This is a genomic window from Olsenella kribbiana (genome assembly GCF_036408795.1).
Lineage (GTDB): Bacteria > Actinomycetota > Coriobacteriia > Coriobacteriales > Atopobiaceae > Olsenella_L > Olsenella_L kribbiana.
The window spans coordinates 1-57061 of the sequence record NZ_JAZGJP010000004.1; the positions used below are offsets into that span (position 1 = coordinate 1).

Below are 57061 nucleotides of genomic sequence, written 5' to 3' on the forward strand. Positions count from 1 at the left end.
ATGCATGTCCCGCTCTCCGGCATCGCAGCCACGGCCACGGTCCAGCCGAAGCTTCCTGCGAGCTTGCCTAAGCCGTTTGCAGTTCAGGGAGCCTAACTATGCCGGAGGTACTCAGCCATTTGGCATATTTTGAAATCTTGGGAACCAAGCTCTTGGCGCGTTCGGCAGATACCACATTGAGCTTCAGCTGTACCAATACATCGCTGATGTCTATGCCGCTCTTTGATGCGGCGTAGATGGAGGCAGTCGTCTGGCCACCATTCACAATCTGGAAATTGTACAATCTCGCAATCTTGCAGTAAGGTCCATCTTCCATTACATCAGCGCGTTCGGCAGTCGCTGTGAGGCCATTGTTGTATGAGAAGAAGAGAGATGGCTCCTCTTCCAGCGTCTTCTTGATGCCTTTGTTGACATTGCTACGAGCCTGCAGGAAAACACGCACATTCTGTTCAAGGAGCCTCGTGCCCCACCAATCGTAGATGGCGGCCAGATCTTTGCCAGGCAATGCCGCAAGATAAACTGCACGTCCCGCGCTATCATCGCTCGCCTTGAGGGCAGTAAGCGGACCGCTAGGCAACTCGTCGAAATCGACGACAAGGTCTTCCCTCTCTCTGCCAGAGCTCACCAACTTGTACAGCCGTGACGTATCCCACACATCGAAAGAGGTTGACTTGCCCTCAATCTCGACGCTCTCTTTGCCCGTGGCCAAACTGCTTATGGCTCTGTTGCTGAATAGGTAGATCTTGATATCAGAGATAATTTTCCAGCGGCTCTTAATCAGATCAGCAAGCTCATATCCTGGCTCCTTCTTCTGCATCGCCTTGCGGAAACCAGTCTTCTGGGTTCTGGCGACGAAGTTTGTGGCACGTTTAAAGATTGCATTGATCTCAGTATTCGTAAGCGCTTTGGCAGATGGCTCATCCACAAAGTCAATGATGATGAGCCGCAGGCGACCAAAGCCGGTTCCATTGAATTTGGCATCGTCTTTGGGGTCTCCACCAAAGCCATCAATCCTGACTCCTCCTGTCACGGGAGCATAATGAGCATACTGCGCCTCTTCAAACTCCCCTGCATCGATAAGGTAATCAGCATATGTATCAAAGAGCGCCTCTTCCAATGCGATGTTCTCCGAAGATGACTTTTCCGAAATCTCGGCGTTCAGCTCTTCTGTAAAAGCGCTCAGGCCAGCATCATTTGACATATAGCCTCTCTAGATAAAGTAGGGGGATACCGGGAGCAGTTCAGACGGCAGAGCCGCATTCAGCTTTCGTTATCCATGGAGATGCGTTCTGCGAAGAAGCCTATTTCAGGCCTATCTAGAGTGCCGACCAGGGCAGCTCTGTCTAAGAAGCAGTTGCGCATCGTACAGCTTGTTTCCGGCAGCAACGTGCAAGCATGGCACGCAGCATAATTCAGAGAGTCAAGTCCTTGTCCCTCGGAATCGATGCAGATTGGATCAGAAGAGCACCATGTCGCATTCTCGAGCATGCTGTCCAGAGTAATCCCCAAGCGGTCCTTTTTCCCTTGCCGAACAAGCCCCCCCAAGCTTCCATCCGAATCAGATGAGGAGGTATAGACGAGAATGCCAGCCATATGGTTCTCTCTGACGGTATCGGGATAGGTGCTGTAGATTCGTTCCTTCAATGCGGATCCAGAATACCCACAGTCGAGAGCAAGCTGTCGTATCAGGAGATGCGCAAAAGTATGCAGCAGCACGAAGGCTGGAGAGAAGTTGAGGCATGACACGCTGCTCGTGCGTCTCCGCATGTCCATACTATCGTATCTGGCACCAACTTTGCTCTCCCACTCCCTGAGCTTTTCCCCATCCAGCTCGATAAAGATGCCCTCGCCCAACATTTCCATGGCAGGCAGCCAACTCGGGGTCTCCTCCGTGCCAGGCGGAACAAGTCTCACTTCTACTTCGTTGCCGTTCCCATTCACTATTTTCGGCTGGCCAACAACGCGCCGGAATCCTCTGAGGGCCATGACTTCCCTGAGCCGATTCACCAAAGTGACTTTGCTGATAAGTCCCTCATAGCCTTCAGGAATAGGCTCATGCTCTGTATCAAATTGTGCTTCTGACTGTTCTGGCCCCTTGAGAGCTCGGTATTCCGTCAAATAGAGATTTTCCTCGACATTGCCGCCCTCATCCAAGGCGCTCTGCACACCTTGAATCTGATCTACTACCTCCTCTACCGTGAGATTCGTATCGCTGCCTTTCAAGATTGTCTGGATGGCATCGTCCTTCCCAGCATTGACAAGTTTCTCAAGCACTTCATAGTTTTTCTCGACATAAGAATCCATCCTGAATGGTAGAGTCAGAGCACTGACGGTTTCGGGGAAATAGGTATTCGAAGCCCCTCTCTGCAGCGTGACCAAAGGAGCATCGCAGCTCTCTTTGATATAGTCAGGCTTCTTCAGCCAAGGCTTCATGCCTTGGCATCGACAATGAGCGGAAGTAGCCAAGGTCCCCTTGGTCATGCAACCTGCCATCGTTCTCTTGGCTCCGCAGGTCGTGCATTCAATCTCAATTCCCGCAAGACTACCAGTTTCCTGCTTGAAGCGTACCTTCAATTCGTGGCTATCACAAGATTCGCCTCTGTGCACCCAACGTATATAAGGGAAATCCTGTATATGGCCATTCGTGCATCCGGCAACAAAACGCGATGGGACGAGATCTGCATTGCATTTCGCGCATTTGCGTTGGGCCTTGTCCCCGCTGATTTGCCAATAAGGTCCCAAGCGCCCGCACTTTGGGCAATAGCACCACTCTGGAAACCTGAATGCCTGGACCGAGCAGTGCTTGTCCTGCCCGTCGTTCCCGTCAGCATGCGGTTGCCTGAATTTCCTCACACGCAGATAACTGGCTAAGCGGCTATCCGTAACCGTTTCAGCATCTTGCCAATAATCGCAGCTTCCCATGATGACGGAATAGTCCGGCATATCGACAATTGCCCCTGGGCCATAGTTAGTCAAGAGGTGAGTCCGGCGAAGCTGTCCGATTATCTTATTAGCGTCGCCATTCAAAGATTTTCTTCCCCCAAGCCTCAACGTAGTCACCTCGAAATGAAGACGTTTGAAGACGCCTCAACATTACGCATGCTGTTCATTGTTCTGAATCTGCTAGTATCCGTATCTTCTTTGAGCAGCGATCTCATCGGTTTCCTGCGGTCCTCATAGCACAAAGACTTGTTAGATTCAGCTTCTTGCTGCCAGACATCTGCAATCTCATCCAGCTCGGCTCGAACATCCGCAGCCTCTTCAGGGTCAATCCGTCCGGTATAAGCAACAATCTGATCAATTATGTCGCCGACACCAGGAAGGTCTTTCCTAAAGTTTCGCGCCTCATCATTTTCCGCAAGCTCTTGAATGGAATTCCTGCAGAGCGTGACAAATACTGCCTGCAAGGCACGGTCCCTTGCACGCTCAGAAAACGGCGTCAAGCTCGAAGCATCAACATTGCGGTAGAGTGCGGAGTGAAATCTGTAGAATTGCTCGAAGTGAGAGCGGTCACGAGATTTTGCAGCATTCTCAGCCACTACAACAAGTCCGGGATTGCTACGTCCTACTCGGCTCGTTGCTTGGATATATTCCGAATTCGACTTCGGTTGGCCATCGACCACCATCATGCCGAGTCGCGACACATCAACACCAACGGATATCATGTTCGTTGCAAGGACAAAATCGAATACATCACCAGAATTGTTCGGTTTATATGCCCGTTCGAGCTGCTTGATGGAGCTGCTGATTTCTGAACTCTTCTTGCGACTAGTCAGCTCCATCACCCCGTATTCCTCAATCCTTTCGGGATTCACCCCACGATACTTCTGCGCAAACTTCTTTCCTGCCAAGAATCGGAAACGGCCTTGGATGTCATCCCGAATCATGGTCAATGTCCCACCAAGCTCTCGGAGAGAGTTGAAGTATCCCACCAAGGTCCAATATGCATCTATCACCTCAGGCGAATAACCGGCTGCCTCCAGCCATCTTCCTGCGAAATAGAGACAGGCATAGAGTCTTATGATTGTTGTCGTCTGCGTGACACCAGAGCCCATCACCCCAACATACATGCGGCTTGGACGATCTTCCGGTTTCGCATCAACCGCGAAGAAGGAGTCACCCATCGAGATGCCTTGAGGCGGGAACTGGTTGAATCCTTCTGCATAGAGAGACTTAATCTGATTCGCAGCATTTCTGACCGTAGCGGTTGAGGCAACAATCTTGGGACGCCTGCCCGCGTTCTCACACAGCAATGCCATTGAGGATTCATAGAGTCCTGACATGGTACCAAGCGGGCCCGTAATCAGATGAAGCTCATCTTGGATGATCAGATCTGGTGGACGCTTATCCACCCCACAGCCAAAGAGCCGGGAAGATTCGAGCTTCTTGGGAAGCTGAGCAAACTTATCGATTGTAGAGACAATGAATGTCGGCAGCTTGCTGTAGATGTCATCATCCACCACATAGATGGGCAGTCCATCTCCCTCATGGAATTCGCAGTTCCCATTAGGGCATCTGATGGTCATCCTCGACAGGTCCTTTTCGACCCTATAGCAGGTTTCATCAAGCTCCGTCCCACACCATGGGCAGTATTGGACTTGGACCGGATCGCCCCTGTTTTTTTCGCCCCTGTGCTGCAGAGCGCTTTCTGCTTCCTCGAGCCTATTTGGCGTCAGGCCACCACCGACCCACAAACCAATCGAAATCTCAGTACCACCGAGACCATGCTCCTTCCTGATATGCTCGCAGGAAGCTATCAGGAACGATGCCCGCTCAAATTGCTGCAATGTCAGCATGCGCAACGTGTACCTCATGATGACCGTTACACCGTCGTCATCCGGATTTCTTAGGCGGCGATAGAAGATGCAGAATGCAGCGATGCCAAGATATGCCTCGGTCTTCCCGCCGCCTGTCGGAAACCAGAGAAGGTCGGTAAGATTTCGCTCTGCGCCGTTGGGCTCAACAAACGACGAGACCTCCTGCAGCAGGAAGGCAAGCTGGAAGGGGTACCACTTCGAAGAGCCAGCCTTTCCGCCTGCATGCTCAACAGACTTCTCTCGCTGCAGAAACATTGCTTCATTTGCAAGCTGGAACGCATGGAATGCATCCTGATCCGACATCAAAAGATCTATGCCGTGCTTCATACGGTCCAATGCATTGGCGCATTGTTTCAGATTCCTTTCTGCAACCATCTGCAGGCTCTGCATGACTTTGCTTGCCATTTCGTTGTGCTGTGTGTGAATCCATTGCTCATATTCATTGCACAGTGCACGAAGACCATGAATGATGAGCATCTTCTTTCCGGTCGCCAGATACTGCATGCTGAGAACGGAAGAATCCGCAAGCTGCCTCGGCTTCATCTGATGAACGGAATATGCTGGCAAATATGAAGTTGCTACCCATTTGGGTTCCGCATGCTCGACATCCCACACGGCTGCGCATCCATGTCCTTGTCCATAGCAGACATTGCTGCGGTAGAGCAGCTGCATCTCCTGCAGATCCTGATTCTTCGATATGTGCTTATGCAAATCCGTCGAGACAAAGGCGCCACCATCTGGACCGTCTGAGATAATCTTCAGTGAAACTTGGAAGAGCGTTGCTGCGGCAACCTGAAAAGCTCTATTTCTAGACGTATGCCTGTCAGGCCTCTCCAGATTGGCAAGAGTTGCCGTTATGATTCGGATGTCACCAGGAAGATGTTTCCTTACCAGCACATGAAGCTGAACTGATCCGAATACTTTCTTGAAGAAGCGACCACTGTCAGGATTCCAAGTGGCAGTATATGTATGTGGAATACGCTTCCATGCTCCGCCAGGCCTCTTCTCATCAGAAAGGTCCGTATTGGCTGATGCATTCTTTGCATCATCAGCAGCATAGAAATAAGTGGCATATCCAATTTGGATCGTGAAGCCGCCATCCCCTTGGACTGCGAACGTTATGCCCATGGATGCTGGCTCGTACTGATTCTCCATCGACACAGCCGAATCGTATTCATCCAGTATCTTGTCAACATCTACTGGCTCTTCCTCGCAAGTTGCGAAGTCATTGGTCCTCTGTGGATAGAGCTTCCCTGCAATGTAATAAGTCGTCGGCAGATCCTGTATGGCCTCATGTTCATCTACTGGGCCAATGAGGTCACGCTCCAAGATTTCAATGATCTCTTTCCGCGCTTGGTAGAACTCACTGTATTTGCCCACGGATATCCCACCTTAGTGTTCGAATTGATCATTGACGCACGCAAATCCACTGATAACAAAACCATACCAGATTGCACGTTTCCCAAATACTTTTGCAGATGCTGGAGCCAAGCCTTTCTTGCCAACACAAGAGATTGTCTCAACAATGTGCAGGTGATCGAATGCATCCGGCAATGGCTTACCGCGCCGGTTGGGTGGACAGCAAGCGTAATATGCATCGCCAAATGATCGTGTAGTCCGTCCTAGCACGATGTCCGGGCTGTCCTGCAAGACAATCTGATAGCGGCAATCTTTATCAGGATTGACAAGACACACTTCTTGCCCATTCAAACTGCCATTCGAAAGTAGCTGCTGCATCTCTAGTTCGGAACAGCAGCTCGAAAAATCGATGTCTTTCGAGCTGACGAATTCAAGGTGCGTAAGCCTCTTCATCGCCCTGCCTACTCTTCCCCTCGACCATTTGTAGCATCTGTCAATAACTTTATCGCGTCCTGAAGATGCTTTGCCCAAATCACAGGATTGCAGAGCCACTTGGTATCGCGCCCTGCTCAGCGCTACATAGGCAACTTTTTCTTCATCGAGATCAGGTGGTTCGGATGTTGCCCAGCTATTCATATCTTCGGCTATGAGCCAGACACAGTCGAACTCTCGACCTTTCGCCCCATGAACTGTCGATATATAGATATTCTCGCTGTCCTCGGGATGCGCGCACAACAGCGGAGGCAGCACGCCTTCCTCGCCAGCAAGAACATCCAGAATATCAGCAATTTCCATTCGGGTGCCTTCTCGATGCACAAGGTGGCTCCCATTCAATTCAGACCAAATGCCCTCAGCCTGGTCCTCAACTACCAGACCAGTCGATGTAGCCAGTTTGAGGAATCGGTCTTCAGTGATGGTCTCATTTGGATAGTCAGTAAAGATGTCGGCAAAAAGTCTTGAAGCAAACCTCTGCTTCTCGAAACGCTCAAGATGGGCTTTGACGTCCATTTTGTTGAGCGTATCGTCGACTTCAAGTGCCTCAGCATTTGTCCTCACCAAGATGCCCAGACTGGAGGCATGATGCTCCTTAATGTTTTGCTGCCGCAATGTCGTTTCGGGTTTGTCGAGTACATCAGTAATGGATTTAATGACCGTACGTGCCCCTTCAGCATCGCGATCCAGAATCTTTGAACGCAGTGTCTCAAGATCGAACGGCAGCTTTGCTTTCACGCGATAACTCTTATTGAGAGTCCTGAACTCGAAATCTCCCCTGCGTTTAATGGCGTCGAAGAAATCCTCCGATGTTAACTCGCAACCATGGGTTTGATAATCATACAGCGATTGGCAGCGGTCTCCCATCAAGGTAATGCCACATTCAGGCGGCAGTTCATCGATTATTGTCAGCGCGAGCTTTGCGCGGCATGAATTGAGATCTTGAGTTTCGTCAATCAGCAGATGGCTGCATGCGCCGATGATATCGGGAAATCTCTTTATGATGTTGGCTGCCCGAATGATCCTCTCATCATAGTTCAGAGCCCCAAGCTTCTTGTTGCCCCTATTAAGTTCTGGCTTTTCCTCCTGAACCCACATCAATACTCTTGTGCAGAACTTATCAAAGGTCGTCACATCAATAAGTTGCCAGCTGCTATGCAGCTCTCCGGCATTTGCTGCAACCCTGAGTCGCTCTTGGATAACGTTGACAGCAGCATTCGTGAAGCTCAGCACTAGAATCTCTTCAGGATTGACATGCTCCGTTTCCATAAGATATTTGAGACGCTCGATGAGGGTAAATGTCTTTCCTGTTCCTGGTCCCGCGTTCACATAGATGCGAGCGTTGCATTTCCCCTCAACAACCGCCGTTTGCTGTGGATCATATTTCTTTGCCCATCCTTCTGGATAGGACTCATCGCTGACAAGAGAAATTGAAGTGACGTCCTCTTCAGAGCTTATTTCATCTGGAGTCTGGAGTCCCGGCTGTGCATCCGGCAGATCGACCGCAACAACAGCAGAATCCTTGCTTGTGGATTCATGCGACTGCGACTCTTCTTTGCGGGTTTCCTGCTCAGACTCATCGGCAGCGGCATCAGGGATTATGGATGATTCCGCATCCACCTCTCTTTTGATATCAGGTCGGCATTCTGTATAGAAAAACGGGCAATCACGCTTCTCGCACCTGCAGACAACACGTGGTCCATCGTCAGCAAGCACGGTACCCCACGGATAATCGCCTTCATCCGCATAGCTGCAATGCACGCCCTTCTCAAATTGTTTGCGTTGCAGCTTGTTGAGCGAGATGCATTCAGAATGCATCTTTCTAAGTGCGAAAGGATCGCTTATCGCATCGAGAAACTTTCTGTCGCTGCGAATGCTCGATTCTGTGACCGGATAGATATTGCTCTTAAATTCCAGTGTGCTCTTGTCAGCCTGAGCCATATTATCGCCCACTGGTACCAAGCTCGTATGAGAGCTTAAGCTTGTCGTATTCCCAGACTACCGCGTCGCGATCAGGTCGCATCGAGCTCTTCATAGTCACGCGGAATATCATATTCTTGTCAATCTCAGCGATGAACCGCAAGCGCTCTTCCAAAAAGGCGTAGCCTGGAACCTTGATCGAATTAATGTGGCTCTCTGACTCCTCTATATCTTTGCTTCCAGCAAAGACGACACGAATCTCTTGCGACGTATCGACCAGACCGAATGTCAGCTCCTTTTTCCAGCCAATGACAGGGTCGCCTTCCGAGATCAGCGAGAAATACGAATCATCAGCCAAGCGTAGTCCGACATTCTGTGCGCAGAGATGCTTGCCAGGTATATAAGAGAGTTCTGCAGCACCATTGCTGATGCTCCAAACTGTTTCATCAGGAAAACAAAGCTTGTCACCGAAGCGTTCATCCAACCGCTCAAGAAGCGGTCCTATGTTGCTGGAGCCTCCGACCATAAGGATTGTATCGATATTCGCCTCCGGCTCGCCAGAATCTGCAATAGCCTTATCAAGGCAGTCGATTGCTTCATTGACAATCGAATCAACGATGGTAGAAAACTCTTCGTAGGTCAGACGCTGCCGGAAAGCCCCCAATTCACCATATTTATTGAGTGAAACAACCGTGTCGTCTTCATCGCTCAGATCGCGTTTTGCGCGTTCTGCACGCACAAGCATCCTGTCCTTGGATTGTGCTGGCATATCATCAAAAGAGATGGCCACGCCCTTCGCATCGGCCACTATTTTATGAATCTTGCGCGCAACGGCTTTATCTATATTGTCACCAGCAACAGGCATACCTGCTGTAGATAGCTCATAGATCCTTCCGCCGCTAATCTTCAGAACGGAAACATCCAATGTGCCTCCGCCCCAATCAAATACCACGACATGCTGCGAGCTGCGAAGCGCCTCATAATTTGCATAGAACGCAGCAGTGGGCTCACTGACAAATGCCTCGATTGCAATCCCGGCGCGTTCGGCCGCGCGTCTCAGCGTTGCACGTTTCTTTGCGCTGAACCCAATTGGAACAGCCACTGTAGCCGAATCCATCGGATATTGTTCATTTTCTCGGTTAGTGGCATCCTTGAGGTTCTTGAAGACCTCAGTTGCGACATCTTCTGCGGTCCAATGCTTCCCAGCTATATCTTTGGCCCAGCCATCTGTATCCAGCAGCGACTTGACTGATTGGATGCACTCGCAGGTATCGCTGAGTTCTCCTCGCTTGTTCCACGCGTCACGGCCTGTATATACCATGCCTGTCTCACGATCAATAGCAACAGTGGATGGAATTGGCCGTCCTTCTTCATCTCCGAAATGCAATGGATGCGGGAGGCCTTCGCCATCAGCAATTGGGATGAAAGAAACTGAACTATTGGTAGTACCGAAGTCGATTCCATAGTGATATTTGATGCTCATGAGATGTCCTCTAGAACTCCAGTCCATGTTTGCGCAGGATTTTGAAAATTGATTGAATCTGCAGGCGCATGTTTTCACCCAAATCTACATCCATCGGCAAATCCTCGGCATCCTTGAAGTCCTGATACTCTATCCGAAGTTCGCTCGATAGCCTCTTCAGCTGTTCATTGGACTGCCGTTCATGGTCACGATTCATCAAGGAAAGCATCTCTCGGGCAGAAGCGCTGTCTTCCTTCAAGCCCACTATCTGGCGGCCGAGCTCATCCTTCTCGGTCGCTAATGCTGAAACAGCAGCTTCAAGCTCCGCTACCCGTTCTTTTGCCTCCGCAAGCTGCACTCGAAGAGACATAACGTCAGCCTCGTTATGCTCATAGGTATTCTTTTCGGCTTCTAGCTGCTGGCGCAGCATTGAAGCCTCATTCTTTAGTCTCTCATGTTCTTCGCCATAGCTATGCAAGAAGCTGATCACAGAATCCAATGATTGCGCATCAAGCAAAGCCATAGAGCCGTCTTCGCTATTATGGCCTTCATAAAGATTGCCATCCTGCAGTGGCACCATCTGCATTGTTCTGGTAGCAGATTCTTGGCCATCAGCCTGGCGCTGCACCCCTGTCAAACTCTCCGAGGCTTGCGGCGTTGCTTCCCCGCACCCAGCTGAAGCAGCTTCTGAGCCAGAGCACAGGTTCTGCACCCATTTCATTAGACTGATAACTGCATCTCTCTCGCTGCTGCGTATATTGGACTTCATCCCCAATGATTTCAGAGGGCCATTCAGAATTGATGCTAATCTCGCCACCTCTTCAGGGGATAGCTTCAAATCAAGTTCCAGGCCAGGACAGACTTGGTTTGCCAAACGCTTGACAAGATATTTGTGTATGCTTTGACCTGCAAACCCATAGAGATTGCCATCTTTGTTATAAGCAACACTTGGAAGGCTGCGACAAAGCGATGCAAGGGAGGAAGACCCGGTAGGCTTAGAGATCTCCAGTCCCAAAAGGTCAAGAATGAGTTTGAACGAGCTGCCAGCTTCATTTTCCATGAACAGCTTGCTGGTTAAGAGATTTTGATATGTTTCTTCCGCATTTGTTTTCTGTGCATACAGATAGAATGGCCTCGATGCATCAATCGTGAAGCCGCGAAAGAGCCTCAGGATCACTTCCTCAGAAAGCCCCTCTTTGTTTGCGATTTCCAACCACGCATGCTCAAACTTCCTGCGGTCCGCTTCACTCGCAGAGCTCTTCTCCTTGGTGGCTGTTATCAATTCATCAATGTTGCTGAAGATGTCTTGCCTCATTGATGAATCGGCCGAGATCGCTGACATAGCAGTCTCTTCACGAGCAGAACTGTCAGACATAAGTATCCACCTTCAGCATTGCACGCATATACTATCAAGCCAATTTTAATTCTAGGTTTTATTGCTGACAGAAATAGAGTTGGGGCTGTCTTTTACCGAGTGCTGCAGGTTCCTCAGCATTGAACTCCCCAAAGGCAGGCAGCTCAAGGATGCGGGTTCAGTCTCTCCTCAGATGAAGACATCTCTTGAGTCTGCTTACGGCCGCTATCTCATCCAGAGAGGCTTTCCGGGCGTGCAGGCACTCGATGCTCCTGCACGCGCCATGATGCTCCAGTCCTACGTGCGCGATGTGATGGCGCGCGACGTCGTAGAACGCATCAGCAGGCTCGACGTGACAATAGCGACCCAGATGGCGCTCTTTGCCCTGAGGGATACCGCCTGCGATTTCTCGGTCAACCGGCTCCTCGAGATGCTTCGCCGTGTCGGCTATCGCACTTCCCGGGATACCGTCAATGAAGGAGTGCCTCTGCTCGAGCAGTCATACCTTATCAGCATGCTCAAGGAATACTCTGTCGCGCTTGCAGAGAAGACCACGGCTATCCCTAAGGTCTACGCTGCGATCAGAACATGGCATATGCCGTATCGCATGCCAGCCAGCAAGATATCGGGAAGAGGCTCGAAACCGCTGTCTATGTCGAGCTGATGCGGCGCAGCAGGGTCACAAGACCGGACGTGGTCACTTCCTATACAGCACCTACGACGGAGAAGATCGATTTCCTGGTGGGCAACTCGCTCGCTGCAGCGCCCTATCTTCCCATACAGGTCACGGCGGACATGACACGTCCCAAGACCCGCAAGCACGAGATCTCTTCGCTCGAACGTGCCATGAATCTTGCCCATCTCGAAAACGGTCTCATCATCACGCTCAGGGAGGAAGCAGAGATTCCAAGCGATGCGGGACACATCCGCGCCATCCCCGCATGGAAATGGTCCCTCATGAGAGCAGATGACGGCATAGCCTGGTATGAGATTGCCGTCCGGCGTCTCTGTGAGACAGGCAGCAGGGAGGTGCCCCCGAAGGACACCTCCCTGCTACTGCTCTTTTTCCTTGTCCTTCGGGCCGCCCTTCTTCGGCAGCCTTCCTGCCCTCTTCAGGGCATCGCGCAGAAGGTATTCGACCTGTCCGTTTGCGCTCCTCATGTCGTCGGCTGCCCACTTCTGTATGGCATCCCAGATGTCCGAATCGATGCGGAGCGGATACTGCTTGCGGCTCACGCCCAAGCCCTCTTTCCTTTATGCATAGAGGCTTCCCGTATTGAGCACCGGCTGTGCATCGGACTCGCCGCAGAGCACGACCATGAGGTTCTGTGCCATCGCTGCCTTGCGCTCATCGTCGAGCTCGATGGCGCCGCCTGCGGAAAGCCTGTCGACCGCCATCTCCACCATCGAGACAGCGCCCTCAACGATCTTCTTCCTCGCCGCAAGGATAGCGTCAGCCTGCTGGCGGCGAAGCATGGCCTGGGCGATCTCCGGTGCATAGGCAAGGTGCGTGAGGCGTGCGTCTTCGACGGCGACACCGGCTGGCGCGAGCCTCCTGTCAAGTTCTGCCTTGAGCGCATCGCTCACCTCTTCGATGTTCGAGCGCAGCGTGATCGAGGAGGCAGACTCGTCCTCATCCTCCATGTGGTCATAGGCATAGACGGACGCGACATGGCGAAGGGCGGTCTCGGTCTGCATGGAGACATAGGACTCATAGTCATCCACATCGAAGACAGCCTTGGCCGTATCGGAGACCCTCCACGACACGACCGTGGCGATTTCGATCGGGTTGCCCATCTTGTCGTTTACCTTGAGACGTTCGCCGTTCAAGGTCCTCAGGCGTGTCGAGATGACAGAACCGCGCACGCTCTTCAATCCTCCCTTGCCGCGCTCGGGCTTCTCGCTGTCAAGCCCTGCCTCGGCGAGCCCCAGGTTCTTTGCGTAGAGCGGGTTTGCCCACCTGAGCCCTTCGTCGGTGACCGTGCCGACATACTTGCCGAAGAGCACGCAGACGCGGGCCTGCCCCGGCTGGAGCGAGAAGAAGCCATTCGAGAGGAAGCAGGCGGTGGCGAAGAGGACGATTGTGAAGATCAAGAGGGGGATGCCGAAGGCAGGCTCAGGCAGCATCAGATCGTCTGCTCTTGCAAGAGATGTGACATCGAAGATGAAGAGTGCGACAGATACGACGAACATGGCAAGTACCACGAAGAACATGAGCCAGCCGCTTGCGGCATGGGCCTTCTTTTCGACACTCATGGCTGAGCATCCTTTCTCTCGGAGATCCTGCCTACCTGGCAGCCCGACCTCCGAATCTGATTGCATTGTGATATCACATAGATCTCATGTCAAGCTATTTGCACAGCAGCTGACGAAAGCCTTGCACATGCTGGCGGAAAGAATGGACAGACAGGCCAGAAGACCTTATACCGCGTCTGCCGGAAAGATTCCGTATGCCTGGTCCCCCGCATGGGCGAAGCGCACAGCCGAGATGCCGAGCGATGCGGCAAGGACAGAGCTCCCTGCAATCTCTTCCGGAGTGCCCTCTGCCAGAAGCTGGGTCGGACGGGCACTGCCGAGCACGCAGATGCCATCGGAAAAGCGCAGGGCCAGATCCACATCGTGGGTCACGCAGACGATGGTCGTCCCCTGCTCATCCGCAAGCCTTCTCACGAGCTGCATGAGATCCAGGGCAGCCCTGACATCGAGATAGGTCGTCGGCTCGTCGAGCAGGAGCGTACGCGCTCCCTGCGCGACCGTCATGGCAAGAAACGCGCGCTGGCGCTCCCCGCCCGAAAGCTTCCTGGCATTCCTGTCTCTGAGCCCTTCCAGTCCCATGAGCGAGATCGCTTCGTCGACCTTGTCCCAGTCCGCCTTCTTTAGCTGGCCGAAAGGTCCCATATGCACATAGCGCCCGCATGCCACGAGGTCTCTTACCTTCATGGACGGCGTCCTGTGCACCTGCGGAAGCATCGCCAGAAGCCCTGCCCGCTCCTTTGCAGAAAGGGAGAGCGTATCTGTGCCCGAGAGGAGCACCGCTCCGCAGGCAGGCTTCAGCATGCCCTCCGTCAGGGCAAGAAGCGTCGACTTGCCGCAGCCATTGGGGCCGAGCACGGCCGTGATACCACCTTCGGGAATGGCAAGGGAAAAGCCCTCGAAGAGCTTGCGCTCCCCGTAGCCGAACGAGATGTCCTGGAACGTGAGCACATCACTCATCGCGGTACCCCTTCCCCTTCATGAGGAGGAAGATGAAGAAGGGACCGCCGATGGCAGACATGAGGATGCCGACCGGCAGCTCATAGGGTGCGAAGAGCGTGCGCGCCAGAAGGTCTGCTGCAACCGTGAAGGCAGCGCCCCAGAGCGCGGAGACCGGAATCACGCATCTCAGGTCGTGCCCGACGAAGCGTCTTGCCACATGGGGCACCATGAGGCCAATGAAGCCGATGAGGCCCGAGAAGCTCACGGAGGCTCCTGCCAGAAGCGAGGCAATCGTGAGGCCTGCTGCACGAAGGAGAGCCACCGGCACGCCGACCGCATGCGCCGCCTGGCTGCCGAGCGAAAGCACATTGAGACGTGGCGCCAGAAGAGAGGCAAGCACGATGCCTGCGCAGATGAGGACGGCAGGCAGGCCGAGATCTGACATCACGATGCCGGAAAGCCCGCCCACAAGATAGGTGGAAGAGCCGATATAGGCATTGGGTGCGATGATGAGGACTGCGTTCATGCCGGCACTGAAGACGGCATTTACGGCGACCCCTGCAAGCACGACCGTGAGCCTGGAGACGCCTGTCCGCGATGACACAAGCAGTATGAGTCCCGAAGCAACAAGGGCGCCCAAGAAGGCAGCAGCCGGAAGAGGCAGCGGCAGTGCAATACCGACCGTTGCCAGCGCGCTCACCGTGAGCACGGCGAGTCCTGCGCCCGAGTTCGCGCCGATGATGTTCGGGCTTGCGAGCGGATTGTCGAGCACCTCCTGGATGAGGGCACCCGAGACCGAGAAGGCGGCGCCTGCAAGGACTCCTGCCAGGACGCGAGGAATGCGGATCGAGACGAGGATGCTTCTCGCCTTTGCCGCCATATCCTGTCCTGTTGCAAGCGCCCAAACGTCGCCGACGCCGACACCGGAAGCGCCAAAGACAAGGCCCAGAAGGATCGCTGCCAGAAGCGCCCCGACAGAAAGAAGGGCCAGGGTACCGAAGCGCCTGCCTCTGTGCCCTGTCCTCTTCATCTCTTTGTTCTCAGCTGCAGCCACGGCTTTCCTTACTTGCTGAGCGCCTGGCCCACGATCTCATAGGACTCGGCCCACTTGTCGAGCGGCTTGTAGAGGAAGTGCGCCGCATCGAGCATCGTGACGCGCCCTTCCCGCACCGCAGCCATATCTGCCCAGGCAGAATCGGAGCCGACCGCGTCCTCATAGTACTGCTGTGCCGTCGCCTCATCGTCGGACGCTGCAAGCACGAGGATGTAGTCGGGGTCTGCCTCGATGGCTGCCTCGAGGCTGAAATCGGAGAGAAGGCTTGGATTCTCGTCTGCCACATTCACGGCGCCGAGGTCACGCACAATCGCTCCGGTCATGCCCGAGGAGTCCTGCACGACAAGGCCCTTCGAATAGGCGCTCACGACAAGCACGGTCGGCGCCCTTCCGGCCACAGAATATGTCTGGATATCGTCGTCGATCTGGCTCTTCACGGCAGCGACATGCTGCTGGTAGAGATCGTCCCTGCCCGTGATCTGGCAGAAGATTCCCATGACGCGCTCATAGTCAGCAAATGTCGTGACCTTGAAGAAGGCAACGGGCACGCCTGCCTCGTCGAGCGAGGATTCCAGGTCCTCCTGCGAGACGCCGGTCGCGTGCTTGCCGTCAGAGATTCCGGTCATAATGACAAAATCGGGATCGAGGTCGAGGATGCTCTCGAGATTGAGCTCTGTCGACTTGCCGACACCAGAAACGGCCGAAGAATCAACCCCGTAGTGCGAAAACGCATCGTCCGAGGCACCGACAAGGGTACCTCCCGCGAGCTGCCAGGCGCCCGCAAAGGAGCCCATGCAGGCAACAACGCGCTGCGGATTCGAGACCGTGACTTCGCGGCCCAGATCGTCCGTGAAGGTCACGCTCTGCGTGTCGGAAGCAGCAGACGTGCTCTGTGCATCGGGCGAGGATGTGGTGGTCGAGGTCTGGCTGCAGGCAGGAAGCGCCACGAGGCTCGAGGCAAGCAGGAGCGTGGCTGTCACCGCGGCAGGACGCACAAGACGGCTGTCATTCAGCATGGAACGCTCTCTTTTCTGTCGATATCGGTATCAATGAAGATGCAGGCTGTCTGTCTCAACGGATAGCTTCGGCTTCCCGTGCATGGCGGACAAAGATGGCACTCACGCCCGGCAGGGAGCCAAGGCCCGCCAGCGTGCAATCCGTAGCAATGCCGGCTGCGTTCAAGCGCGATGTCCAGCTTGCTGCGCCCTCTCCCGCAAGCTGGCGGCGCACATGGCTTCCTGCCGTGAGCATGAGCGGGACAATTGTAGCCGAATGCGTACCATTGCGTACGAGCTTCTTCGCGACCTCATCTGCATCGGGTGTGCCTTCCATAAGGCCGAGGGCAAAGTCGGTGCGCCCTGCTGCATGAAGCGCTTCTACAACACCTGCATAGGCGGCATCTGCCACGCCCTTTGTCCCATGGCCTACAAGCACGAAGGAATGGATCGTACGCCCAGGAAACGCCTCGGCGAGAGCCTCAGCCATCTCTTCCTGGTCCTGCTTATTTGCCAGAAGCGGACGCCCAAGGAGAAGGCCATCCGGAAAGCGTTCAGCAAGAGCCTGCGCTTCTGCTGCAAGCTTGTCCCACGCATCGCCGCAGACGATGAGGCCTGGCTGGACGATGGCTCGCGTGACGCCTTCATCTGCAAGAGATGCAAGCGTCTCGCCGAGGCTTGTGGATGCAATGCCACGCTTTGCGAGATGCTCCCTCACCCAGGCACTTGTATAGGCCTCAGCAAAAGGCAGGCCGGCAAACGCATCCGCGAGTGCCTCTGCGACAGGCGCGATGTCGGTCCTGCGCGCTTCATCCACAAGCGTGCCATAGCTTGCAAAGACGATGCCCTCACGCATCATGGCTTACCAGCACTCTCGAGACAGCGCCGGATGCATCCTTCTGGTAGCCAACGATGGAAGGCCAGGCAGGCGTTTCGAGCGAGATGATGCAGTAGATGGCAGAAGGGTCCTGTGCAAGCCGCAGATCCTCCTCAGATGGTCTGGCAGGAGTCTCAGGGTGCGAGTGCCAGTTGCCCAAGATCTCCATGCCGGAGCTCCTGGCTTCCTTGAGGATCTTCAGCTGCTCTCTGGGTGAGATCGTGAAATGCTCTGCCGTATGGTCGGCATTCTCGCAGAAGAACACGTGCTCGACGAAGGCTTCGCCTTCCTCGTCGCGATAGCCAGCCAGAAGGCCGCAGGTCTCCTCGGGTGCATGCGAGCGTGCACGCTCTGCCATGCTGTAGAAATCGTCGCCGCTCAGATGGAGCATGCCTCTCCTCTCAGTCGAGCGCGGTGCCGTGCTGCGCCAAAGAGCAGGACGGCTGCTCGTAGTCGATGAGCTCGGTGATGGTCGGATGGTCTCCGCATACCGGGCAATTCGGATCTCTCGGCGGCAGCTTGATCGTGTGGAAGTCTCCCTTGAGCGCATCGAACGTGAGGAGCCTTCCTGTCAGAAGCTCACCTATGCCGCAGATGTATTTTATGGCTTCAAGCGCCTCGAGGCAGCCGATAACACCGGCAATGGCACCGATGACGCCCGCCTGCTTGCAGGTCGGCACGGCATCCTTCGGCGGCATGTCACGGAAGACGCACCGATAGCACGGTCCTTCACCTGGAACGTACGTCATGAGCTGGCCCTTGAAGCGGATGATGCCGGCATGCACGAAGGGCTTTCTGCCCATCACGCAGGCATCATTGATCAGGAACTTCGTCGGGAAATTGTCGACGCCGTCGATAACGAAGTCATAGCCGGCAATGAGGTCGGCGATGTTCGAGGAGTCGAGGAACTCGCGATACGTCACGACGTTCACGCCGGGATTGATATCGTGCAGGGTCTCTGCCGCGCTTTCCACCTTCGGCTTGCCGATGTCGGACGTCCCATGGATGACCTGGCGCTGGAGGTTCGAGAGCTCGACCTCATCTGCATCGACGATGCCGATCGTGCCCACGCCAGCCGCACCCAGATAGAGCGCAGCAGGAGCGCCGAGGCCACCAGCACCGATGATCAGGACCTTGGCAGCACAGAGCTTCTTCTGGCCCTTGACGCCGACCTCCTTGAGGATGATGTGGCGCGAATAGCGCTCGAGCTCGTCAGGCGAAAATGCCATATCAGCAGCCTCCGCCCATGAAATAGAGGAATTCGACCGTATCCCCCTCGTGGAGCGCCGTCGTGGCAAAGGCGGAATGGTCGACGAACCCCTCGTTCACCGCGACCGTCACATATTCCGCGTTCTCCACCTTTTCGTCTGCGATGAGCTGGGCAAGCGTCTCCCTCTCGGGCACGCTCTTCTTCTCTCCGCCTACCGTGATGTTCATGGCTGTCCTTCCTGCATATCCAGACATCAGCTATGCACTATTCGTCTTCGAGCTTCTTCACGTCGAGGTCGTAGGCGCCGTCCTCTGCTTCCTTGAGAGAGAGCACCTTCTGTCCGTCATCGGCAAAGCTCCTCGGCACGTTCTGCATCGGTTCGCCTGCCGCCAGATGCACCCTCAGCACCTTGCCGATCTCGAGCTCAGCAAGCGCTGCCTTCGCCGTCACGAATGTCATCGGGCACACCAGGTCCGTGATATCGACGGCATCTGCTATCTCGTAGGGTTCCTGTGCCATCGCTCTCTCCTTGCTGCTATGCCACCGGGGCTGGCGGCTCGACCTCTACCGAATCTGCCTTGGGGCATCCCTCAGGCGCTGCCTCGTCGTAGGCCTTCCTGATTACCGGCACGAAGCTCTCCCAGCCTTCGCGGTCGAGACAGAACTTGAAGCGGTCGCCGGGAATTGCATGGTCGTCGTACCACTGGATCGTCGCATCGGCCACGGCGAGCAGCTGCTCGTCGGACTCGACCGGCGGCAGGAGCTTCCTGCCCCTCGTGATGTGGTTGCCGAAGAGGCCGCCGAACGTGAGGTTGTAGACCGTCTGGTAGTTCCAGGAGGCGACCGGGCACTTCTGCGAGCACTTGCCGCAGGAGACGCACTTCGTGTAGTCGACGACGATTCTCTTCCCGTCATCCGTGATGGCGCCCGGCTTGCAGACCTTGGAGCAGATGCCGCAATGGATGCAGGCATCCGGCTTCCACTGGACCTTCCTGCCGCCCTTGATACCGAGATCGTTCTCCTCGGCCTTGAGGCAGTTGTTCTGGCAGCCCGTGACGCCGAACTTGAACTTGCCCGGAAGATCGCGTCCGAAGTAGCGCTCATCGAGCATCGTCGCGACCTTGTAGGAATCGATATTGCCGGAGGGGCAGACAGCAGATCCCTGGCAGCCTGTGACCGTGCGCACACGCGCACCGCAGCAGCCCGGCTCGACGCCGTATTCTGCGAGCAGGGCCTTCACGGCATCAGCGTCCTCAACCTTGATGAAGGGGATCTCGATGGCCTGGCGGCTCGTCAGATGGATGTAGCCATGGCCGAAGGCGTCAGCCACCTTGGAGATGCCGATAAGCTGGCGGGCATCCAGATGTCCTGCCGTGATATGGAGGCGCAGCGAGTAGAAGCCTTTCTGCTTCTGCGCCATGAAGCCGCCCTTCTTGAGCGCGGCATTGTCGATCTTTGCCATGTCCTCTCCCCTCTCCAGCCGGAGCTGGTCATAAATTTCAGCATAGGCGCCCAGATGGGCTCTCCCCTACTACCTCTTTTCTATGTTTGGCTATCGCTTTGGCAGATTGCAGAATTCATTGTTTCCTATATAGAGACCCCTGTCAGCCACGCCCCCCCGGAAGAGACAGGCCGAGAGCAGCTGCGGGATGTGCGACAGGGACAAAGGAGCTGCATCCCGGAGCGCCTCCAGATCCTGAGCATCCCAGCCTCGGGGCATCGCCTTCTTCCTGTGTCTGGGAGCGCCGTCTGCCAGCAGCTGGTACGGACTGCCGGGCCGTCCGCTACAATGCAGGAGATAACCGCCGTCTTGCCGAGGAGCTCCATGCGCGTCATCAAGAGCATCAACAACAATGCTGCCATCTGCGTAGATGGCAAGGGACGCGAGCTCATCGCGCTCGGAAATGGCATCGGCTTCGGCACGGTTCCCCGCGAGGTCCCACTCTCCGACATCAAGCGCACCTTCTACGGCGTCGACCCCAAATACCTGGGACTTGTGAGCGAGCTTCCCGAAGATGTGCTCGAATTCGCGGCACAGCTTGCAGACCTTGCCCGTTCGGGACTTTCCTACGAGCTCTCGCCGAACCTGCCTGTCACGCTTGCCGACCATGTCGCCTTTGCAATCAAGCGCGCCGAAGAGCATATGGTCGTCGAGATGCCGCTTGCCTTCGATGTGCAGCAGAGCTATCCGGCCGAGTACCGCATCGGCGAGATGGCAGTGCATGGCATCGAGCGCACCTTCAGCGTGCATCTTCCCCGTACGGAGGCTGTCGGCATCGCCCTCTCGATCGTGAACAGCGCCGTCTCTGCAAGCACCCACGATACGGAGCGCCAGCAGATGACGGAACGCCTGATCGAGGGCAGCACGAAGATAGTGGAGAGGCGGCTCGGGATCGAGGTCGAGCGCGATTCCTTCGACTATGCCCGCTTCGCGACCCATATGCGCTACCTGATAGGCCGGCTGATCTCTGGCGAGCATGCCTCTTCGGGCGCAGCCGCCCTGCTGCCGGAGCTTCTGGAGCGCTACCCGGAAGTGTCTTCCTGCGGCAATGCCGTCGCAGACTATCTCGGGCAGAATCTCATGAAGACGCTCGACGAGGAGGAGCGGGTCTATCTGATCCTGCATGTGAACCGCGTCTTTGAGCGCGCGACGGCAAAACGTCTCTAGCACCCACCGTTCACGGTAGAAATCCGACCGTTCGCCTCTCGGTGCCCTGCATCCTGCTTCCGACAGCCCTATTCTCTCCCATGCATTGGGTGCTACGCACTGGACTTCGCTCCACGAGGCATTACCAAGGCTGGGACGCACAGATTCTGTGTGCCCTGCTGCTCTGGTATGGCTCGGGGGGCATTTTTTGTATGCAGCTATCCTCCGAAGCCGGAGGATGGCGCCTCCTCCAGAAGCCAGAGCAGATGGAGTATCTGGTCACGCTCTGATCTGGGAGGCAAGAGATGGCAGACAACGAACGCATTGCCGCAGAGGTCCTCGACGCTGTCGGCGGCAAGGACAACATCACAAGCATCGCGCACTGCATGACAAGGCTGAGGATCAACCTGAAGGACGAATCGGTCCCCGACGACGACAGGATCAAGGCTATCAAGGGAGTGCTCGGCTGCCAGTGGTCGGGTGGCCAGTATCAGGTCATCATCGGCCAGAACGTACCCAAGGTCTACGATGCGATCGTGAAGCTCGGCGTCTCTGCCGGCGGCGCGATTGACGAGAACCTCGATGACGACAAGCAAAAGGAGCCCTGGTCGGCAAAGCGTGTCGGACAGGCAATCCTCAACTATCTCTCGAAGACCATGGTCGCTGCCATCCCTGTCATGATGGGCGCAGCAATGTTTCGCACCATCGCTGTCATCGCAGGCCCAGGCATGCTCAATGTGTGGTCTGCCGACTCCGAGATCTATAACCTGTTCTACAACTGGATCTACGACGCCGGCTTCTACTTCATGCCGATATACCTCGGATACTCGGCAGCACAGCAGCTTGGCGCCTCGAAGATGCTCGGCATGATGATGGGCGGCATCCTCATCGCGCCTGATTTCGTGAACATCGTCACGGCCGCAGCCGATACCGGCCAGGCCTTCACGTCGGTCTATGGCATACCCGCCATGCTCAATACCTACTCATCGACCGTGCTTCCGATCCTTCTCTGCATGCCTGTGCTCTGGCAGGTGGAAAAGCTCTTCAAGCGCGTGATTCCCGACATGCTCTCCACCGTCTTCGTGCCCTTCCTCACAATGTTCGTGATGGTTCCCGTCGGCCTCTGCGCACTCGCCCCGATCGGCTCCGTGCTCGGCAATGCATTCGGCAACCTCATGTTCTCGTTCGGCAACGCCGGCGGCATCGCGACCATCCTTGCTCTCACGATCATCGCTGCCCTCTGGGAGTTCTTGGTCATGACCGGCATGCATCAGGTGCTTCTCATGCTTGGCATCATGCAGCTTCTGACGCTCGGCTCCGATTCCTGTGTCATGGTTGCCGGCGGCATCGCCCAGTTCGCGACCTGGGGCATGGCATTCGGCGCCTTCCTGAGGCTCAGGGAGCCCGATGAGCGTGGCGCCAACCTCGGCTACTTCCTCTCGGGCATTCTCGGCGGCGTCACAGAGCCTGCGCTCTATGGCTGCGGCTTCAAGTACACGCACTGCTTTGCCGGCATGATCGCAGGCGGCGCTATCGGCGGCGCTATCGCAGGCATCTTCCATGTCACGACCTATGTCCTCGGCGCCACCAACATCCTGGGTGTTGTCGGATTCGTTGCCGGAGGCACGTTCAACATGGTGATGGGATGCATCGCCTCTGCTGTCGCCTTCATCGCTGCCGCTGCCATCTCCTACAGCTTCGGCTTCACGAAGGAGCAGCTTGCAGCTGACCGGCAGGCCGCAGAAGAAGCTGCTGCAAAGAAGGCAGCCCTCAAGGCATAAGATGGATGAGCAAGCGAACAGAGAGGATGGTTGCACATGAAGCGTCTGCTTCTGAGAGCTGACGATCTGGGATACAGCTACGCCGTGAATCTCGGCATCGTCCGTGCCGTGAAGGATGGGGTCATACGCTCCGTGGGGCTCATGCCGAACATGCCGGAGGCCAAACGCGGGCTCTCCTGGCTCAGAAACGAAGACATCGCGATTGGCCAGCACACGAATGTCTGCCTCGGCACGCCGTGCGCAGACCCTGCGACGATTCCGAGCCTCGTGGACGAGAACGGCCAGTTCAAGAGCAGCAGGACCTTCCGCCAGAGCTTCAGGGAGGGCATCGACTTCGTCGACTACGACGATGCGGTGCGCGAGATCGAGGCGCAGCATGCCCGCTTTGTCGAGCTTGTGGGCAGAGAGCCGGACTACTTCGAGGCACATGCCGTCATGTCGAAGACGCTGAACCAGGCAATCTCTGATGTGGCAGCAAAGCACCACCTGAAGGAGCAGAAGGCCTCCTTCGACCCCGCAAACCACGTGCTCTGCGGCACGACCGAGGTCCGCATGTTCTGCGAGGACATGCTGCCACCCGAGCAGTACCATCCCGCAGTCTTCATCCGGCGCACGGCAGAAGGTCTCAAGGACGGCGAGACCGGAGTCATAGTGCTGCATCCAGGATATCTCGATGCCTACATCCTGGAACATTCCTCCCTCACGCAGAACCGTACGAAAGAGGTCGATGCCCTGATCGATTCTGACCTCAGAGCCTGGCTCGAAGCGCAGGAAGACCTCGAGCTCATCGACTATCGGGATATCGCCTAGAGCGAGGCATCATCCTCAGCAGAAGGCAGCACTGCAGACAAGCAGGGCTGCCTTCTCGCTTTGTCCGAACATATCAATCAGACTGCCCTTTCTGCCTCAACGCGAGCATGTAGCGCGCAGAGCGTCTGTCGCTCTGCTTCGTCAGGACTCCGGCATCCGTCAGCTGCTGAAGTATTTCCCGTACGCGCCGGGCGCTCAGACCAAGGGCTCCGGCAACCAAGGAAGCACTAATTTCTTCATGCTCGCCGAAGAGTGCCCATATTGCAGCCATCCTATCGGCGGCTTATCGGCGGCTTATCGGAGATAGCCGCCGATAGACTGGCTTGGCGAATCCCCAGCCCCTGAAATGGCATGGTATACGGGCATTCACGCACCGGTGTCTGTCATGACATCGGCAGAGCTGCAGTGTCACTCCTGGCACCGAGGGGCGCAGAAACACGTTGCCGCCATCTTCCTCGAACCCCAGCACAGCACAGATTTTGAAAGCACATGCCGCATCGTCGCCGCCCAGGATGGATGGACGGCCAAAAAGGCATGCCCTGAATCGGCGGCAGACACTCGCCTTCCGGCCAGGCCGCAGAAAAGACCTCAAGAGAGGGCACGGATCCGTCCCGCTTCTGCCAGGAACGTTCTCCATCGCTGCTGCCTATCCATGAGGCTGCAGGAGGTCTGAAATCAGATGCCGGACTAGCCCTGCGCCCCGAAATCGCAGACCGCGCCGATTGTCCGAGCAACCTTCTCGAGGCCTTCGGCATCGGCAGCCGAGAAGCGGTTCTTGAATGTGCTGTCGATATCGAGCACGCCGACAAGCTGTCCTTTGCTGTGAATCGGCACAACGATCTCAGACTGGGATGCGCTGTCGCAGGCGATATGTCCCGGGAAGGCATGAACATCAGGCACGAGCTGGGTCTTGTCTGTCTGAACTGCCGTGCCGCAGACGCCTTTGCCAACAGGGATATGCACGCAGGCCACCTTGCCCTGGAAGGGGCCAAGCACGAGCTGGCCATCCTTCATCAGATAGAAGCCTGCCCAGCTGATGCGCTCCATTGTCTCGAAGATGAGTGCAGAGGCATTCGGAAGGAAGCAGTACCAGGCAGGATCTGCCTCGGCAATGGATGAGATCTGTTCGCACAGCAGTTCATAGTCGATCATGCCAGCTCCTTGGTATTGCGGGTTTTCGCCAGTATGCTGCCATGAGGCTGCATTGTCCATCGCAGGAGCAAAGGACCATAACTGGCTGGTTCCTGGACCCCCTATTCCGCGTGCCCCTTCCGCCATTCCGGCAGACTCCTGCCGCGCCAGGATGCAGAGGCCCTGAGGAAGCTGCTGAGCTCGAGATAGCCCAGAAGATAGGCAATCTCTCCAGTGTCCAAGGCGGCAGCAGACAGATAGTGCTTTGCAAGAAGCTCGCGTGCATGGTTGAGCTGCTTCTGGAACGTCGTGCCTTCGTCTGAGAGCCTGCGCTGAAGCGTGTGCCTGCTCACGCCGAGACGGCGCGCAATATCGTCCGCGCCGCACTCTCCTGCCGGCAAAGCCTCGATGAGAGCACTCCTGACATGTGCCGGGAACGACTCGTCCGTCTCGAGCTCTGCAAGCCTGCGTCCGAGCTCGGGCTCGAAATAGCTCCACATCGCATCGTCTGCGCTCACGAACGGCATATCCCTGTCGGACGAGGCAAAGGACAGGATATTCCTCGGTCCCACCTCAACGGCGCATCCCAGATAGGCTGCAGACGAGCTGTCTTCGGGCACTTCCTGCATCTCGGCTGCGACAGGCGAGATATCCTGCTTCGTGGCCTTGCCGATGAGGTTCACGAGGAAGGCGAATTCCACCTCGACAAGGAATGCTGGCATCCTGAGCTCTGCATCCCCGCAGATCATCTCGACCGAGAGCGTGCCTTCCCCTTCATGCACGATGAACTCCATAGGTCCGATGAGTCGCTTGCAGCGGGCAAGGCGCCCGATGCATGCCCTTCCATCGTGCGAGCAGTAGGCTGCACATATCGGAGGGCTGGACTGCTCGATCCCTTCCGCCGATGCCATCTTCACGGCAGCGTCCTCATCATCTGCCAGCCTGTCGACAGCCTCCATGAAGGCAAAGTACCCTGACACTGTCATGCTCGGCGTCTACGCGAAAACGTATCCTTGGGGACTCCTGCAGCCCCTCAGGGCTTCCTCTGCATTGATACCGAAAGAGGCAGGCATGCGCGGATATTCCCTGTCCAGGATATAGCGCTTCAGCCATAGCCCTGCATGATCCAGCTCAGAATCTTCTCGTAGCCCTCCCAGGCCGTATCCTGCACAATCACACCGTGCTCGGCCTCGGAAGCTTCTTTCGCGGCGAGACGCACGCAGTCGTCGTAGTTCAGGTCCTCGATCGTGACCTGGGCACCTTCCTTCGCGATGTTGTCGTAGCGCGTCTTCGTTGTGCCCTTCGGCATATACACGACCACCTTCTGGTGCAGGCGCTTCGCTGCCCAGGCGACGCCGCGGCCATGGTTGCCATCTGTTGCCGTGAAGAACGTGGCCTGGCCGAAGTCATGCTCGAGCTGCTCGCTCGTCAGATAGTCGAAGCTCATCTCGGAGACATCCTTGCCCGTCTCCTCTGCGATATAGCGTGCCATTGCAAAGGAGCCGCCGAGCGCCTTGAAGGCATTGAGGCCAAAGCGGTAGGACTCGTCCTTTACGAAGAGGCCGCCCAGGCCCAGGCGCTCTGCCATGCCGGAAAGATTGGCAAGCGGCGTCACAGACTACTGCGGGAAGCTCTGGTGGAAGGCGCTGGCCTTCGAGACATTCTCGAGCGACATGATCTCGAGATTTCTGTCCCCGCTCTTCGGCATCCTATTGGCAACCCACTTGATTTCAGGCTCCATCATGCATCATTCCATACATATTGTCTTGCAACAATACTTTTTGTTTGTCTCTTCTCATTAAAGCAGAGTACTAACTATTTGTAAGCATATCTGACACACATTTAGTTTCATCCGCGAACGGCAAAATCAGGGGTGCAGATGGAAAAGCCGGCTCCGGAGCATCCAGAGCCGGCGAAAAGGCTACTTCGTGTAGTCGTAGAAGCCCTTGCCCGCAGCGACACCGGTCTCGCCGGCATCGATCTTCTCCTTCAGGAGCGAGACGATCCTGTTCTCGGGCGTCCCCTCCTGCTGGGCTGCCGGATTCATCCGGCCGATGTTGTAGGCCGTGACGAGACCCACGATATCGAGGATGCGGAAGGGGCCGGCAGGAGCGCCCGTGCCGAGCCTCCAGGCAAGATCGATATCCTCTGGCGAGCCGACGCCTGTCGCCCAGAGCTTCTCCGCAGCATTGAGGAACGGCACAAGCATGCTGTTCAGAAGATATCCCGGCTGCTCCTTCATGACCTTCAAGGGGACCATGCGGATCGAGGCAGCAAAGGCACAGACGAGCTCGAAGTTCGCAGGGTCGGTCTTGCTCTGTGCCATGACTTCGGCAGAAGGGTTCTTCCAGATCTCGTTTGCGAAGTGAAGGGCCAGATACTTCTCAGGCCGCCCTGTCGCCTCGGCAAACTGGCTTGGCAGAAGCGTCGAGGAGTTTGTTGCCACGACGGTACGCTCGGGCAGGCGCTTCTTGAGCTCCTCGTAGAAGGCTGTCTTCTGTGCCGGGTCCTCTGCGACGGCCTCGATCACGAGGTCGGCATCCCCGAAGGCTTCATCCCAGTCGGTCGTGAGCTTGAGATTCTTGTAGGCATGCTCGACGGCAGCCTTCGCCTCGTCGATCTTCTCTGGCGACACTTCGTCTTTCCCCATGAATCCATAGGCGTAGACCGAAGGGTCGGTCCTCAATGCTTCGAGCGATGCGAGATATGTCTCATGCAGGCGGTCGATCTTCGGCTGGCAGCGGCCGATGGAGCCCTCCGAGCGCAGCCAGATCGTCACGTCGTAGCCCCGATAGGCGCTCTGGAAAGCGATCTGGCTTCCGAGCACGCCGCCACCGGCGACCGTGACCTTCTTCACGTCCTTGATATCCATGTCTGACCTCTTTTCTTCCGATTGGCGCCACAGCGTGCTTGCCTGGCTTCCCAATTGATGCGGCTGGAATCAGCGGCAGGGAGGCCGTGCCTCCCTGCCTTGAGCGGAGCATACCCGCAAATGATATCATTCTAACAATAGTTAGTATCGTTTATTAAAAAGTCTCGGATGCATCCTCAGCTGCTTCCTCCTGGAGAAGCGACAGGCGCTCGTCGCCTGCGATCTGCCCTCTTGCGTAGGGCGTGTCCTCAAGCGGCAGCCGCCAGCGGAGCTCGCCGTCGAGCTGGTGATGGGCATTTGCGACCGCAGGCGCGGTGCCGATTGTCGCGATCTCGCCGATGCCCTTGCCGCCGTAGCTTACCGGCAGGAGGTGCTCCTTCTCGACGTAGATGGCATGGATGTCAAGGATATCGGTTGCATGCAAAAGGCCGAGCGTGCCGTACTTGTACTTGACCTGGGGCACGCCGTCCTTCAAGGGGAAGCGCTCTGTCAGGGCATAGCCCATGCTCATGAGGACGGCGCCCTCAATCTGGCCCTGGATCGCGATGGGATTCACGACCTTGCCATGATCATGCGCAGCCCAGATCTCCTTGATGCGGCCCCGGTTCTTGCCCTTGTCCTCGAGCATGACGACCGTCGAGGAGAAGCCCTAGCAGATATGGCTCTTCGGATTCGTCTTGTCGGCACCGAGCTTGTCCGTCAGCTCGAAGTAGACATAGCCGAACTCGTGGCCTTCGAGGGCAGCAAGCGCGGCGACCGGTTCCTTCGGATGGATGCCGTGCCCTGCGACAAACACAGTTCCGTCTGCATAGCCGACCCCGTCATACGTTGTGCCGTCGTCGTACTCGATCGTCTTGCCGTCGCCGTGGGCACGTACCGGGCCTTCCGCGACAGGCTTTCCTGCTTCGACTGCAAGCATCGCATCACGCAGCAGGAGCGCGACGCCACGGGCTGCCTCGCCCGTGACGACCGTCTGGCGCGAGCCCGACGTTGTGCCGGAGTCGGGCGCCATCTCGGTCGAGCATTCGCCGTTCGCGAGCGCCGAGAGCGGAAGCCCTGTCGCCTCTGCCACATCCTGCAGAAACACCGTGTTGCAGCCCTGACCGATATCGGAGGTCACCGAGTAGACGACCGCACGGCCATGCTCGACCTTGATGTTGGCACGGCCGCATCGGGCAGGCCGACGCCCAGGTTCTTCATCGCGCAGGCAATGCCGGCATGCTCCTCGTTCTTCTCATAGACATCCTTCACGGCGAGAAGCGTCTCCTTCAGGGCTGTCGAGCAGTCTGCAATCTGGCCGTTCGGCAGGGCCTTGCCCGGCTCGATAGCATTGCGGTAGCGCATCTCCCAGGGGCTGATGCCTGCCTTCTCGGTGAGAAGGTCGATGCAGGTCACGAGCGCGAACTCCGTCTGGCAGACGCCGAAGCCGCGAAACGCTCCTGCAGGCGGGTTGTTCGTGTAATAGCCAAAGCCCCTGATATCCGTGTTCTGGTAGGTGTAGGGACCGACCGCATGCGTGCAGGCACGCTCGAGGACCGGGCCGCACAGGCTTGCATAGGCACCTATGTCGAAGTTCGCTTCGCAGTCGAGTCCCGTCAGCATGCCATCCTTGTCGCAGCCGAGCGTGAACGTCACATACATGCAGTGGCGCTTCGGATGGAAGTCGATCGACTCCTGGCGCGTGAAGCGGCACTTGATGGCGCGCTAGAAATGCACAGCTGCAAGAGCAGCAAGGTGCTGCGCCGAGACATCCTCCTTGCCTCCGAAGCCGACGCCGACGAGCATGGTCTCGACGACGACCTTCTCAGGCATCTTGTCCCAGCCGAACATGTGGGTGACTTCCTTGCGCGTATCGTAGGCACCCTGGTCGGTGCTCATGATCTTGACGCCACCCTTGTACGGGAAGGCGACTGCGCACTCAGGCTCGAGGAATGCATGCTCCGTGAACGGTCAATGCCCAGCCGCAGACGCACGGAGCTTCCTGTCTATCCCTTTCGGACGAGATTCCTTTCTGAATCTTTCTGCTATAATTCAATAACCCTATGTTTGTCTAACAAACTTTCTGTTTGTTTCAAGCCTGAGGAGCTCGGCAGGCAGATCGAGGAGCATCTCCCATGCATGCAAACGACATCGAATTCCTGAAGCGTCTCGCGAAGGGCATTGCAGCCCAGTTCGGCAAGAACTGCGAGGTCGTCGTCCACGATCTGAAGTCACCCGACCCGACAAGCACGATTGTCGCGATCGAGAATGGCCAGATCTCGGGCAGGAAGGTCGGAGACGGCCCGTCGAATGTCGTCCTGAAGGCACTCAGAAGCGACCCCTCGAAGCTCCATGACCACCTCGCCTACCTGACGAAGACGGAGAACGGCAAGGTGCTGCGCTCCTCGACGATCTTCTTCCGCGACGAGAACGGCGAGCCCGAAGCCATCTTCGCGATCAACTTCGACATGACGCTGTTCATGGCAATGAAGGACTTCCTGGAGGACTTCACGGCGCTCTCGAGCAGCATGTCGCAGGAGCCTGAGACCATCCCCCACAGCGTGACCGACCTGCTTGACGAGCTCATCGAGCAGAGCGTCCGCATCGTCGGCAAGCCCGTGGCGCTCATGACAAAGGAAGACAAGGTCAAGGCTATAGGCTTCCTCAATGACTCCGGCGCCTTCCTCGTCACGAAGGCAGGCCAGAAGGTCTGCACGTATTTCGGCATCTCCAAGTACACGCTCTACAGCTACATGGACGAGGCGAAGAGCCAGAAGGGCGACCAGTAGGCACATCCTTCCTGTTTCACATCAGCTCTACGACGAAGGGGACGGCCGAAGCCGTCCCCTTTCTCATGACATGCACTATGAAGGATGCCGCCTATTCCTTATTCTGCTTCTCCATCTTCTCCTGCTGGAGCTCGACGGCAGGCGTGCCCTTGGCTGCGCTCTCGTAGAGGGCAGAGATGCCTTCCTGGGCAATCTGCTGAGCACCCTTGACGGCCTCCACGACATCGGAATCCGGGCCGCCCTTCGGCAGGACGAGGTTCAGGATGATAGCGACGATAGCGGTGATGATCACGGCAGAGTCGCCGAAGACCGAAGAGATCCACTCTGGCATGCCGGGGCCGGCAAGGCAGCCGTCCGTCATCGCGATGCCCATGCCAAGAGCGACCGAGAGGCCAACAATCGAGGCATTGCGCGGCGTCAGGCCCCCTCTCGAAACGCATCCTGGCTCTCCCCTCCTCGCCGCCCTGAGCCAGGCCATTGAGACTGCCACCGGGACAGCACCGCAAATGGGCATCTTCACCGGCTATACGGATTCTGCCATCGTGGCAGGGCTCTGCTATAACAAGAACTGCATGTCCTATGGACCAGGCTCACTTGAGCTTGCCCACAAGCCGAACGAATATGTGCCGACAGAAGACCTGGCCCGTGTCCGTGCCGCGCTCTCGGAGCTCCTGAAAGCCTCCTCTATGCGCTGCGGCTGCTGAGCGCCTGTCCTCCCCGGGACTTCAGCATCTGGCCTTCTGCCACCTCGAGCACACCACCGACAAGCACATAGCGCATATTCGTGCCCGAGCCGCTCTTCGGCTTCTCGAAGATGCAGACATCGGCACGGTATCCCGGACGGAGCCTGCCACGGCCTCTGATCTGATAGCGCTGGCAGGGCTCGCCAGAAAGCCGGCAGATGCCCTCCTCGAGCGGCAGCTTCGTTCTGTCGCCGAGGCACTCTTCCATATCGGACACGCCTGTGCAGTCCAAAGGCGCCCGGTCGATCTGCACGCCTGCCGCATCCGCTGCCATCTCGAGGACTCCTGGTGCCATATCGTCCGTGCCATCGGTGCAGAGCGCAAGCATCCCGCCATACTTCTCGAGCACCTGGCAGAGCGCCTCTGCGCTCACCTCGTCGATGCCAGCTGTGACAGAGGCTGCCAGCCCGAAGGCGCCCTGCTCCAGCTCCTGCGCAAGGAGGCCTGCCATTGCAGCAAGGACGCTGCCATCTGTCATGCTCTCCCGTGTCCGCGCCTGCATCTCGAGCGATGCGAGCGGAATGAGGAGGCCCTTGTTGATGAGACGCTTGGCAAGCACCCCTGCTGCCACATCCTCGGACATCGCTGTTATCTCTGTCGTGATGCCCTGCAGGAGCCGCTCCTCGCGCGTCTGCCCCGCATCGGCAAAGACCGGTGCCGCAACGAATCCCGGCGACACGATGAGGCCATGGGCATCGAGCGCGGCATCTCCAGGATGCGATGCAAGGCCATAGCCCACATCCGCAATCCTGCCGCCTTCGATGCGGACATCGGCGCAGTAGCGCGGCTCCCCCGTGCCGTCGACCACAACGCCATCCCTTACAAGCAGAGATCCCATGGTGGGCCCCCTTTCCGGATTGCGGACAGGAAGCGCATTCCCGTCCATCTTCTGCTCCATCATTCCCAACTGCCATTTCCATGCCATTGCAGCATGGGTCTCACACCGTGAACAGCACGCACCCAGTCAATGACAGGAGCAGAGGGGGACGAAGGGAAGCAGCAGGTGATGGCAGCCTTATATAAGGCCTGTATGGCGGGAACGATGAACATATATTTTCATCGCTACTCGGACGAACCTATGCTCAGGATGCCGGCAGAAGATAGGCCAAGTTCCAAGAAAGGCAGGCACCCCATGAATCCTGAACATCTGCTCATTGCAGCCCTCGTCGCACTCCTTCTCATCTATGGTCCGAACAAGCTCCCGCAGCTCGGAAGCGCTCTGGGCAAGACCGTCAAGAATGTCCGTGATGGCATGGAAGGCACTAGCGAAGAGGCAGCAGAGCCTGAAATAGAAGATGCCGAGGACGAGAAGCAGGACACCGGCAACAAGGCCGCATAGGACAGCACCGCGTGCTGCCCTGCCCCGTTCGGCCCGCAGGGGGAAGCGCGAACCAGGCAGATTCCCTTCCACAGGCCCGTCCAGAGAACTGCCCTATGCGACAAGCTCCGCCAGGGTCGCGCCATCTCGGAAGTGCGTGCGGCAGATCTCTTCTACAGCATGCACTTCCTCGAAGCGTCTGCGCGCTGCCTTCTCGTCGCCGTACGCCAGCCAGGCGCCACGGCAGGTAGGGACCTGTCCTGTGCAGAATCCTTCGACATCTTCGAGCGGATAGCCGAAAAGGATGCCCATCTCATGCGGAAAGCGGCAGCTGGAGGCAGGCCCGCCGCTCCCTGGACCATGCATGCCATTGAAATACCGGGCAAGCTTCTGGCGCACAGAGCGCACCAGTGCAGCTGCATCCTGCACGCAGAAGCCGGAATGCTCGAGGAAGCGCCGCTTCTCGGCATCTGCCAGAATGTCCTGGACAAGGTCCGCGCGCCAGGCAAGCAGCATGGTGCGGCATGAGAGATCCTGGACGACAGCCAAGCCGATGCCGGCAGCTGCCAGGCCCTCGCGGTAGGCGCTCACGATGCAGCGGATCATCTGGCTTCTGAGCTTCCTGTCATCTGCGCTCCAGCAGAGCTTCGGCGCAAACGAGAACAGCGCCAGAGGCTTCGTCCCTTCGAGCACGCCGGCTGCACACTTCACGAGCGTCGTGGCGAAGTCATGGCAGAGGATGCTCTCCGCCGTGCTGCATCCCGGAATCTCCGCATAGCGTGCGCCTGCTTCCATCGCTTCTACACCGCACATGGACACCATCCCTTCCGACTCTCTCTGTTGCTTAAAATAGTATGCTCTGGTTAACTTATAGGCAAGCAGCATGGTATAGCTCAGCAATGTGTTGCCTATGGTTTACTTATTGAATCGCCCAGGCAGGAGCCTGCCTGCCCCTTGGAGCATGCTATGAGACATCGGCACACAGAAGAGCTTGTCCGGGGATGCTGGGGCGCGCATACCGGAGGCCATGGCGGCCTCGAAATACTCAGGCATATCGGTCCTGGCCTTCTCGTGACCGGAGGCTTCATCGGCCCAGGCAACTGGGCATCCAACATGGCAGCAGGATCCAAGTTCGGCTATGCGCTCCTCTGGGTCGTGACGCTCCCGACGCTCATGCTCAAGGTCGGCTGCATCCTTGTTGCCACCGTCTCGCTCGCCCTTCTTGCCACGAATTCCTACCGGCATATCGAGCGCTGGTCATCGGCTTCGTCTCGCTCATAGGCCTCGCCTTCCTGGCAGAGCTTGCGCTCGTCGCGGTGGCATGGCCTCAGGCCGCCCAGAGCTGGATTGCGCCTTCGCTTCCCGCTGGTTCCGGCCCCATTGTCATGAGCGTCCTCAGTGCTGTCGTTATGCCCCACAGCCTCTTCCTGCGCTCCGAGGTCATCCAGAGCCAGCACTTCAAAGGAAAGGGCGAGGCAGATATACAGGAGAGGCTCAGGTACGAGTTTGCCGATACCCTCTTCTCCATGATCGTGGGCTGGGCCATCAACTCCGAGATGGTCATCCTTGCTGCAATGACCTTTTTCCAGCAGGGCATCGTCGTGGACGACCTCGCCGCAGCTGACACGTTCTCCCCCATCCTCGGCCCGGGAGCACGGCTCATCTTCGCGCTGGCGCTCCTCTTCGCCGGCCTCTCGAGCAGCATCACGGCAGGCATGGCAGCAGGCACGATCTCGGCCGGCGCCTTCGGAGAGGAATACGACATCCATGACCGCCACTCGACAGGAGGCATCGCTCCCTGCTTCGTCTTCGCGCTCGTCGCCTGTCTGCTCGTCGAGGATTCCTTCCAGGGCCTGCTGATCAGCCAGGCGCTTCTGAGCCTCCAGCTTCCGATTGCGGTGTTCCTGCAGATCTATCTCACAAGCTCTTCTGAGATCATGGGCGCCTATGCGAACAGCCTGCCTCTGAAGCTCTGCCTTCTCGCTATCGGCATCTTCGTGACCGTGCTCGACGTGCTGCTCATGCTATGAAATCGGGTGCAGAAGAGCCCAGCCGGCACGGGTCAGGGCCTTCCGCAGAGAGATATTCCGGCATCCGGCTGCGCAGCCTTTCGATGCAGCCACCCAAGAGAGATGCATCCTTTCCGGACCGCTCCTTCCTGCCAAGGCGTCCGTGCGCAGGGACCGCCTCGCCGCAATCAGGAAATGCGAGCCAGACGCCGCGATCCAGAGACAAAGACGATCGGTCCCGGCACCCTGGCATCTCCCCACAGCATAGAATCATCTCGTCCCCAAGAGGAGCCAGGACTCAGGAGACACGACATCTTTCATACCAAGCAAAGGAGGCTGCCATGGCAGACTCGGACAGGCATATGGACGAACGTGCGGTGACCGAAGCCGGAAATCCCGGCAATCCGCAGGGCGCATACGGCGAAAAGATGCTGGAGCGCATGAACAGAAGCCACGCCGATGTCACGATGTGGGCACTGGACCAGCTCGCCTACAAGGCACAAGAGTGTGCCCTCGATATAGGCTGCGGCGGCGGAGCCACGATGGAAAGGCTCGCACGGCGCATCGCGGCAGCAGGCGGCGCAGGACACGTCAGCGGCATCGACCATTCGGAAGTGTCCTGCGAAGCATCGAGGCAGTACAACAGGGATGCCATCCAGGCAGGACAGATGGATGTGACCTGTGCCTCCGTCGAATCGCTGCCCTTCCCAGACGATTCGTTCGATATCGTGACGACGGTCGAGAGCTTCTATTTCTGGCCCGACCCTGAAGCATCGCTCAAGGAGGTTGCCCGCGTCGTGAAGCCAGGCGGACACTTTCTCCTGGTAGCAGATGTCTACCGCACGCCTGGCCTTGCCAAGAGCACGCTCGAAAACATCGAGCACTACCACCTCACGGTGCTCACGCCCGAAGAGTACGAGAAACTGCTCCTTGGAGCAGGCTTCTCCCGCGCAGAGACACATCTGAAGGCGGGCACCACCTGGATTGCCGTCGAAGGCGTGAAATAGCGGCTCTTCGCATCAGGATGCATCCCGGCCGCCCCCGGATAAGGCTCCGGGAGCGGCCTCTCTGTCCTGCGTCTGCCTTACGCCAGAAAGACATCGAGCGCTTCCAGCCCCTTCTGCCAGCGCTCCAGCTCATGCTGCGTATGGGTACCAGGACCGATCTCGTACCTGACCGTGCACCTGTGCACCTCGAGCGCCAGCCCCGTCATCGCAAGCCCTTCCACGACATGGCGGAGCTGGGGCTGCGGTGCCTTTGCCTCGCGGGCACCGACAGAGAGAAAGGCAGAGCGCCCTGCAAAGTCCACATCCCGCACAAGCGCCAGATGCTCCATCGCCTCTGCCCAGCCGGGATACCAGAGCGAACCCGAAAGCGAAGCGCAGGCATCCCAGAAGGGTTCGTGCAGGAAGGCGTAGAGCGCAAAGAGGCCGCCCAGCGAATAGCCAACAAGCGCACGCCGTGAGGGCTCCAGCCCCTTTTCAGCCTCGAATGCATGGCAGCAGCCGATCAGCTCGGCTGCAGTCTCGTCAGCCTTCCCCGCATAGTCCGGACGTCCCCGGAAGGGCGACTCGACTGTCCAGGGCGTCAGGTTCTCATCCCACGACGCCACCGGCACCTTCACGACCCGAGCCCCGATCCCCTCGCAGGCAGGCTCGATCGAGAACGGGAATTCGGGAGCATCGACCGCATAGATAATGGGAGCCGATATGTCCTCTCCCCCATGCACAGCCGCCATCTCGCTCTGAGCGATAGCCATCTTTCCCATGGATGTCCTCCTCCGCCATCTGCTTCAGGCTTCAAGCGTATCATGGGCCCGAAGCAGCCGGACAGAGCTTCTTTCCTCTGCATCGAAAGCCGCCCCTGCCCAAGGCCGACAGAAAGCTTCTGATGAAGCGTCCCTGTCAAGAAAAGCTCTGTGTACAGAGAGTCCGCCAATGCCTGAGGTCCCAAATCTGCCATCAGCATCTTTCCAGCCTGCAGCGGTTGCCCGGTCGGGAAGGAGCTGCCCATAGCCCGCATCTTCGTCCAAACGGTTCATGGCATGCCATGGGGTGCAGGCGCCGCTGCCACCTTCTCGGGCTTCCGGGATATGGGAGCTGAGATCGTGCCGCTCTCTGCAGACGAAGGCATCCCCGGAGGCACTCCCGAAGATATGACCGTAGACAGAGTCGAATGCGTACGGCGCCGTCTCCATGAGCTTGGCTGCACGGTTCCCTCGGCCAGCTATCCAGAATCCCTTCAGAGCCATCTCGGACGCAGGGTCTGGCGTTCCACCATCAATGCCGTATCCGGCCATCCTGAATCCTGGCCGGTCTTTGTGAAGCCAATCGAGGAGAAGCGCTTCGGCGGCAGGCTCGTGAAATCGGCCCATGGCCTGATTGGCTGTGGCACCTGCAGGGAGAATCCAGACACATTCTGCAGCGAGTCTGTGAGCTTTGTCGCCGAGTGGCGCTGCGTTGGCCTGCGTGGCCAGAATCTCGATGTGCGCCGCTGCCGCGGTCCCGGGGACCAGCTGCCCGATCCGGCTATTGTGCGCTTCTCCCTCTCGGCAGGCGCGAATTCCCTGTCAGCCACATGGAAGGAAGAGGCATCTTGAAGAGACCCTTAGAGCGTCCTCATCCAGTCGGCGGCAAGATCGGGCCAGCATTGCATGAGCGGCTGAGGCCTCTTCCCTTTCTGCACGGTATCGGCTGTCCCCAGCGACAGTCCATGCCCGCCATACGGGAAGATATGGAGCGTGAACGAGACGCCAGCATGCCTATACGCTTCAGCCAGAAGGAGGCTGTTCTCTACCGAAACCGATGTGTCCTCGAGCGTATGGAAGATGAAGGCAGGAGGCGTATCCTTTGTGATCCTGTTCTCGAGCGAGAGCTTCTGCTTCAGCTCTTCGTCGTCGCCGCAGAGGTTGTCGAAGGAACCTCTGTGCGCATATGCACCTGACGTAACGACGGGATAGCCGAGGACGAGGCCACAAGGACGCATCTCCTCTGCAGCGGCACCCACACGCCCAGAAAGCCAAGGCTCCTGCCACTTGCAGCCAAGATCCAGGGCCAGATGTGCTCCCGCAGAGAATCCCATAAGGAAGATATGGCCAGGGTCGATATGGAACGCCTCTGCATGGCGCTTGAGATAGGCAATCGCTCCTGCCACCTGGACGAGCGCCACAGGATAGCGCGCAGGCGCGCAGCTGTAGGCAATGACACAGGCAGCAAAGCCACGGGCAGCCATCTGGAGCGCTACCGGCTCTGCCTCACGTGCCGACACCCGCGCATAGGCACCGCCCGGAAGGATTGCGATACAGGGCCGTCTCACATCGGGATCGACCTTGTCGAGGACATCGGGGAAATAGGTCTCGATCCGTGCCGGCTCTCCCGCTTCGGGAAGTGCAATCTGGTCTGCATACGGCACCTTAAGCGCCACCTTGCCTTCTGCCGATATCGTCACATGGAGCATGTGATCTGCCTCCTGCATCGCTGCCTGTGCATGCCATACGTTCAGGCATTGTAAGCCACTGCTATTGCTGTCCTGTGATGTTCCTGGAAGCCTGACAAGAACAAAGCTGAAAGGAGCCGCCTTCGGACCGCAGCACGAGGCAGCGTCTTCGAATAGAAAGCCGTCCGGAAACCTTCAAGCCCCGCCTGCTTCATCGAGGCTGGGTGCGAAGGCTTAAGCAGAAGAGATGGCAGACACAGCCGCACCGGCAATGATGGGCCCATAGCCAAAGCATCCGGCAGCGCAGAACCAATCCCCTCGCTGCATCCATCCTGTATCCAGAAAAGGGCCGATGCTGGCCGAAAAGCATGGGCAGCAAGGCTGCTGTCCGAAAACAGACGCTCCCCCTAGTCACAAGAATTCGGATTTCTAGGTAGCGATTCGGTCCCAGAATGGCAATCCATACAATACGATCCATGGAAAAAGGCTGCTCAGGCAGCCTTTTTCCATGCCTGGGCCATTGACGCAGGTCTCCCTGATGAGCTCGAATTCTAGGTATGTTCTAGGTCTGCATGAGGAGGGGCGATGGCCGGGAGGTATGCGGTCCCCGCCGAGATCAGGGCCATGAAGCCGAAGGGCACGATGGTGAAGAGGATCCCGGGCGGATACTACGTCTACGAATACTCGACGGTGCGCGGCGAGGACGGGCGCCGCAGGACGAGGATGGGCAGCTGCATCGGCAAGATCGACCCCGCACGCGGCTTCGTCCCGAACTCCTCCGCCCTCAGGGCGCAGGAATGGCGGACCCTCGAGTTCGGCCAGTGGGCGGTGGCGGACGACCTCTCCCAGGGGACGCATGCCCTGCTCCGGGAGTTCTTCAATGCAGACGATGCGGACAGGATATACGTCGTGGCCCTGTGCCACTTCGTGGAGGGGCTCACCTACATGAAGGACGTGGAGGGGCTCTACGAGATGAGCGTGCTGTCGCTGCGCTATCCGGGGCTGCGGCTGGGAAGGGATGCGGTGTCGGCCCTCTACGACGACCTGGGACGCAGGGATGGCCCCGTGATGGCCATGCAGAGGGCCCTCGCGGAGCGCTGCTCGGGCGTGGTGGCGGTCGACGGCCATGCCGTGGGCTCGTGCCCGCGCCTGAACGGCCTCGCATCGAGGGGCTGCAGGTTCCCGAAGCTCGGGGAGCCGCAGGCCAACCTGCTCACGGCGCTCGATGCCAGGACCGGCATGCCCATCTGCTCGAGGTTCTACGAGGGCAGGGCCACCGACCGGATCGCGGTGAGGGACCTGCTGCGCCAGGTCCCCTTCTCCGGGGCCATCTTCCTCGCGGACAGGGGCTTCAGCGGCACCGGGAGCGAGGCCCTATTCACGGAGCGGGGCAACGACTACGTGTTCCCGCTCGACAGCTCCGACCCCAGGTGCAGAGAGGCGGTGTCGGACCTCTGCCTCCCCGGCCAGTTCTCCTGGCAGGGGGGGTCCAAGACGACGCTCGTGCAGTATGCCGAGCGCAGGCCGGACGGCAGGCGCGTCATCGTCTTCCGCGACCTCCTCGAGCAGCTCGAGACCCAGGCGAACTACCGCCGCCACCTGGACCGCGGCGACGGGGGATGCACCGAGGAGGGGCTCATGGAGATGTCGCCCTACATGGGCCTCTACGTGCTGCAGACGTCGCTTCCCGAGGAGGGGCACGGCGCGGCGTCCATCTTCTCCCTCTACAAGGAGCGCTGGACGGTGGAGACCTACTTCGACTACTTCAAGAACGGGCAGGACGGCCATGCGCTCTGCCAGCAGAGCTACTGCCGGCAGCAGGGCCTCGCGTTCGTGATGCTCGTGTCCGGGCTGGTCGAATGCGGGGTGAGGAAGTCCATCGCCTCGTCCGGGCTCGGGATGTCCGTCACCGACGTCCTCATGGATGCAAGGGCGGCAAAGGCGGACCGGCTCGGAGATGCCTGGGTCATCAACAACTGCCTGAAGAAGCGGGAGGCGCGCTTCAGGAAGCTGGGCGTCGCGCTCGAGGCGGTGCCGGACCGGAAGGGGCAGCGGCCGGCTACCTAGAAACCCGCATTATTGTGCCTAGAGTGGTCAGACTCCAGGCGGTTGATATACATCATGAGGTAGAGCATCTCCTCGCTCGTGAGATGCCAGCCGTAGTTCGCGGCGAGGTACTCCCCCACCGCGCTCGCCATATCAAACGACGCGGGAAAATCCTTCGCCACCTGATTCAGCAGGGTGGCGTCCTCCTGCATGACGGCGGTGTTAGTCGCCAAGCGCTTGATGAGATAGCGCAGATGCGCCACAAAGCGCAGGTAGCCGTGGGCGGTGCGGTCAAGCTCGCCCATGCGGCTCTCGATGAGCGCGATAATCTGGTCGATAATCTCGACGCTTTTCATCACACTCTGAAGATTGGTTGAGAAGGTGGCCCCGTCACCCTCGGCGTTGACGATGTGGAGGGCGATGGCGCAGGCCTCGACCTCAGGCAGATCGTAGCCGCTGTGCTGCTTCATGATGACGAGGCCCTGCTTGCCGAGAGCGTACTCGCGGGGGTACACAAAGGGAATCTCACCCGCGAGCGGGTTCTCAATCACCACACCCCGAGCGTAGCGCTCAGCGGGAAACTGCAGGTGGTCGGCGAGAGTAAGGTAAAGGTTGGGATTGAGCGTGCAAGACAGTTCCTGCTCGGCCATGTGCACGATATCCATGACGGCGGCGATGGTCTCCGCGGAAAGCGAGCCGATGGTCTTGAGTAGGTCGCTGCCCACGTGATGGAACACCCGCTGGATCTTGGACTCATCGTCAAGCACGTAGGGCGTCTTGGGGAATCCCACACCCGTGGCAAAGATCACCAGCTCGTTGCCCTGCTCATCTCGGGCGAGAGCAGCGTTGTGATTGATTGCCTTGGTAATGAGCATGAAAAAACTCCCCTGAGAACAGCTACGGCGATACGGAAACCTCCCCCTGAGGCCCCGACCGCACGTGATGTCTCCCGAGGAGTGACACCGTGCAAACACGGGGTAACTATAGCGAAACCACCCATGTCGCCGCTGTCGGTAAACGCATTATTCCGCTACCGGTCACTTTTCGCCGGTGAGCGCGCCCGGCGTCCCTATAACGCATCCGCCGCAGCGTCCGGCGCCTCTCCTGCCACCGAGACGAGTGCTTGGTCGAGCTCAGATGCCAAAGACGCTCCCGCGCGATGCACGACGAGCACCGCCTGCGGGCAGAGAAACGGCACTTGGAAGGAAAGGTCCCGTTGCCGTGCGGCCTCATCGCCGGCGCGCATGTCCACCACCAGGTGGCTGCCGTAGAGTGCGTGCGCCCCCTCCTCCTCCACATGGGCGAGGGCGGGATAGTATGCGGGACCCCAGATCATCTCTGCCGCAAAAGCTGCCGCCCGAGCAACGTCGCGCGCACGTGCGCCATCCTCCGGCTCAATAAGCACCTCAAACGCTGGGGCGCGCGCCTCCCGCGCTGCATCGCAGGAGAAGGAGAGGCACCATCTCGCGAACTCCTTGAGGGCATCGATGTCCTGACCGAGCACGGCCACACGGCACGTGCCCGAGGCGCCGAGCCGCTCTGGCAGCACGCGCCTCCCCTGATCGCTCTTCTCGACGGCATCCACGCTTTCCTCCGTCCGCCGCCCCTCGTCTCAACATGGCCCTAAGCATAGCGCGAACCCCGCGCCGATTCGCGCGCAAACCAGCCTCGCGAACCCATGTGACCAGAACACATGGAGGCGGATGCCCGAACCGAGGGCGCGGCACGCACACACGGCCTACGCGCCCAAGCAGGTGATGGGTATCACATACAGCCTGTCCTCGACCTTGCGCGCGTATTCGGAGACCCCCGTGAGTACCGCCTGCATGGGTTCCGGCCCATTATGGTTTTTCCGGCAATGTCGTTATAGATTTTCCGGCTTTCTCGTTATAGATTTTCCGGGCACTCAGAAAGCGGAGAAGCCTCAGGCGGACGGCTATACAGAGCAAGCGGAGCGCTGACCGCCGTGTTCCCGTGTGCGAGAATGCCCCTTTCTACCTTTCTCAGAAGCCTGAAAGTGGCGTTCCCGCACACGGGAATTCTAGGGGGCGTTGGTGTAGAACGGAAGCAGCCGGGGCCGGACGGAACGCCGGCGACGACCAGCGTCGGATGGTTGGAGAAGCGGCGCGCCCGGTTGCCCGAGCGCGCCGCCCCAAGGTTCTACGATGACGTGTTTCGAACCCGTCCCAAAACGTGACCAAAACGTGAAACGCTCGCTCCAGAGGTAAAATGCAGTCCACTCACCGAAACGGCGTGTAGCCTTAGCGGGTAAGGAAGCGATTGCCACGATGCGCGCAGAGCCGCCCCGCACCCGGCGCACCACGACCACAACCCCGCTCGCCGCCGTGAAGCGCTATGCTTGACATCTGTACCACCGTCCCGATCGGAATCCCATGACGTACCGCCCCTACCAGTCCAAGCGAAACCGCGCGACCCAGCAAGCCATCGGCGATGCGCTGCTCGACCTTCTGCGCAACCGGCAATTCAGCGACGTCACCATCACTGAGCTCTGCGAGGCGGCTGGCGTCTCGCGCCCCACGTTCTACCGACATTTTGACGCCATGGAGGACGTGCTGGAATACTACGCGCAGCGCCTCTTCGACGACTCGAACGCGCGAGTGCGGGGCATGGTTGGCCATGGCAACTCTGGCCGCGCCATCCTAGAGGCGTTCTTCGCGAGCTTCCTGCCCTATCGGGAGCTCTTCGAGGTGATACGCCGAAACGGGCTCTTCGGCCCGCTCATGGGACACTTGTGGATCCTCATGGGATACCCTATCTGGCAGGGGGACGCCGCCGATGCGCCACAGGGCGATATCGACCTCATCGTCTACAACGGCGGCGGCGCCTTCTCCCTCGCCATCGCTTGGGCCGCGGGCGGCATGCAGCGCACCCCCGGCGAGATGGCCGATACCGTCATCCGCGCCTCCGAGTTGGCACGCGGCACCTTCGCCCCGGGATACCATGCGTTCAGCACCCTTGTGCAGAACGCCGTCGCAGACCGCGCCGGGGCGCCAGCGGCCTGCGGCCGCGAAGAAGCCTGAAGCTGACGCGCTACACCACCGCAACCGGCTCCCCATGTGTGACGCCCGCCGCGTTGAAGGCATCGACGGCCACGTAGTACGTCGCGCCGGCGTTGAGCGTGGTGAGCACGAGGCTCCCCGCCGCTCCGTCCGCAACCTCCCAGCTACCGTAGAGCTTGTCCGGCGCGAGGCCGTAACGCACCAGATAGCCAGTCGCCCCCGCAACGGGATGCCACGCTATTTCAGCCGAGAGGCCACCCTCGGTGCGCGCCGCCGAGAACACCTCAACCGCTGCGGGACGGGCGAGCCCCTCGGGCGCCTCGCCGAAGACGCGCAGGCCGCTCACTGCCGCGCGCCCTCCCAGGGGCGCCTCGATGTGCGCGAGCCGCACGTAACGGACCCGGCGCGCCATTCCCAGGTCCACGTAGGCGTGCGGGCGGTCGCTCACGCCGTCGCGCGTGTCAAGCGCCGGCACCCACACCGTACCGTCCTCCGAGGTCTCCAGCAGAAATCGTGTCGGCTGGTCCTCGGTCACGATGATGCGCTTGAAAAACGCGCCCGAATCCGTGAACGCCTCCTCCCCAGCATCGAGCGGGCGGGGCGCCTCGTCGGCCAGGTTCACCTGAATCGCCCGAACCCGCTGGATGGAGCCTAGGTCGACCTGCACCCACGGGTCAGCGTCATCTGCGGCGGCAGCCCACCAGGTGCGGCAGTCCTCCGTGACGGCTAAGGCGCTCCCATGCCCCTCAGCCTCGCTCGAGGCGCTCGCCACGGCTCCCGGCTCGGCCGTGAGCAGCATCCATGCAGGCGCCGTATCTTCGTTCCAAGCGCGCGGCGCCTCGGGCACCTCCTGCGGATAGCAGGCGAGCCGCTGGTCGCAGTGGAGCGTCCCCTCGGCATCGAAGGAACACGGGAAGAGCCCGATCCGCCGCTCAAACTTCTCGTTCATCGAGATGCGCATGGTCGAGGCGTGCCACCAGTTGCCGTGCGCGTCCTCGAAGGTGCTGCCGTGGCCGGCCCCCTGCATGAAACCACCAGGGTTGGACGAGAACGGGTTCCATGCCTGATAGGTGAAGGGGCCGAGCGGGCCTTCGCCCACGTACACGCCATCCGCGTAGACGTTGCACTCGGTACCGGGCGCAGCGTACTGCAGGTAGTAGCGCCCCTCGTGCTTGGTCAGGTAGGCACCCTCAATAAAGGGCTTGGTGCCCGTATGCGCGCGGACCATGCGTTCCATCTCGGTCTTGGGCTCGTCCAGGTGATTGTTCTCGCCCTTGCGTTCCCAGCCATGCGCATCCTCATGCTCGGCGATGAGGGCCACGGGCTCACCTAGCGGCGCGAATGTTGCGCGGTCGAGCTCGACGCCCCACACGGGTTCGGTGCTGCTGCACCCCCAGTAGAGGTACACGCGCCCGTCGTCGTCCTGGAAGAGATCCGGATCCCAGAACTCCATGGTAGCCGCCACCGGCTTGAAGGGCTGGGTGAGCGGGTCGACGCTGCGGAAAAACGTGCAGGTGCTCCCGCGACGGCTCGCACAGAAGACCACGGCGCCGTCGATCACGCGTACATCAGGCGCATAGTCCTCGCAGGGGAGCTCCGGCGTGGGCGTGAAGCTCCATGTGACGAGGTCGACCGAGTGCCAGAACCCGCCGCTCATCGAAGCGAACAGCAGGTAGCGGCCGCGCCAGGGGATGACCGTGGGGTCGGCAGCCTCGCGAAACACCCACTCAGCCTGTTTGCCGGGGGCGATCTTGTCCTGGTAGCGATAGGGAAGGTCGAGCGGGTTGCAGAAGGTGCGGGTCATGAGGGCTTCTCCCTTCATTGTGAATCGTGGTCGGGTGCGCGGGGCCGCCTTGACGAGGGAACGCCGTAAGCGGCGTGAGGAACGGAGGCGGCTCCGCGCACCCGGCACATCTGTGGTGGATGTGGGACCGGCCGCCAAACGCGGCGACCGGTCCCGCCGGTTCGAGCGCGCGGTCAGACGCGCACCGGGGCGAAGGCGCCCAAGTGTGCGAGACTCGGTTTGGGTGCGCGCTCCTGCGTGGCGCGGTCGCACGCGATGAGGCCGAAGCGCATGGAATAGCCCTTCTGCCACTCGAAGTTGTCCATGAGCGACCAGTAGAAATATCCCTTCACGGGGATACCGTCATCCAGGCAGCGCCCCACGCCCGCGAGCGCCTCGTCGATGAAGGCGACGCGGCGGGCGTCGTCATCGGTGCCGACGCCGTTCTCCGTCACGATGATGTCACCCGGCCACGCGCTCGCCACCGCGCGGATCACGTGCTCGAGCGCCTGTGGGTAGAACTCGTAGCCCATCTGCGTGGTCTCGGCGCCCTCGGGTACAGGCAAGTCGCCCTCCGGCCCCACGAGCGTGCGCGTGTAGTTCTGCACGCCCAAGAAGTCATCGTCCTCGATCGTAGGCAGGTAATGCGTGAACTCGTCCTCCCACTCCTCAGCCGCGAGCGCCTCGCCGCCCGGCTGCGGCTGCAGGTCATGCAGGCTCAGCGTGAGCCCCACCTTCACATGCGGACAGAGCTCGCGGATGGCCGCACGGGCACGGCGGTGCGCCTCGCACACGATCTCGTCACTGTGGCGCGAGCGCGGGCTTTGGAAGGTCTGCGGGTTCTCGGTGCCAAACGCCTCCTTGTTCTCTGCCTTTTGGAGCTGCTGGTTCTCCATCATCTTCTGCAGGTTGAGGCCCATCTGAACCTGCGACTCGTCCGTCGCGGCACCTTCGGGCCCTGCCCCACGCGCAGCGGCCATCGCAGCGGCAGCTGCCTTTGCCTGCTGCGCGTAGCGCGCCGCGATACGGGCAATCTGCAGCCCCATGTTTGCCTCGTTGATGGTGCACACATAGGTAAGCTCACTGCCCAGGCGCTCCATGATGTGGCGCACGTAGTGCTCGAAATCGGTCGGCGTGGTCTCGGCGTCCCAACCGCCCTTGCGAATAAGCCAGATGGGACTGCTGAAATGGTGAAGCGTCACAATCGGCTCCACCCCATTCGTGCGACAGCAGCGAATGACGGCGCGATAGTGCTCGACCTCCGCCTCGTCAAAGAGTCCCTCCTCGGGCTCGATGCGACCCCACTCGATGGAGAAGCGATAGGCGTTGAGCCCCGCTGCTGCTGCGAGACGGATATCCTCCTCGTAACGGTGATAGTGGTCGCACGCATCGAGCGACGGCTCCGAGAACGTGGTGTGCGGCATCTGCTCCATGAGCCACAGGTCGCTATGGATGTTGTTGCCCTCCACCTGGTAGGCGGCCGAGGCCGCGCCGAGCATGAAGTTCTTGGGTAGCATGATTCCTCCTTCGTAAGCGGACTAAGCCGCGTTTATCCCCGGGACGCGTCGAGCCAACCCGCCCCGGCGCAGATCATTCGGCCTGCACGGGAGCCTGCGCTGCGGCCTGCTCCGCGTTCACCCGCTCGAGCAGGCCATCGAGCTGCTCCTCGCTGAGCATGCCGAAGCCCACGAGCGACGAGAGCTGAATGCCTCCGAGCATCGCCTGCGTGCTCGCGGCGTCACCACCGCCCGTAGCCTCGCGCGCACCGGCCATCATGCGGCCGAGCACCGGACCGAACACCTGCGCGCCCGCGGGCGTTTCCATAATATCGTCGAGCGTCGAGTAGATCGAGAACGCACGCGGCAGGCTGCGCTCGGCTGTGAAGGACACGGTGCCCCGCAAGCGGATATCGCGGCTCGACGCGCCAATCTCGATGCCATATGCCCCGCTCTCCGCGAAGAACGCGTGCAGGAGCGGCTCGTAGTAGGAGAGTGCGCGGACATCAAGCGTGAAAGCGACGCGCGCGCTCTCACCCGGCTCGAGCGCGACCTTTGCGAAGCGCTTGAGCTCACGCGTGGGGCGGCGGCGCATTCCGGCGGGTGGCGCAACGTAGAGCTGAACGATCTCTTCACCCGCACGCGGTCCCGTATTGGTGACGGTGAGCGCACAGGAAAGCTCCTCGTCCTCGGTGAAAGCGTCCGCGCCAAGCTCAAGATCGCTGTAGGCAAACCTCGTGTAGGAGAGACCGTGACCAAACGGGAAGAGCACGGGCAGCTCCTTAGAATCGTAGTAGCGGTAGCCAACGAACACGCCCTCATGGTATTCCGTGCGGTTGTCCTCACCGGGGAAGTTGAGATATGACGGGTTGTCCGAGAGTTTCATGGGGAAGGTCTCGGCAAGCTTGCCCGACGGGTTCGCGCGGCCATAAAGCAGATTCACCATAGCCTCACCCGCACCGTCACCCGGCAAGTACATCTCGAGAATCGCCGCGACATCCCCTGCCCAGGGCATCGTAACGGGCGCGCCGTTCATGAGCACCACGGCGGTGCGGGGCTGAGCCGCCGCCACGGCCGAGATGAGCGCGTTCTGCGCGGCGGGCATGTCGAGCGCAGCGCGGTCGTAGCCCTCGCTTTCATAGCGCTCGGGCAGGCCGGCGAATATGACGGCGGCACCGGCAGCACGCGCCGCGGCAACCGCCTCGTCGATGAGGGCGGCATCGGGCTCATCGTCCTCCACGCGATAGCCCTGCGCGAACACGACGCCCGCAGGAGCCTCTTCGAGCGGGCACGAACGCTTCGCGCTGTTCACGTGGCTGCTGCCACCGCCCTGGTAACGGGGATCGCGCGCGAAGCCGCCGATGAACGCCACCGGCGCGCCCTCCGCGAGCGGCAAGGTAGCATCATTGTTTTTGAGCAGCACCGCCGAGCGCTCCGCCACCCGCGCCGCAAGGCGGTACCCGCGCTCGAGGTCGGGCGCGACCGCACGATGACCTGCCACGGCTTTCTGCACGAACGTGAGCACGTTCTCCACCGCGAGGTCGAGGTCCTCTTGCGAAAGACTGCCGTCCTCGATCGCGGCAATAATCTGCTTCGTGCCGCGATCGGTGCCGCCAGGCATCTCGAGGTCGAGCCCCGCACGGATGCCGAGTGCACGGTTCTTCACCGCACCCCAATCCGTCACCACCATGCCCTCAAAACCCCAATCATCGCGGAGGATTTCCGTGAGCAGCTGGCGGCTCTCCGAACAGTAGGTGCCGTTCACCTTGTTGTAGGCGCACATGACCGACCAGGGCTTCGCCTGCTTCACCACCGTCTCGAAGGGCGCCAGGTAAATCTCATGCAGAGTGCGCTCGTCCACCACACTATCGCTCACCATGCGCCCGGTTTCCTGATTGTTGCAGGCAAAGTGCTTGATGCAGCTGCCCACGCCGGCGCTCTGCACACCGCGGACGAGGGCGGCGCCCATTTCACCGGCGAGCACCGGATCCTCGCTGAAGTACTCAAAGTTGCGACCGCACAGCGGACTCCGCTTGATGTTGAGACCCGGTCCCAGCAACAACGCCACATTCTCCGCCTGGCACTCCTCCCCTAGCTCCGCACCGAGTTCGGCGGCAAGTCCCGTATCGAAACTCGCGGCGACGGCAGCCGAGGACGGAAAGCACACCGCCCGGACGCTTTCGTTGATACCCAGATGGTCGCCCGCTCCACCCTGCTTGCGCAGGCCACTCGGGCCGTCGGTCATCATGACGGCGGGCACATCCAAGCGCTCGAAGGCGCGCGTATGCCAGAAACCGCCTCCCGAACAGACCTCTGCCTTTTCCGCGAGCGTCATCCGATCCACGATGCTCTTGATGTCCATGGGGTCCTCCTATTCGGCAGCGGTGCGGTTTTTGATGGCAGAAAGCGCCTGCTCCAGCCGCTCGATCTCATCGACCGGAATGCGTGCGTAACGCAGAATGGTACGGAGCGATACGCGCGATGCGAGCCCTGTACCCGCACGCGCCTCAGCTGCACCGCTCGGAGCGTCACCAACCAAGGCGAGCAACGAAGCAAACATCGGCTCGCCCTCGAGGAGCTCGCGCGCCTCGGGACAGCCAAGCACGTGGCCCACCGTACAGTCGAGCGAAAGGGTCGGGGCATCGTCGACCGTAAGCCATCGGTTACAGCGGGGCTCACCCATCCCCTCCTCACCCGGCAGTCCCAACACGTCGCCGAGCCATGCCACGCTATCTGCGACCCAGTGCAGCGCGCGAGAACACAGCCCGTCGGGGTCTTCGAGTGCATCGACACCGGTCGAGAAACCGTGCGGGGCAAACGCATAGATATGCGACTCAAAGGAGATGCCCGCCTGCGCGAGGGCGCCGATGAACTCAATCGAGTTTGTCACCGGAACGAGCACGTCGGATGCGCTCGCAAAGACGAAGCACGGTGGCGTGAGGTCATCGACCGCGGACGCGACCGCTGGGGCTCCGGTGTTTGCTGGGGTCCCGCAGCCGCCGAGCGCGGCATAGCCGAGCACTGCGGCGTTCGGGCGCTCGCGCGCGCTCGTGGCGGCGACGCCGGCAAGATGGCCTCCCGCTGAGAAGCCCACCACCGCAACTTTGTCCCGGTAGATACCCCAATCGTCAGCACGGGAGCGGATGAGGGCCATCGCCTGCTCGTAATCGTCGAGCGGATTCGGCCACGCCGCGTGCTTCCCTACGGAATAGCGCAAGACGAACGCCTGGAACCCTGCCGCGAGGTACGCGAATGCAACCGGATCCGCTTCGCGCTCGGAGCACATGGCGTACCCGCCGCCCGGCAGGATCAGCACAGCGGGTCGTCGGGGAGCGCGGCGGAACTCTCCGCCCGCGCGCTGCGTGTAGGTCGTCAACGTCACATCACGCTCCCCGTTGAGCGTGATGACCTCTCGTTCCATGCAAGCCTCCTTAACGTCCCTCCGACGATGACCGCGGCGGTAGGTCCTTGATAACGCGACAACCCGCCCCGGATGAATCATCTGTTGAGCGCAAAGCGGTGGACGCCCTTCTCAACCATGTGCTCTGCGCCGTCCGGTAAACGAATGATGCCAGGAACAGGCAGCGTCGCCTCCACCGCAAGTTCGTCACCCTTGAGCGCCCACGCCACGCGAATCTCGCCGGCACGCGAGCGGTAAGAACCCTCGGCATGCCCCAACCGCACGTCGACGTGCGGTTCCACAAGCACGCGGGCAAAGCCGGGCTCGAGCGGGCGGATTCCCAGCACGTAACGGTAGAGGAACGCCCCCACGCTGCCGAAGGCGTAGTGGTTGAACGAGACCATGTTCTCGCTCGACTGGTCGCTCGTGCGCTCCTCGTTCACGGTACCGTCGGGGCGGATAGCATCCCAGCGCTCCCAGATGGTGGTCGCACCCTGGTTGACCTCGAAGATCCAACCCGGGCAGTCCTCGGTAAGCAGCAGGTCGAAGGCGAGCCGCTCCTCGCCTCCCTCCACGAGCACGGGCAGCAGGTGCTCGGTGGCGTAGAAGCCGGTCTGGATGCCCCTGGCGCGCAGGCTCTCCACGAGCTGGGCGAAGACGGCGCTCCAAGCCCCGGCGTCGTCCGCGCGATCGAGCACGAGGGCGAGCGCCATCACCGCGGCGCCCTGGTAAAAGTCCTTGAGGCGCCCGTCTTCCTCCAAGAAGGCGGCGCGGTACGCCGCTTGGGCGCGCGCCATGGCCTCGCGATAACGCGCCGCATCATCCCCGTACCCCAAGTAGGCGGCGACGCGCGCCACGATGCGGAGGTCGTTCACCATGAAGGCGCCGGAGACGGGCGCGTTGTGCTGAGCTGCCCAGGCGATATCATGTCCGGGAGCAAGCCAGTCGCCCAGGTTGGCGCCGAACCACAGCCCCTTTTCGCCCGCCTGGCGCAGCTTGCAGTCCACCATGGCGCACATGCTCTCGTACTGCTCGACGAGCGCGCGGCGGTCGCCGTAGTGCTCGAACAGGAGAGCGGGCAGGATGGTGTCAGCGCTCGCCCACTCCTGCATCCCGATGAACCCGACGCCCGCCGGCCCCGTAGCCGGCACGCTAGCCGCAACGTAACCCTCGGTGTTGTCGCGCTGGCTCATGCGGATATCCTTTAAGAACTTTTCCATGAAGGCGCACGTGTCATAATTGTACGCCGCCGTCTGCGCGAAGGCATGGCCGTCGCCGGTGTAGCCCTGGCGCTCGTCGCGCTGGGGGCAGTCGGTGGGCACCTCGACGTAGTTGCTGCGGCAGGTCCAGAGCTGGTTCTCGAAGACACGGTTCACACGCTCGTCGCCGCAAGTGAAGAACCCGGTGCGTTGCATGGCGGTGTGCACGGGGCGCGCCCGCAGCAAGCCCGACCGCCACGGACAGCCTGTGAGTTCCACGTAGCGGAAGCCCATGTAGGTGAAGCGCGGCCGCCAGATTCCATGCTCGGAGCCTTTGTGGTACTCCACCGCGGCCTTTGCCGTGCGCAGATTCGCCGTGTAGAGGCTGCCGTCCGCGTTCAGAATCTCACCGTGGCGCAGGCGCAGGTGCGTACCCTCGATGAGGGAGGGATCGATCTCCACGACACCCGCCATGTTCTGGCCGAAGTCGATGATTGTGGTGCCGTCCGAACGCTCAGTCACCGCCACAGGCTCCCTGACCTCGTGGAGCACCGTCTTGATGGGCGCGGGCTCCAGCGTCTCGGACACGAGGCCCTCAAAAGGCACGGGCGGCAGAGGCTCGGGTACGGCGGGACGCCCGTCAGCGGCGTCTGCTGCCCAGTAGATTTCGCCGTCGTAAAGACCCGCGTAATCGTACGGGCTCAGCACGCCCCGAACGCCCGCGTCCGCAGATGTGGCCCGCCGCGTGGTGCCGTCGGCAAGTTCGAGCTCCAGCACCCACGAGACCGCCGGGCGCTCCCCCCAAATCTGAGTCTTGTTCTCACAGGTGAAGCGCCCGCAGTACCACCCCTGCGCCAGGTAGACGCGCAGCACCGGCACCTCTGCGCACCCGGTATCGGGTGCACCCTGCGCGGCAAGCGCCTCCGTCACGTCGTACACTTGGTAGTGCAGGTCGTATGGATAGTAGGTAAATCCCGGCGTGAGTAGCGCGTCGCCTACGCGCGCACCATTGATTTCCGCTGCATAGAGGCCAAGCGCCGTGATGGCGAGCGTCGCGCGGCGCGGCGCGGCACCACCCGTGTTGAGCAGCTGCTCGAACACCTCGACGGTACCCTCCCGATAGCACCTCTCGGTGGTGATGAAGGCGCCGCGCAGGGCTGCAGCCGTCTCTTGCTCCGTCATGTCGTCCCTCGTTTCTCCTCGTCGCGTCCGTACGGGCGGCACCGGCGCGCCCCTACGCGCCGACCTTCTTGAACCGCTGCAGCACCTTGTTCATTGCCTGAATCTCCTCTGGAGTGGTGCCTCCGCGCTTCATCATGCTCTCCAGCGTCATCCGACCGAGCATTCGCTGCAGGTCGGGATTGTCCTTCACAGCCTCGGCAACGTCGCCGCGCGCCTTGGCGCCCTCGGCCATCATGCGGTCGAGCACCGCGCCTGCCTCGGGGCTCTGATGAATCTCGTTCAGCGTATCCTTCACCGAGTAACAGGTGGGATCGATGGGGTCCTCGTCGAACCAGTTGTCCACCGGGCCGGCCTCACCCAACGCGTAGTCCGGGTTGGGCTCGGTAACGTGGCGCAGGCTGATTCGGTCGGAAAGCTCGCCGGCGCGCGCCTCGATTGCGTGCTCGGAGCCCACCGCACCGAGCGGCACCGAAAAGATGAACGCGTGCGTACCAGCCTGCTCGGCCAGAAGCTCGCCGTCCACATAGAGCGCCACGCCCGGCTGGTTGCTGTAGACCTTCACCTCGGCTGCCTCGCCGGTGCGATCGCGGAAGCGCCGGCCGCACACGTGCACGAACGGCTCACGGCTCCAATGGGCTTTGTAGAGATAGAAGGCGTCCTTCTTGGTCGAGCGGTCGAAGGTGACGAGACCCTTCTGGTTCTCGCCCATCTTGCCGCCCTCCTCGCGCCCGTCGGCTCCGAAGTCGAACATGTTCCACACGTGCGTCGCCCACAGCCACGGGCGCGCCTCGATCATCGCGAGCATGTGCTCGTGGAAAACGCACTGATACTCCTCGGAGTAGTCGCCTCCGGCGGGCGCGGCAGCGTGCAGCGCCGGGTTGGCGTCGGCGCCGTACTCGGAGAAGCCGATGGCTCGTTCAGGATAGGCGGCGTGATAGGTGTCGAAGAACTCGTCCGTGTCGCCCATCTCGCCCACGTACCATCCGAAGTAGAGGTTGTAGCTGTTCACATCCGGGATCTCCAGGATGGGAGAGTCGATGCCCAACATGAAGACGTTGGCCATCGTGGTGGGACGCGTGGGGTCGAGCTCGTGGCAAAGCGTGTTGAGCTCGCGGTGAATCTGGTAGAGGTCCTCCCCCACCGCCGAGGCGGCCGTGATCTCGTTGGAGAGCCCCCAGACTACGATCGAGGGGTGGTTGAAGTTCTGCGTCACAAGCTCGCGCATCTGCGTGAGCGCGTTAGCGTCGCCTTGAGGCAGGCGCATGGTGATGAAGGGAATCTCGGCCCAAACGCAGATTCCCGCCTCGTCGCAGAGATCATAGAACACCTGAGCGTGCTGATAGTGCGCGAGGCGGATGGTGTTGGCCCCCATCTCGCGGATCATCGCCATGTCCTCGGCCATCATCTCGGGCGTGAGGGCGTTGCCCACGCCCGCGCGGTCTTGGTGGCGCGACACGCCGCGCAGCGGGTAGCTCCGGCCGTTGAGGATGAAGCCGCGCTGCGGATCGATCTGGTAGCTGCGGCAGCCGAAGCGCTGCGTCACGGCATCGCCCGAGGCGAGCGAGACGGTCGCGGTGTAGAGGTACGGGTCGTCCACACCATCCCACAGGCGCGCATCTATGATCTGGAAGACGGCCTCGGCATGCCCCGCCTCCACGGGAACGGTTACCCGCCACGTGAGCTCCTGGCCGCCCGATGCACCCGCGATCGCGATGGTCGCCTCGGCCGGCGCACCCTCGAACCATGCCTCGACCGTCACCTCGGCGCTGGCGCCCTCGGCGCCCCCCGCGGGGCCGAGCGTCACTTGCGGCGTCACGCGCACCCCAGGCGCCCCGCAGTGCCCGAGCGCCACGTGCTCGGCGGACACAGTGATGAGCCGTACGGGGCGGTAGATGCCGCCGTAGAAGGTGAAGTCGGCGTACTGCGGGTACACATGGTCGCTTGACCCGTTGTCCACCGCGACCGCGAGGGTGAGCGAGGCGCCCTCAGCCGCGGCGAGTGCAGGTGCGAGGTTGACGCGGAAGGTCGAGAACCCATCCTCGTGACGCGCGAGCTCGGTGCCGTCGGCGTAAACCGTCGCAGTGAGCGCGGCGCCCTCGAACTCGAGCCACGCCTCCTCGCCCTCGGCCAGCTCCGGCACGGCGAGCTCGCGCACGTACCAGCAGGTTCCGCGATAGTAGTCGTTGCCGCCGTCGGCACCGTCCTCGGCGTTCCAGGTGTGCGGCAGCCGCACGAGCTCACCTGCGCCCGTCCGCGCCGCCTCGGCTGCGGACGTCGCATCCTCGACCTCCGGCGAGCCCTTCAGAAAAATCCAGCCCTCGTTGAGCGATGTCGTGCTTCGCATCGCTTCCCTCCTTATCTCATCCACCCCATCTGCACGGGCGCGCCGCGCCCCGCGCGGGGTCTCTGGGGCACCAGGCGATCTGGCCCCCACCCGTTCGTTGCACCAGGCGGCGTCCGGAGCCCCGCCGAGGGCCCCGGGCGCCTACGGAACGCACCCCTTCGGATGCGCTCCGTTCGAGCTATGCGGCTGCTTCCTCAGCCTCGAGCTCGGCCTTCTTCTCGTTGATATCCTTCTGGACCTCGATCATCTTCTCGCGGGTGAGCGTGTAGAACTTCATGGAGATGAGGCCGATGATCCAGCCCAGCAGCGGGATGCCGAAGTAGAGGAAGAGCCCCACAGCCTTGATCTCCGGCGTGGGCGCGTCGGTGGGCTGCGGCGCGGTGTTCACGTACCCGATGACACTCACGCCCACGGCGGCGATGGTGGAGCCGAGCGAGGTGATGAACTGGTCGATGAAGTTGTAGGTGGCCGTCACCACACCGGGCAGGTACTTGCCGGAGCGCGAGAGCTCATAGTCCACCACGTCGGCGCGCATGGCGTTATCGGCGGTGGTGATGCACATCTTGGCCCCGTTGATGAGAAACAGCAGGCTGAAGAAGATCACCATGGGCACCGTTGACTGCGAGATGGAAAGCATGTCGATGGAGTAGCAGTAGCCGATGGCCAGCACGGACAGCACCGAACCCACGAGCATCGATACGATGGCGATCTTACGGCTGCCGTAGGTGCCGCTGAGCTTGCCCGCGAGCACCGCGAAGATGATGGACGGCAGCGAGGTCACCGCGGAGACGATGGTCGAGAGGCCGATGTTGCCGATGAGGATGCCGAACACGAGCGTGGTGACGATGGCCTGGCTCATGGTCTGCTGCGAGAGCTTGGCCGACACGCAATGCAGGATGTACATCTGGAACGGACGGTTGTCCTTCAGCAGGTGCAACATGTCGCGCACGCCCACCTTCTCGTCCGAGGCGGTGAGGTTCTCGAAGTTCTCGGTCTTATCCACGTCCTTCAAGCCGATAAACGAGAGCAGCATGAACACGAGTGAGATGGGAATGTACACGAGGGCGCACGTGGAGAGCATCGCGCTGTTGTACTCGCCGCCGAACATGGGCAGAAGCACCACGTTGGAGACGATCATGAGGACCATGGGCACGAGGTAGCTATAGAGCGTGCCCCACACGCCCACGATGGGGCGCTGGCGCGGGTCGGTGGAGATGATGGGGGGAGCCATGTTGCCCGCGATGTCGCACACCGAGTTACCCACGATGTAGATGAGGTAGAGCACCACGAAGAGCACCACGCCGCCGCCATTCGCCCACACGAAGAGCAGGAGCGCCGCGATGGAGCGGATGACCCAGCCGACAGCGGTAAAGAGCCGGATCTTGCCGTGCTTGCCCGTGTAGCGATCGATCATGAGCGCGATGGCCGGGTCGATTAGGCCATCGAATACGCGCGAGGCGGTGAGCAGCACGCCCGCGAGGCCCATCGCGATACCGTAATTCACGTTTGCGACATAGCTGACGAGCGTGATCAGCGAGTAGAACGTCATGCTCATGCCGTTCGACATCATGGTGAGCGCGATCTGCCACCACTTGGCGCGACGGTACTGCACACCGTCGACCTCGCTCGCCGTTACCTTCTTGTGTGCCATAGGAACCCCCTAGCGACTTACCATTCCGTCTGCTTGATATTTCATTACATTCGTAATGTTTATCAGTAACTGGTATACTACTTGTACTCTTTACAGACGTAACGCTGAGGCCGTGTCAACTCCGCAAACGGTAGACTCTGGCCGCTGAACGTCAGGTTGAGAGCTACGCGGCGTCCGTTTGCGCGCCGCCACCGCTTGCCATGGAAGCAACGAAGCATCCGTTTCACTCATGCCCCATTCACGATTCCAGCAAATAAACCCTGACCACCGCCATGCTCCATCATGACAAACTCTGAGAACGACGGAGCATCTCGCGTCCGAACGAGCAGTCCCCATCGATGCCTCAACAGGGGGCGCAGCCTCGCGATCAACCGCTGAGGCCATCTTCACTGTACTCACAGGCGCCACGCGACACGATAATCCAATGACAGAACAACCTTATCATTACATTTGTCAAGTTATCTGATATATCATTTGAACGTAACGGGATGCAACCATGATGCTGAGAAGGGCGCAAGCACCCAAAGGAGGCTTTTATGACTAAGACGGCGGTGCAGCAAATCATGATCGGCGGCGTCTGCAAAACGGAGGCCAAGGCAGCCACAGCGCTCGGCGCCATCAAAGCGGCGGGCTACGACGGCATCGAACTCAATGACTTCATGATTACCTCGAGCCCGCTTATCGTGCGCAT

General features: G+C 59.8%; 52 protein-coding genes and 1 pseudogene (1 of these 53 cut by a window edge). 14 read left to right on the forward strand and 39 right to left on the reverse strand.

The genetic code is table 11. The features are described 5' to 3' along the window. Window positions 1-67 precede the first annotated feature (67 nt). Genes VXJ24_RS03685 through VXJ24_RS03710 form a run of 6 tightly spaced genes read right to left on the reverse strand, consistent with a single transcriptional unit; the run spans window position 68 to window position 11425 of the window. Entirely contained in the window at window positions 68-1201 is a 1134-nt protein-coding gene (locus tag VXJ24_RS03685) for an AIPR family protein (RefSeq protein WP_330971572.1), read from the reverse strand. 59 nt (window positions 1202-1260) lie between these two features. Then, complete coding sequence (locus tag VXJ24_RS03690; protein WP_330971573.1) at window positions 1261-3060, reverse strand: DUF1998 domain-containing protein; 1800 nt, start codon at window positions 3058-3060, stop codon at window positions 1261-1263. Continuing rightward, on the reverse strand, window positions 3057-6197 hold the full coding sequence (locus tag VXJ24_RS03695; RefSeq protein WP_330971574.1) for a helicase-related protein: 3141 nt from the start codon (window positions 6195-6197) through the stop codon (window positions 3057-3059). Before VXJ24_RS03695 ends, VXJ24_RS03690 begins: the two co-directional genes overlap by 4 nt. Before the next feature lie 12 nt (window positions 6198-6209). Then, complete coding sequence (locus tag VXJ24_RS03700) at window positions 6210-8609, reverse strand: UvrD-helicase domain-containing protein (protein WP_330971575.1); 2400 nt, start codon at window positions 8607-8609, stop codon at window positions 6210-6212. Window position 8610: 1 nt separating this feature from the next. Next, window positions 8611-10071, reverse strand: a complete 1461-nt coding sequence (locus VXJ24_RS03705) for an Hsp70 family protein (protein ID WP_330971576.1) — start codon at window positions 10069-10071, stop codon at window positions 8611-8613. A gap of 10 nt (window positions 10072-10081) precedes the next feature. Next, window positions 10082-11425: a hypothetical protein gene (locus tag VXJ24_RS03710; protein WP_330971577.1), complete on the reverse strand. Its 1344-nt coding sequence runs from the start codon at window positions 11423-11425 to the stop codon at window positions 10082-10084. 172 nt (window positions 11426-11597) lie between these two features. Between VXJ24_RS03710 and VXJ24_RS03715 the strand changes: the two genes are divergently transcribed. Further along, on the forward strand, window positions 11598-12068 hold the full coding sequence (locus VXJ24_RS03715) for a DUF8612 domain-containing protein (RefSeq protein ID WP_489685553.1): 471 nt from the start codon (window positions 11598-11600) through the stop codon (window positions 12066-12068). 389 nt (window positions 12069-12457) lie between these two features. On the opposite strand, the gene VXJ24_RS03720 is transcribed toward VXJ24_RS03715, so the two are convergent. From VXJ24_RS03720 to VXJ24_RS03770, 11 genes are all read right to left on the reverse strand, one after another. Beyond that, the gene (locus tag VXJ24_RS03720; protein ID WP_330971579.1) at window positions 12458-12640 is read right to left on the reverse strand and encodes a type II toxin-antitoxin system antitoxin; all 183 of its coding nucleotides are present in this window, start codon (window positions 12638-12640) and stop codon (window positions 12458-12460) included. Between the two features lie 18 nt (window positions 12641-12658). After that, window positions 12659-13660 carry an SPFH domain-containing protein gene (locus VXJ24_RS03725; RefSeq protein ID WP_330971580.1) on the reverse strand — a complete coding sequence of 334 codons (1002 nt, stop codon included), beginning with the start codon at window positions 13658-13660 and terminating at the stop codon, window positions 12659-12661. Between the two features lie 165 nt (window positions 13661-13825). Then, window positions 13826-14617 (reverse strand): ABC transporter ATP-binding protein, encoded by a 792-nt coding sequence (locus VXJ24_RS03730; RefSeq protein WP_330971581.1) that lies wholly within the window; start codon window positions 14615-14617, stop codon window positions 13826-13828. Next, entirely contained in the window at window positions 14610-15653 is a 1044-nt protein-coding gene (locus VXJ24_RS03735; protein WP_330971582.1) for a FecCD family ABC transporter permease, read from the reverse strand. Before VXJ24_RS03735 ends, VXJ24_RS03730 begins: the two co-directional genes overlap by 8 nt. Window positions 15654-15661: 8 nt before the next feature. Next, window positions 15662-16669 carry an ABC transporter substrate-binding protein gene (locus VXJ24_RS03740; protein ID WP_330971583.1) on the reverse strand — a complete coding sequence of 336 codons (1008 nt, stop codon included), beginning with the start codon at window positions 16667-16669 and terminating at the stop codon, window positions 15662-15664. A gap of 55 nt (window positions 16670-16724) precedes the next feature. Next, window positions 16725-17507, reverse strand: coding sequence for a sirohydrochlorin cobaltochelatase (locus tag VXJ24_RS03745; RefSeq protein WP_330971584.1), 783 nt, complete (start codon window positions 17505-17507; stop codon window positions 16725-16727). Further along, window positions 17497-17916 carry a M67 family metallopeptidase gene (locus tag VXJ24_RS03750; protein ID WP_330971585.1) on the reverse strand — a complete coding sequence of 140 codons (420 nt, stop codon included), beginning with the start codon at window positions 17914-17916 and terminating at the stop codon, window positions 17497-17499. The genes VXJ24_RS03745 and VXJ24_RS03750 overlap by 11 nt, the downstream gene beginning before the upstream one ends. Window positions 17917-17926: 10 nt before the next feature. Continuing rightward, window positions 17927-18754 (reverse strand): HesA/MoeB/ThiF family protein, encoded by an 828-nt coding sequence (locus tag VXJ24_RS03755; protein WP_330971586.1) that lies wholly within the window; start codon window positions 18752-18754, stop codon window positions 17927-17929. Window position 18755: 1 nt separating this feature from the next. Beyond that, the gene (thiS, locus tag VXJ24_RS03760; protein ID WP_330971587.1) at window positions 18756-18962 is read right to left on the reverse strand and encodes a sulfur carrier protein ThiS; all 207 of its coding nucleotides are present in this window, start codon (window positions 18960-18962) and stop codon (window positions 18756-18758) included. Window positions 18963-18999: 37 nt separating this feature from the next. Next, a complete protein-coding gene (locus VXJ24_RS03765) occupies window positions 19000-19254 on the reverse strand; it encodes a sulfurtransferase TusA family protein (protein ID WP_330971588.1) in 255 nt (84 codons plus the stop codon). 16 nt (window positions 19255-19270) lie between these two features. Then, window positions 19271-20197, reverse strand: a complete 927-nt coding sequence (locus VXJ24_RS03770; RefSeq protein WP_330971589.1) for a 4Fe-4S binding protein — start codon at window positions 20195-20197, stop codon at window positions 19271-19273. A gap of 363 nt (window positions 20198-20560) precedes the next feature. On the opposite strand from VXJ24_RS03770, the gene VXJ24_RS03775 reads away from it, so the two are divergent. From VXJ24_RS03775 to VXJ24_RS03785, 3 genes are all read left to right on the forward strand, one after another. Next, the gene (locus tag VXJ24_RS03775; protein ID WP_330971590.1) at window positions 20561-21403 is read left to right on the forward strand and encodes a PRD domain-containing protein; all 843 of its coding nucleotides are present in this window, start codon (window positions 20561-20563) and stop codon (window positions 21401-21403) included. Between the two features lie 284 nt (window positions 21404-21687). Beyond that, complete coding sequence (locus VXJ24_RS03780; RefSeq protein WP_330971591.1) at window positions 21688-23163, forward strand: PTS transporter subunit EIIC; 1476 nt, start codon at window positions 21688-21690, stop codon at window positions 23161-23163. A 36-nt stretch (window positions 23164-23199) separates the two neighbouring features. Next, window positions 23200-23973 (forward strand): ChbG/HpnK family deacetylase, encoded by a 774-nt coding sequence (locus VXJ24_RS03785; protein ID WP_330971592.1) that lies wholly within the window; start codon window positions 23200-23202, stop codon window positions 23971-23973. 687 nt (window positions 23974-24660) lie between these two features. On the opposite strand, the gene VXJ24_RS03790 is transcribed toward VXJ24_RS03785, so the two are convergent. From VXJ24_RS03790 to VXJ24_RS03825, 8 genes and pseudogenes are all read right to left on the reverse strand, one after another. Next, window positions 24661-25125: a GAF domain-containing protein gene (locus VXJ24_RS03790; RefSeq protein ID WP_330971593.1), complete on the reverse strand. Its 465-nt coding sequence runs from the start codon at window positions 25123-25125 to the stop codon at window positions 24661-24663. A 101-nt stretch (window positions 25126-25226) separates the two neighbouring features. Beyond that, on the reverse strand, window positions 25227-26090 hold the full coding sequence (locus VXJ24_RS03795; protein WP_330971594.1) for a helix-turn-helix domain-containing protein: 864 nt from the start codon (window positions 26088-26090) through the stop codon (window positions 25227-25229). Between the two features lie 119 nt (window positions 26091-26209). Beyond that, window positions 26210-26719, reverse strand: a complete 510-nt coding sequence (locus VXJ24_RS03800; protein WP_330971595.1) for a pyridoxal-phosphate dependent enzyme — start codon at window positions 26717-26719, stop codon at window positions 26210-26212. Window positions 26720-26722: 3 nt separating this feature from the next. Beyond that, window positions 26723-26848, reverse strand: a complete 126-nt coding sequence (locus tag VXJ24_RS03805) for a hypothetical protein (protein ID WP_330971596.1) — start codon at window positions 26846-26848, stop codon at window positions 26723-26725. 177 nt (window positions 26849-27025) lie between these two features. Next, window positions 27026-27976: a 3-hydroxyacyl-CoA dehydrogenase gene (locus VXJ24_RS03810; RefSeq protein ID WP_330971597.1), complete on the reverse strand. Its 951-nt coding sequence runs from the start codon at window positions 27974-27976 to the stop codon at window positions 27026-27028. Between the two features lie 154 nt (window positions 27977-28130). Continuing rightward, window positions 28131-28604: a molybdopterin cofactor-binding domain-containing protein gene (locus VXJ24_RS03815; protein ID WP_330971598.1), complete on the reverse strand. Its 474-nt coding sequence runs from the start codon at window positions 28602-28604 to the stop codon at window positions 28131-28133. A gap of 21 nt (window positions 28605-28625) precedes the next feature. Continuing rightward, window positions 28626-29096, reverse strand: coding sequence for a molybdopterin cofactor-binding domain-containing protein (locus VXJ24_RS03820; protein ID WP_330971599.1), 471 nt, complete (start codon window positions 29094-29096; stop codon window positions 28626-28628). Then, a pseudogene (locus tag VXJ24_RS03825) lies at window positions 29093-29860 on the reverse strand (molybdopterin cofactor-binding domain-containing protein); the annotation flags it as partial. The gene VXJ24_RS03820 and the pseudogene VXJ24_RS03825, both read right to left, overlap by 4 nt. Before the next feature lie 230 nt (window positions 29861-30090). Here VXJ24_RS03825 and VXJ24_RS03830 point away from each other — a divergent pair. Continuing rightward, the gene (locus tag VXJ24_RS03830) at window positions 30091-30744 is read left to right on the forward strand and encodes a helix-turn-helix transcriptional regulator (protein ID WP_330971600.1); all 654 of its coding nucleotides are present in this window, start codon (window positions 30091-30093) and stop codon (window positions 30742-30744) included. 91 nt (window positions 30745-30835) lie between these two features. On the opposite strand, the gene VXJ24_RS03835 is transcribed toward VXJ24_RS03830, so the two are convergent. Beyond that, the gene (locus VXJ24_RS03835) at window positions 30836-31234 is read right to left on the reverse strand and encodes a hypothetical protein (RefSeq protein WP_330971728.1); all 399 of its coding nucleotides are present in this window, start codon (window positions 31232-31234) and stop codon (window positions 30836-30838) included. On the opposite strand from VXJ24_RS03835, the gene VXJ24_RS03840 reads away from it, so the two are divergent. Further along, complete coding sequence (locus VXJ24_RS03840; protein WP_330971601.1) at window positions 31116-31448, forward strand: M20/M25/M40 family metallo-hydrolase; 333 nt, start codon at window positions 31116-31118, stop codon at window positions 31446-31448. The genes VXJ24_RS03835 and VXJ24_RS03840 overlap by 119 nt on opposite strands. Here VXJ24_RS03840 and VXJ24_RS03845 read toward each other — a convergent pair. Further along, a complete protein-coding gene (locus VXJ24_RS03845) occupies window positions 31429-32325 on the reverse strand; it encodes an amidohydrolase family protein (protein WP_330971602.1) in 897 nt (298 codons plus the stop codon). The two genes, VXJ24_RS03840 and VXJ24_RS03845, sit on opposite strands and share 20 nt — an antisense overlap. Before the next feature lie 294 nt (window positions 32326-32619). Here VXJ24_RS03845 and VXJ24_RS03850 point away from each other — a divergent pair, with 294 nt between their 5' ends. Then, a complete protein-coding gene (locus tag VXJ24_RS03850) occupies window positions 32620-32826 on the forward strand; it encodes a twin-arginine translocase TatA/TatE family subunit (RefSeq protein WP_330971603.1) in 207 nt (68 codons plus the stop codon). A gap of 93 nt (window positions 32827-32919) precedes the next feature. On the opposite strand, the gene VXJ24_RS03855 is transcribed toward VXJ24_RS03850, so the two are convergent. After that, window positions 32920-33618, reverse strand: coding sequence for a DUF3793 family protein (locus tag VXJ24_RS03855; protein ID WP_330971604.1), 699 nt, complete (start codon window positions 33616-33618; stop codon window positions 32920-32922). A 153-nt stretch (window positions 33619-33771) separates the two neighbouring features. Here VXJ24_RS03855 and VXJ24_RS03860 point away from each other — a divergent pair, with 153 nt between their 5' ends. From VXJ24_RS03860 to VXJ24_RS03870, 3 genes are all read left to right on the forward strand, one after another. After that, window positions 33772-34086 (forward strand): divalent metal cation transporter, encoded by a 315-nt coding sequence (locus VXJ24_RS03860; protein ID WP_330971729.1) that lies wholly within the window; start codon window positions 33772-33774, stop codon window positions 34084-34086. Between the two features lie 11 nt (window positions 34087-34097). After that, window positions 34098-34835: a divalent metal cation transporter gene (locus tag VXJ24_RS03865; protein WP_330971724.1), complete on the forward strand. Its 738-nt coding sequence runs from the start codon at window positions 34098-34100 to the stop codon at window positions 34833-34835. Between the two features lie 320 nt (window positions 34836-35155). After that, window positions 35156-35821: a class I SAM-dependent methyltransferase gene (locus tag VXJ24_RS03870; RefSeq protein WP_330971605.1), complete on the forward strand. Its 666-nt coding sequence runs from the start codon at window positions 35156-35158 to the stop codon at window positions 35819-35821. A gap of 77 nt (window positions 35822-35898) precedes the next feature. Here VXJ24_RS03870 and VXJ24_RS03875 read toward each other — a convergent pair whose 3' ends face one another. Then, window positions 35899-36582 (reverse strand): alpha/beta hydrolase-fold protein, encoded by a 684-nt coding sequence (locus tag VXJ24_RS03875; RefSeq protein WP_330971606.1) that lies wholly within the window; start codon window positions 36580-36582, stop codon window positions 35899-35901. A gap of 276 nt (window positions 36583-36858) precedes the next feature. Between VXJ24_RS03875 and VXJ24_RS03880 the strand changes: the two genes are divergently transcribed. Continuing rightward, window positions 36859-37413 (forward strand): ATP-grasp domain-containing protein, encoded by a 555-nt coding sequence (locus VXJ24_RS03880; RefSeq protein ID WP_330971607.1) that lies wholly within the window; start codon window positions 36859-36861, stop codon window positions 37411-37413. Window positions 37414-37421: 8 nt separating this feature from the next. Here the strand turns inward: VXJ24_RS03880 and VXJ24_RS03885 are convergent, their stop codons facing one another. Further along, window positions 37422-38270, reverse strand: a complete 849-nt coding sequence (locus tag VXJ24_RS03885; RefSeq protein WP_330971608.1) for an alpha/beta hydrolase — start codon at window positions 38268-38270, stop codon at window positions 37422-37424. Window positions 38271-38834: 564 nt separating this feature from the next. On the opposite strand from VXJ24_RS03885, the gene VXJ24_RS03890 reads away from it, so the two are divergent. Further along, window positions 38835-40316: a transposase gene (locus tag VXJ24_RS03890; RefSeq protein ID WP_330971609.1), complete on the forward strand. Its 1482-nt coding sequence runs from the start codon at window positions 38835-38837 to the stop codon at window positions 40314-40316. On the opposite strand, the gene VXJ24_RS03895 is transcribed toward VXJ24_RS03890, so the two are convergent. Beyond that, entirely contained in the window at window positions 40313-41170 is an 858-nt protein-coding gene (locus VXJ24_RS03895; RefSeq protein ID WP_330971610.1) for a PRD domain-containing protein, read from the reverse strand. The genes VXJ24_RS03890 and VXJ24_RS03895 overlap by 4 nt on opposite strands. A 194-nt stretch (window positions 41171-41364) precedes the next feature. Further along, the gene (locus tag VXJ24_RS03900; protein ID WP_330971611.1) at window positions 41365-41880 is read right to left on the reverse strand and encodes a hypothetical protein; all 516 of its coding nucleotides are present in this window, start codon (window positions 41878-41880) and stop codon (window positions 41365-41367) included. Between the two features lie 808 nt (window positions 41881-42688). Here VXJ24_RS03900 and VXJ24_RS03905 point away from each other — a divergent pair. Further along, window positions 42689-43336: a TetR/AcrR family transcriptional regulator gene (locus VXJ24_RS03905; RefSeq protein WP_330971612.1), complete on the forward strand. Its 648-nt coding sequence runs from the start codon at window positions 42689-42691 to the stop codon at window positions 43334-43336. A gap of 10 nt (window positions 43337-43346) precedes the next feature. On the opposite strand, the gene VXJ24_RS03910 is transcribed toward VXJ24_RS03905, so the two are convergent. The 7 genes from VXJ24_RS03910 to VXJ24_RS03940 form a co-directional block, all read right to left on the reverse strand. Further along, window positions 43347-45119: a family 43 glycosylhydrolase gene (locus VXJ24_RS03910; RefSeq protein ID WP_330971613.1), complete on the reverse strand. Its 1773-nt coding sequence runs from the start codon at window positions 45117-45119 to the stop codon at window positions 43347-43349. Between the two features lie 173 nt (window positions 45120-45292). Continuing rightward, window positions 45293-46615, reverse strand: coding sequence for a glycoside hydrolase family 1 protein (locus VXJ24_RS03915; RefSeq protein WP_330971614.1), 1323 nt, complete (start codon window positions 46613-46615; stop codon window positions 45293-45295). Between the two features lie 73 nt (window positions 46616-46688). Continuing rightward, window positions 46689-48956 (reverse strand): glycoside hydrolase family 3 C-terminal domain-containing protein, encoded by a 2268-nt coding sequence (locus tag VXJ24_RS03920; protein ID WP_330971615.1) that lies wholly within the window; start codon window positions 48954-48956, stop codon window positions 46689-46691. 9 nt (window positions 48957-48965) lie between these two features. Beyond that, window positions 48966-50015, reverse strand: a complete 1050-nt coding sequence (locus VXJ24_RS03925; RefSeq protein WP_330971616.1) for an alpha/beta hydrolase — start codon at window positions 50013-50015, stop codon at window positions 48966-48968. A 77-nt stretch (window positions 50016-50092) separates the two neighbouring features. Continuing rightward, complete coding sequence (locus VXJ24_RS03930; RefSeq protein ID WP_330971617.1) at window positions 50093-52375, reverse strand: family 78 glycoside hydrolase catalytic domain; 2283 nt, start codon at window positions 52373-52375, stop codon at window positions 50093-50095. Window positions 52376-52427: 52 nt separating this feature from the next. After that, window positions 52428-54719: a glycoside hydrolase family 2 protein gene (locus tag VXJ24_RS03935; protein WP_330971618.1), complete on the reverse strand. Its 2292-nt coding sequence runs from the start codon at window positions 54717-54719 to the stop codon at window positions 52428-52430. A 178-nt stretch (window positions 54720-54897) separates the two neighbouring features. After that, window positions 54898-56370 (reverse strand): MFS transporter, encoded by a 1473-nt coding sequence (locus VXJ24_RS03940; RefSeq protein WP_330971619.1) that lies wholly within the window; start codon window positions 56368-56370, stop codon window positions 54898-54900. Window positions 56371-56906: 536 nt separating this feature from the next. Here VXJ24_RS03940 and VXJ24_RS03945 point away from each other — a divergent pair. Further along, window positions 56907-57061, forward strand: the 5' end (the start) of a protein-coding gene (locus VXJ24_RS03945) for a sugar phosphate isomerase/epimerase family protein (protein WP_330971620.1). Its footprint extends 697 nt past the window's final position; 155 of the gene's 852 nt are visible here — the first part of the coding sequence; it begins with the start codon at window positions 56907-56909; its stop codon lies off the right edge, out of view.

What these genes read in the sequence shown, in the direction of transcription:
- VXJ24_RS03705 (WP_330971576.1), bottom strand. Translation starts at nt 10,071, where the DNA reads ATGAGCATCAAATATCACTATGGAATCGACTTCGGTACTACCAATAGT.
- VXJ24_RS03915 (WP_330971614.1), bottom strand. Translation starts at nt 46,615, where the DNA reads ATGCTACCCAAGAACTTCATGCTCGGCGCGGCCTCGGCCGCCTACCAG.
- VXJ24_RS03845 (WP_330971602.1), bottom strand. Translation starts at nt 32,325, where the DNA reads ATGGGATCTCTGCTTGTAAGGGATGGCGTTGTGGTCGACGGCACGGGG.
- VXJ24_RS03685 (WP_330971572.1), bottom strand. Translation starts at nt 1,201, where the DNA reads ATGTCAAATGATGCTGGCCTGAGCGCTTTTACAGAAGAGCTGAACGCC.
- VXJ24_RS03920 (WP_330971615.1), bottom strand. Translation starts at nt 48,956, where the DNA reads ATGGACATCAAGAGCATCGTGGATCGGATGACGCTCGCGGAAAAGGCA.
- VXJ24_RS03850 (WP_330971603.1), top strand. Translation starts at nt 32,620, where the DNA reads ATGAATCCTGAACATCTGCTCATTGCAGCCCTCGTCGCACTCCTTCTC.
- VXJ24_RS03725 (WP_330971580.1), bottom strand. Translation starts at nt 13,660, where the DNA reads ATGAGTGTCGAAAAGAAGGCCCATGCCGCAAGCGGCTGGCTCATGTTC.
- VXJ24_RS03710 (WP_330971577.1), bottom strand. Translation starts at nt 11,425, where the DNA reads ATGTCTGACAGTTCTGCTCGTGAAGAGACTGCTATGTCAGCGATCTCG.
- VXJ24_RS03780 (WP_330971591.1), top strand. Translation starts at nt 21,688, where the DNA reads ATGGCAGACAACGAACGCATTGCCGCAGAGGTCCTCGACGCTGTCGGC.
- VXJ24_RS03790 (WP_330971593.1), bottom strand. Translation starts at nt 25,125, where the DNA reads ATGATCGACTATGAACTGCTGTGCGAACAGATCTCATCCATTGCCGAG.
- VXJ24_RS03905 (WP_330971612.1), top strand. Translation starts at nt 42,689, where the DNA reads ATGACGTACCGCCCCTACCAGTCCAAGCGAAACCGCGCGACCCAGCAA.
- VXJ24_RS03925 (WP_330971616.1), bottom strand. Translation starts at nt 50,015, where the DNA reads ATGGAACGAGAGGTCATCACGCTCAACGGGGAGCGTGATGTGACGTTG.
- VXJ24_RS03890 (WP_330971609.1), top strand. Translation starts at nt 38,835, where the DNA reads ATGGCCGGGAGGTATGCGGTCCCCGCCGAGATCAGGGCCATGAAGCCG.
- VXJ24_RS03910 (WP_330971613.1), bottom strand. Translation starts at nt 45,119, where the DNA reads ATGACCCGCACCTTCTGCAACCCGCTCGACCTTCCCTATCGCTACCAG.
- VXJ24_RS03755 (WP_330971586.1), bottom strand. Translation starts at nt 18,754, where the DNA reads ATGGCATTTTCGCCTGACGAGCTCGAGCGCTATTCGCGCCACATCATC.
- VXJ24_RS03815 (WP_330971598.1), bottom strand. Translation starts at nt 28,604, where the DNA reads ATGCTCGAGGACAAGGGCAAGAACCGGGGCCGCATCAAGGAGATCTGG.
- VXJ24_RS03810 (WP_330971597.1), bottom strand. Translation starts at nt 27,976, where the DNA reads ATGGATATCAAGGACGTGAAGAAGGTCACGGTCGCCGGTGGCGGCGTG.
- VXJ24_RS03935 (WP_330971618.1), bottom strand. Translation starts at nt 54,719, where the DNA reads ATGCGAAGCACGACATCGCTCAACGAGGGCTGGATTTTTCTGAAGGGC.
- VXJ24_RS03840 (WP_330971601.1), top strand. Translation starts at nt 31,116, where the DNA reads ATGCCAAGAGCGACCGAGAGGCCAACAATCGAGGCATTGCGCGGCGTC.
- thiS (WP_330971587.1), bottom strand. Translation starts at nt 18,962, where the DNA reads ATGAACATCACGGTAGGCGGAGAGAAGAAGAGCGTGCCCGAGAGGGAG.
- VXJ24_RS03860 (WP_330971729.1), top strand. Translation starts at nt 33,772, where the DNA reads ATGAGACATCGGCACACAGAAGAGCTTGTCCGGGGATGCTGGGGCGCG.
- VXJ24_RS03805 (WP_330971596.1), bottom strand. Translation starts at nt 26,848, where the DNA reads ATGATGGAGCCTGAAATCAAGTGGGTTGCCAATAGGATGCCGAAGAGC.
- VXJ24_RS03765 (WP_330971588.1), bottom strand. Translation starts at nt 19,254, where the DNA reads ATGGCACAGGAACCCTACGAGATAGCAGATGCCGTCGATATCACGGAC.
- VXJ24_RS03770 (WP_330971589.1), bottom strand. Translation starts at nt 20,197, where the DNA reads ATGGCAAAGATCGACAATGCCGCGCTCAAGAAGGGCGGCTTCATGGCG.
- VXJ24_RS03930 (WP_330971617.1), bottom strand. Translation starts at nt 52,375, where the DNA reads ATGACGGAGCAAGAGACGGCTGCAGCCCTGCGCGGCGCCTTCATCACC.
- VXJ24_RS03785 (WP_330971592.1), top strand. Translation starts at nt 23,200, where the DNA reads ATGAAGCGTCTGCTTCTGAGAGCTGACGATCTGGGATACAGCTACGCC.
- VXJ24_RS03700 (WP_330971575.1), bottom strand. Translation starts at nt 8,609, where the DNA reads ATGGCTCAGGCTGACAAGAGCACACTGGAATTTAAGAGCAATATCTAT.
- VXJ24_RS03895 (WP_330971610.1), bottom strand. Translation starts at nt 41,170, where the DNA reads ATGCTCATTACCAAGGCAATCAATCACAACGCTGCTCTCGCCCGAGAT.
- VXJ24_RS03795 (WP_330971594.1), bottom strand. Translation starts at nt 26,090, where the DNA reads ATGACAGTGTCAGGGTACTTTGCCTTCATGGAGGCTGTCGACAGGCTG.
- VXJ24_RS03880 (WP_330971607.1), top strand. Translation starts at nt 36,859, where the DNA reads ATGCCATGGGGTGCAGGCGCCGCTGCCACCTTCTCGGGCTTCCGGGAT.
- VXJ24_RS03740 (WP_330971583.1), bottom strand. Translation starts at nt 16,669, where the DNA reads ATGCTGAATGACAGCCGTCTTGTGCGTCCTGCCGCGGTGACAGCCACG.
- VXJ24_RS03885 (WP_330971608.1), bottom strand. Translation starts at nt 38,270, where the DNA reads ATGCTCCATGTGACGATATCGGCAGAAGGCAAGGTGGCGCTTAAGGTG.
- VXJ24_RS03830 (WP_330971600.1), top strand. Translation starts at nt 30,091, where the DNA reads ATGCATGCAAACGACATCGAATTCCTGAAGCGTCTCGCGAAGGGCATT.
- VXJ24_RS03940 (WP_330971619.1), bottom strand. Translation starts at nt 56,370, where the DNA reads ATGGCACACAAGAAGGTAACGGCGAGCGAGGTCGACGGTGTGCAGTAC.
- VXJ24_RS03775 (WP_330971590.1), top strand. Translation starts at nt 20,561, where the DNA reads ATGCGCGTCATCAAGAGCATCAACAACAATGCTGCCATCTGCGTAGAT.
- VXJ24_RS03715 (WP_489685553.1), top strand. Translation starts at nt 11,598, where the DNA reads ATGAAGACATCTCTTGAGTCTGCTTACGGCCGCTATCTCATCCAGAGA.
- VXJ24_RS03875 (WP_330971606.1), bottom strand. Translation starts at nt 36,582, where the DNA reads ATGGGAAAGATGGCTATCGCTCAGAGCGAGATGGCGGCTGTGCATGGG.
- VXJ24_RS03730 (WP_330971581.1), bottom strand. Translation starts at nt 14,617, where the DNA reads ATGAGTGATGTGCTCACGTTCCAGGACATCTCGTTCGGCTACGGGGAG.
- VXJ24_RS03870 (WP_330971605.1), top strand. Translation starts at nt 35,156, where the DNA reads ATGGCAGACTCGGACAGGCATATGGACGAACGTGCGGTGACCGAAGCC.
- VXJ24_RS03750 (WP_330971585.1), bottom strand. Translation starts at nt 17,916, where the DNA reads ATGCTCCATCTGAGCGGCGACGATTTCTACAGCATGGCAGAGCGTGCA.
- VXJ24_RS03745 (WP_330971584.1), bottom strand. Translation starts at nt 17,507, where the DNA reads ATGATGCGTGAGGGCATCGTCTTTGCAAGCTATGGCACGCTTGTGGAT.
- VXJ24_RS03855 (WP_330971604.1), bottom strand. Translation starts at nt 33,618, where the DNA reads ATGTGCGGTGTAGAAGCGATGGAAGCAGGCGCACGCTATGCGGAGATT.